The sequence below is a fragment of the Methyloversatilis discipulorum genome, assembly GCF_018780585.1.
Lineage (GTDB): Bacteria > Pseudomonadota > Gammaproteobacteria > Burkholderiales > Rhodocyclaceae > Methyloversatilis > Methyloversatilis discipulorum_B.
In genome coordinates this window covers 448,178-492,610 of record NZ_JADMJL010000016.1, presented here as the reverse complement: position 1 = coordinate 492,610, position 44,433 = coordinate 448,178, and the positions used below count along the sequence as shown (strand labels likewise).

Genomic DNA, 44,433 nt, shown 5'->3' with positions numbered 1-44,433 from the left:
TGTCCCGAAACAGCACGAAAACGCTTGCGCCGGAACATAGAATCTCCCACAAGGGAGGCGCCCGACCCGCAGCCGGAGCCAGGGTCAGGTTCTGTGGGAGGGGTCCTCTAACCCCGACTGCAGCCTGAATTGAAGCCGGCGGACAGCGACGGCCGCTTCCAAAGTTCAGTCGTAGATCTCGGTCGACATCGCCCCCGGGTCGGCACCCGAGGCCAGCAGGTGGGCCACCGCCAGACGCTGCTTGCGGAACACCGCCCAGTACAGCGCATTGAAGCCGGCCCGATCCGGCAGATTGGGGTCGAAGCCGGCGGCCAGCAACTGGTCGAGCACGCGTACATGACCCAGCGAGGCGGCCAGCGAAAGGGCGTGCCGGCCCAGTTCGCGCTCATAGACCAGCCAGTCCGGACGCGCGCGCACCAGTTCGGCCACCACCTCGGCGCGATCCAGCATCACCGCATCGATCATCGGCACGTGCCCGTTCGCGCTCTTCGCGTCGACGTCCGCACCGGCGCGCAACAGCAGCGCGACGACCTTGTGATGGCCGGCCAGTGCGGCGGCGCCGAGCGGGGTGAAACCCGACGCGCCCTTGCGGTCGACATGTGCGCCGGCGGCCAGCAGTGCGCGCACCGTTTCGGTCTCGCCGGCAGCGGCGGCACGCGCCAGCACGCTGTCGCCCCACACGTCGCGCACGTTGGCGGCGGCGCCGGACTTGAGCAACCGGTTGACGGCCGCCCAGTCGCCACGGCGGGCTGCCGACAGCATCGCGTAGTCGGCACTGCGGTAGTCGCGCGGGCCAGCGTCGTCGCCGGTGCGGCGCATGTCGGCGTACTCGATCGGTGTGGTGGGCATCGCCGCGCGCGGGCGTGCCGGTTCGGCGATCACGCCCTGCCACTCCGGTGGCAGTTCCTGTGCGCCGACGGCTCCGGCGCATGCCAGCAGCGCGCAGGCTGCGATCTTCCGCGTGTTCATCATGTCTCTCCCGCCAGATCCCGGCCCGCTTCGTGCGCGCGCAGCGCCGCCAGTCGCGCCACGGCCTGCGCGCGATTGGTCACGTCGAGCTTGCGCAGGATCTTCTGGATGTGGTTCTTCACGGTGAGCGGGCTGATGTCGAGGATCTGCCCGATCTCATGGTTGGTCTTGCCCTCGCGTACCCAGTCGAGCACCTGCAGTTCGCGCGCGCTCAGCGTCAGCGGCGAGCTGTAGCGACCGTTCGCGCGCTCGGCACCCTCGCGCCGCTCGAATTCGGTGATGCGCAGCAGCGCCAGATGCAGGTTGGGCATCAGCAGTTCGATGCGGCGGGCGTCCTGATCGGTCGGTGCATCGGGCATGCCGAGCAGCGCGAAGAAGGTCGATTGCTCGCCGCGCGCCTCGCGGCAACCGTGCGCCAGCGCGTGCTGCAGCCCGAGTGTGCGCAGCGCGGCGGCACCGCTGCGGCCGCGCACGCCACCGCCGTAGGCCAGCGGCTCGCGCGCGCCGGCGCGCCAGTCGTCGAGCAGGCGCGCCATCAGCCCGGCGGCCGGATCGATCAGCCTCGACTCGTATTCCGGTGACAGTACCGAGCGCGAGAACACCGAAGCGCGATAGTCGCCGCGCTCGATGTCGCCACAGGCGCAGAGCAGCGTTTCGTGCGGCAGAAAGGTCTGCAGCGAACCCTGCGCCCACAGAAAGAACTGGAAGCGCTTGACGACCCGGATCGAGGTTTCGATCGTAAACAGCAATAGCTGCACGTCGATCTGATCCTGCGCGAGCGGATCTGTCATGTAGAAACCGGGATGGAAGCAGCCTTGTGGCCGTCGTTCGAATGAAGCCTGTCCGATGCCGCAACAGACGCGCCGGCTGTTGCAACACTTTGCAACAACCGGCCCGGATTCTTGCAGCCGAATGTTTCAGCGGGGTGACGACGGCGCCGGCGCGCGCTTCAGCGGCATCTGCACCTCCTGTTCGTGTCGCCAGCGCCGGGCCATCAGCGCGGCAAGAATTTCGCTCCAGCGGCTGAATACGAAGAAGTGCCCCTCGCCCGCCAGCAGTCGCACGCTGGCCTGCGGAAACAGGAAGGCGAGCCGGCTGGCGCAGTCGGCCGGCACGATGGCATCGTCACAGCCCTGCACGATCTCGACCGTGCCCGGATAGTCCTGCAGCGTGAGCTGCCAGTCGGATGCGGCAATCGCCAGATCGCGGACGATGGCCGCCGCGCCCTGGCGGGCGGCGCTCGGCAGATCGTCGAAGAACATATCGTGGATGTCCGCGCGCGCCAGTTCGGCGCGATCCGCCTCGCCGACCAGCCGGCACATCGCAGACAGGTAGGTCCTGGGCCACAGCGCGGCGACGACGGCCAGCGGCTCGATCAGCAGCCTGGCAAGGCGGGGCGTGCGCACCGCGAGGCGGACCATCACCGCTTCGAAAGGATGCAGTTTGAGCGCATCCGCCGACGCGCCGTACCCGGGCGCCACGCCGCTGACCAGCACCAGTCGGGACACCCGTTCGCCGAACTCCGCCACCAGCGCGCAGGCGAATGGCGCACCGCCAGACACGCCACCGACCGCGAAGTCGCCCAGCTTCAGGTGATCGACCAGCGCGCCGACGTCCTGCCGCCATTGCGCCAGACCCCAGCCGGGCGCGCCGTCGGACAGGCCGTAGCCGGCTCGGTCGGGCACGATGAGGCGCGCGTGTCGCTCGCTGGTGAGCGCATCGAAGGGCGGCACCTGACGGCGCGACCCCGGAACACCGTGGCACAGGATGACCGGATAGCCGAACGGATCACCGTATTCGGCCCAGGCCAGTCGCCGCCGATCCGGCAGAAGCATGCTGCGCTCGTCCACGCAGGCACCATGACATGAAGATTGACAGGGGCAGTCTGCGCGCGGCGTATTTCAGCTTCGGGACAATGCAGTACAAAAAAAGAACCCGCCTTGCGGCGGGCCCAGGACAACGAACGAGCGAAGCGGATCAGTTCTGGTCGAGGCTGCCCATCGCGCGCGGGAAGGTGACGACGCCCCAGGGCAGCTTCTTGTCCTCGATCTTGCCGGTGACTTCGAGCTTCTCCGCATCGACGATCACCACTGCGTCCGAACGGCCGCAGGCCACCAGGATCTGCTTCTCGTCCGGCGTGAAGGTGAAGTGCCAGCAGCGCTCGGCGTTCAGCGGAACGTCCTTGATCTTGGCGAAGGTCTTCGCGTCGTACACCTCAAGCGCCTTGGCCCGGGCGGTGGCGACAAACAGGCGTTCGCCCTTGCTGTCGAAGGCGACACCGTAGGGCGTCTGGCCGGTGGCGACCGTCTTGACCGGGTTCAGCTTGTCGTCGAGCACCAGGAAGTTGTTGCCGAACTCCAGCGTCGCGATGAAGGTCTTGCCGTCCGGCGACAGCTTGATGCCGCGCGGACGGGCACCGTGCTTCTCGACGTCGACCTTCTTCAGCAGCTTGCCGGTCTTGATGTCGTGCAGCGTCAGCGTGTTGTCGGCCTCGTTGGTCACCACCAGACGCTTGCCGTCGGCGGTGAATTCGATGCCTTCGGTTTCCGGACCGCCAACGATGTTGCGGATCACCTTGCCCTTCTTCAGGTCGATCACCGCGACCTTGGCCGGTTCCTTGTCATCGTCGTCATCGTCGTCGTGACCGTGGCCGCCTTCCTTGCCGCCAGCCTTCTTGTCGTCATCCTTCTTTTCCGCGCCCGGCTTGGGCGGCGGGCCCAGCTTCGACGTCGGCTCGAAGGACACGAAGGCCATGTTGCCGCGCACCCGCACGAATTCCGGGTTCTTGCCTATCTTGACCCGCTTGGTCACCTTGCCGCTGGCGGTGTCGATCAGTGCGATGTCGCCGGTTTCGCGCACGGCAACCACCAGCGTCTTGCCGTCGTCGGTGACGCCCAGGCCGCGCGGCACCTTGCCGCCCACCTCGTATTCGCCGGTGACTTCCATCTTCGCCAGATCGATGATGGAAATGCCGCCGTCCTGGTTGCTCACGTAGGCGGTACCGGCTGCCTGCACCAGACCGGCGCCTGCCATCATCGAGAACAGCGCAGCCGGAATCAGGCCGCGCATCGCGGATTTGAGCTTCATGGGGAATCCTCCGTCGTTTTCTTGTCGTGTGCCGAACCGGCAGCGTCGCGCAGTATAGAGAGCGGAATGCGCCATCAGGTTCAGGATTTCCGCGAATTGGCCACTGAATCAGCCACCGGCGCGGCACGGGAAATCCTCCCTCACAAGGTGTCGCAGGCGCCCGATCCGGACAAGGGAAAACATCCCGGCCGCCTGCAACGGTAGAATGCCGCGTTTTACGCAATTCGGCCGGTACCTACCATGGAAGCAGAACGCCTCAACGCCATCGCCAATCACCTGACCGACCTGCAATCGCGGGCCGGCGAACTGCGGAGGTATCTTTGACTACGATGCCAAGGCATCGCGGCTCGAAGAAGTAGAACGCGCACTCGAAGACCCGACGGTCTGGAACGACACCGCGCGCGCGCAGGAACTGGGCAAGGAAAAGCACGGACTGGAAGCGGTCGTGCGCACGCTGGAATCGATCGACGCCCGGCTGGCCGACACGCGTGACCTGTTCGAACTCGCCCGTGAGGAAGCGGACGAGGACACCGTTGTCGCCATCGAGGCGGACAAGGAAAAGATCGAAGCCGACGTCGCCGGCCTCGAATTCCGCCGCATGTTCAACAACCCGCAGGACCCGAGCAACTGCTTCCTCGAAATCCAGGCCGGCGCCGGCGGCACCGAAGCGCAGGACTGGGCGTCGATGCTGCTGCGCATGTACGTGAAGTACTGCGAACGCAAGGGTTTCGGCGTCGAGGTGCTGGAAGAGTCCGAGGGCGAAGTCGCCGGCATCAAGAGTGCGACGCTGAAGATCAGCGCCGAATACGCCTACGGCACGCTGCGCACCGAAACCGGCATCCACCGGCTGGTGCGCAAGAGCCCCTTCGATTCCGGTGCGCGCCGCCATACCAGCTTTTCCAGCGTGTTCGTCTATCCGGAAGTCGATGATTCGATCGAGGTCGACATCAACCCGGCCGACCTGCGCGTCGATACCTTCCGCGCCTCTGGCGCCGGCGGCCAGCACATCAACAAGACCGATTCGGCCATCCGCATCACGCACGTGCCGACCGGCATCGTCGTTCAGTGCCAGAACGACCGCTCTCAGCACAAGAACCGCGCCGAGGCGATGGCGATGCTGAAGTCGCGGCTGTACGAAGCCGAACTGCGCAAGCGCCAGGCGGCACAGCAGGCGCTGGAAGACACCAAGAGCGACATCGGCTGGGGTCATCAGATCCGTTCCTACGTGCTGGACCAGAGCCGCATCAAGGACCTGCGCACCAATCACGAAGTCGGCAACACGCAGGCCGTGCTCGACGGCGACCTCGACGGCTTCATCCAGGCCAGCCTGAAACAGGGCGTCTGACGGTGCGTTTCCTGCTGCGCGCCGTGGTGTTCGGCGTCGCGCTGAGCGTCGCCGCCCTGTTGCTTGCACTGTGGGCGGCGCTCGACAGCGCACCGTCGATCACCGACGCGCAGGCGGTCATCTCCGCCCGCTCGGCCGAGCGGGCCGCCAAGCGGCTGGGCGAACTCGACCCGCGCCGGCTGCGCGACGGCGAGCGCCGCAGCATCGTGCTGGCCACCGACGAAGTGCAGGCCCTGCTGCAGATCGCGGCGAAGCGGCTGCCGGACACGCGGGCGCAGGCGGTCAGCGTCGACGGACAGATGAATCTGCGCACCGCCACCGCACTGCCCGGCTCTCTCTGGCTCAATATCGACGCGCCCATCGTCATCGCCGATGGCGAGCCGCGGCTGGACGGACTGCAGATCGGCAGCCTGTCGCTGCCAGCCCCGATCGCGCGCAAGGCCTTTGCAGCCGCCCTGCCTTGGCTGCTGCGTCAGTTTGGCTATGGCGGCGATCCGGCCCTGCTGTCCGAGGTCGTGCACGGCGCACGGATCTCGCGCGATGGGCTGCGCATCGACTACGCGCTGAGCAGGCAGGTGGCCGCCGAGGGCATGCGCGCACTGCTTCCGGCCGGTGAAGCGGAGCGGCTGGCCGCCTATCACGCCGAATTGCGCACGGCCGTACTCGCGCTGCGCGAAGGCGGCGCAGCGCGCGACGCCGACAGCCTGCCGCCGGTGCTGAAGCGACTGTTCGCCCTGGCGCAGACGCGCGGCGGCGACACGGTCGCCGAACAACGCTCGGCCCTGCTCGCGCTCGCGCTGCACGTGAATGGCCGCTCGCCGGCCATGCTGGTGCCGGCCGCCGCCGACTGGCCACCGGTTCCGCGCCAGGTGCTGACGCTGCACGGCCGTGAGGACCTGACGCAGCACTTCGTCGGTTCTGCACTGATTGCCGCCCACGCCGGCGCGCAGTGGGCAAACGCCATCGGCCTGTCGAAGGAGGTGCGCGACGCGCGCAGCGGCAGCGGCTTCTCCTTCACCGATCTGCTGGCCGACCGCGCCGGCACCCGGCTGGGCGAGCGCATCGCCGCCGGTGACGACGCAGTGAGCCGCGTCCTTGGCGGCGATCCGGCAACCGAAGACCTGCTGCCGTCGATCGCCGGCCTCGCCGAGTTCATGCCGGAAGCGGTGTTCCTGCGCCGCTTCGGCGGCGTCGGCGCGCCCGCCTACAACGCGGTGCTGGCCGACATCGACGCGCGCATCGCCGCACTGGAGCTGTACAAGTGAGCATCGACAACGCCGCCGCTTTCACCGACTTCCTCGCCCCCGGCGTCGATGCCGACGAAGTGCCCGAACTGGACCGCCTGCTGCGCGCGCGCCCGATGCTGGCCGCCTTCACCACGCTGTTCCACGGCTCCGAAGCCGAAGTGCTGATGCGCGTGATGGTGCTCGGCGAGATCGGCCGCACGGCCGACATGCCGCGCTGGTCGCCGGACGCGCTGCGTGCGCGCTTCGCCTTCATCGACCCGGTCAAGCTGGAAACGGTGCTGCGCCGGCTGCGCGACCACGCGCTGCTGCTGATCGCCGACGGCCAGTACCTGCTGTCCGACATCGGCCGCAACGCCTGTGCCGCGCTCACCATGCTGCTCGAACTGTCGGGCGACGAGGACGTCGAGCTCGGCTTCCTGACTGCCCAGCTGGCGGGTCTGCAGGCGGTCGATGGCGACACCGGCGAAGCGCTGCAGCAACTGCTCGGCAAGCTGAACGACCTCACGCTGCACTTCGAGGACGCCATCGCCTCCGGTTCCGAATTCCGCATCCTGTCGGCGCGCCGCCGGCTCGCCGCCAACGCGCGCTGGCTGGACCGCGGCACGCTGCTGCTGCGTGAACTGCTGGCCGACGAGGACATCCCGTTCGAGCGCGCCAGTCTGGCGCAGCGCATCGGTCTGGCGCAGTCGCGGCTGGCACGCGTCGATGCGTCCTTCCAGCGCGCGCTGAACAAGATCGAGTCGCAGCGCGTGACGCTGGGCGGCTCCGGCATATCGTCGTCCGACGTGGCCAGCTGGCTGCGCGGACTGGACGCCGCGGCACTGGCCGGACTGTGCGCCGACGCGCTGACGCCCTGCCCAGACCTCACGCTGCTGGCCGGCGGCCACGAACTGCTGGACCGCGCGGAGCCGGCCGCCGCCAACGAACCGGTGCCGGAAGCCGGTGCGTCCGCGCTGCCGGCGCCGGACGAAGCGCCGGTCGCACCGGCGCCGCAGATGGAAGACCTGCGCCTGCTCGAACTGTTCGGCCAGCGCATCGAACGGCTGAGCGCGCCGTCGTCACTGGCCGACGTGGTGCCCGGCGGCAGCTTCGCCCAGGCGTCCTACCGCATGTCGCTGCTGGCGCTGCTGCGCGACAGCGACGCCGATGGCATGCGCGAAGCCGGCGAGGGCCCGATCGCCGACTTCCTGCGCATGCCGGTGGACGTGCGCTTCAGCGAAGACATCCAGCCAGTCGACGACGACAACGTCGCCGCCATCACGGTCGGCGAAGTCGCGCCGCGGATGGCGAACCAACCCTGACCCGACGCGAGTGACGATGGAAACAGAACTGCGCACCCTCACCGCCCGCCTGCTGGCACACCGCTCGATCCCGCGCTCCGACGTGCTGGCGCGGCGCGCGCTGGTCGACGACAGCTTCCGCCACGCGCTGGACAACCGGCTGGCCACGGTCGGCCTGCAGTTGCTCGACAACCCCTATGCCGCGCACATCGCGGTCGGCCTGTCCGAAGACATGCGCGAACCGGTGTTCGGTCAGGGCCGCGAGTACGCGGCGTCCAACGTCGGCCTGACGCGCGACGAGCTGGCCTGGCTGATGGTGATCTGGGCGCTCATCGTGCTGCCGAAGCGCGAGCGTCAGGTGAACCGCCGCAGCCTGCACGACGACGGGCAGGACGACATGTTCGGCGCCGAAACGCCGGTCGAGCACGGCGAGACCGTATCGGGCGCGCTGTCCGAAGCGTCGCTGGCGGCCGACTTTGGCAACCGCCTCGGCGGCAAGACCAAGCTCAACTTCGCACTGGGCAAGCTGGCCCGCCTCGGCTTCATCGAGCGGCGCGGCGGCCAGGTGCTCGAAGGCCCGCTGCTCGACGTGCTGCTCGACTACCGCATCCTGGCCGACCGCGTCATCCACGGCACGCTGGCCGACGTGCTGGCCGAGGCCGGCCATCGCCTGCCTGCAGCCAACGCCTTCGAACTGGCGCAGGACGCGCAGGCCGACGAGGACGGCGAAGAATGATGACGCAGACCCCGTTCCGACGCCCCCTTCACTCGCGCTGACGATCCACGACCATGTTCCACATCAAGCAACTCGAACTGGTGCACTGGGATTTCTGGCGCCGCTTCACGCTGCCGCTCGACGCCCAGATCATCACCATCGTCGGCCCCAACGGCTCCGGCAAGACCACGCTGCTCGACGCGCTGCGCACGCTGTTCGCGCTGCGCTGTTCCGGCAAGCGTGACTTCCGCCGCTACGTCCGCCGCGCCGACCGCGACTTCGCCTGGATACGCGCGGTCGTCGCCAATGTGCCGGGCGGCACCGGCAAACGCCCCTTCTTCCCCTGCATCCACGACGAAGTGACGCTGGCCTGCCGCATCAAGCGCGCTGGCGGGGACTGGACGCGCGACTACGCCATCGTCGACGGCAATGTGGCGATCGAACAGCTGGAAGCCGGCAGCGACTGGGCCGGCCTGCGCGACTACCAGAACCGCCTCGCCTGGGGCGGCCTGACACCGGCCATCGCCAAGGTGCTGTCGCTCGAACAGGGCGACACCGACAAGCTGTGCGAGTACTCGCCGCGTGCCCTGCTCGACCTCGTGTTCGACGTGTTCGGCGACAAGGAGGTGCTGGACAACTACCAGGCCGCGCGCGAGGAGCAGAAGAGCGCCGAGCGCGAACTGGAGAGCATCGGCCTCGACCTCGACCGCCTGCGCACCCAGGCCGAAGCCAAGCGCATGGAAGCCGACAACTACCTCGAATGGAAGCAGCATTCGGACGAGGCGCACGCGCTGGAGGCCGAAATCGTACCGCGGCTGGAAGTGGCCGAACTGAGTCGCGACATCGAGGGCGAACGCAGCGGACTGACGCGGTTACGCGAAGACCTGCGTCGCCTGAAGGTCGAGCACGACGCCGTGTCGGCGCGGCTGGAATCGGTGAAGGGCGAGCGCGACGCCGCAAAGTCGGCGCTGGATGCCGCACGCGCCGCCGAGAAGGCCACCGAGACCGAACAGCTGGCCGCGCACGACGCGCTGCGTGACATCGAGCGCCTGCTCGACGAGGAACGCAAGCTGCGCGAACGCGTCGCCAGCGAACACGGCGCCGACGCGCTGGCGCTGGAAGCCGAGCACGCCGAGGCGGAATCGACCGCCGCCCGGCTGGCCGCCGACGAACGCGCACTGGTGCTGCGCTTCGAGGAAAAGACCGAGGCGCTGCGCGCCGCGCGCGAACGCCGCGGCGCACCGAGCGACCGCGAAGTGAGTGAATTCCGCGCCGGGCTGGACGAAGCCGGCATCGCGCACAGCGCGCTGTCCGACGTGGTCGAGGTGACCGACACCGCCTGGCAGGCGGCACTCGAAGCGGTGCTGCGGCCCTACCGCCACCTCATCCTGCTGGAACGTGAGGAGGACCGCCACACCGCGTGGGCACTGGGCGAACGCGCGCGCTTCCGCCACTTCATCGTCGGCGAACGCGAAAGCGCGGCCGCGCCGCGTGCCGGTTCGCTGGCCGAAGTCGTGCGCTTCGCCGCGCCGGTACCGCGCTGGCTGTGCGACCTGCTGAACCGCATGCAGCGCGTCGACGACGCCGAGGCGGCGCGCACTCTGCCGCGCGACGCCGAATGGATCACCCGCGACGGCTATCACAAGGAACGCCGCGGCGCCCGCCACCTCGGCCGGCCCGCCGAATTCCACTTCGGCGAACTGGCGCGCCAGGCGCGCATCGCTCAGCTCGGCGCCGACATCGCCGCGCTCGACAACCAGCGGCGGGAACTCAGTCCGCAGCTCGACGCCGCGCGCGAACGGTTGAAGGCACTGCGCGCCCGCCTGCTCGGTCTGCAGTCGGCCACGCTGCTGGCCGAACGCAGCGCCGAATTTGCCGCCGCTGCGCAGGCACAGCCGGCCGCGCGCGAACGCAGCGCAGCCGCCGAAGCAGCGCGGGATGCCGCCCGCCGCGAGGTCGAACGGCTGAACGAGAACCTGCGCGGCATCGAGGTCGAATCCGACCGTCGTCGCCGCGAGATCGACGACACCGGTCGCCGCCTGCGCGAGCTGACGCAGGAGTCGGCACCGCGCCGCAACGAGCAGGCGCGCCGCCTGCTGCAGCTGCGCGCGCGCCGCCGCGGCATGCCGGCGCACTGGCTGGACCCGCAGGAACTGGCGCAGCTGGCCGAGCGTTACGGCGACGCCCGCGCGGCACGGCGCGAGCTGGGCCGCTTGCGCGAGCTGCTGGCACGTGGCGACTGGATCACCGACCCGTCGGCGCTCACCTTGCGCGAGCGCCTGCGTGACGACCTGGCCAAGCGCGAGCAGGACTACGCCGCCCGCCAGGGCTACTGCGCCACCGCACGCCGCCTGACCGACGACGCGCGCTCGGCCTACATCGCCAAGCTGCGCGCCACCGTCCGCCAGTATGCGAAGAACCTGCGCGCGCTCGGCGACCTGGCCGGCGTCGGCGTCGACTGCCCGACGCCGCATCTGGACAACGACGACCTGTCGCTGGCGCAAGCCGGGCTGGACGTGAGCTTCGACTTCGACCGCAAGGGCGCGGTCGGCCTCAACGACGGCGAAGCGTCCGGCGGCCAGCAGGTGATGAAGTCGCTGATCCTGCTGATCGCGCTGCTGATGGACGACACCCGACCGGGTGGCTTCGTGTTCATCGACGAACCCTTCGCCCACCTCGACGTCGCCAACATCGACCGCGTCGGCCGCTTCCTCGGTGCCACCCGTGCGCAGTACCTGATCACCACACCGGTCACCCACAATGCCAACGTATTCGCGCCAGCCCAGCTCACGCTGGTCACCAGCAAGAAGGCGCCGGGCGAAGGCTGGGCACCGCCGATCGGCGTGCTGAAGCGGGCGAAATAGCGCGCCACCGTCGCTGTCGGGGTCAGAAGACCCCTCCTGCAGAAACCCGGCTTCGGCATTGGATCGGGGGCGATCAATGTGGGAGCGGCCTTGGCCGCGACGGCGCAGGCGCCGCGATCACTCGCCGCGGGCCTTGCGGTCCTGTTCGCGCAGCCAGTTAAGCTTTTCGGCGATCTTGGCTTCCATGCCGCGGTCGGTCGGCTGGTACCACTGCATGTCCTTCATGCCGTCCGGCAGGTAGCGCTCGCCGGCCGCGTAGCCGCCCTCTTCGTCGTGCGCGTAGCGGTACTCGGCGCCGAAGCCCATGTTCTTCATCAGCTTGGTGGGCGCGTTGCGCAGATGCAGCGGCACCGGTCGCGAACCATCCTCGGCGACGAAACGGCGCGCCGCGTTGTAGGCCATGTACACGGCATTCGACTTGGCGGCGCAGGCGAGGAAGATGACGGCCTGCGCCAGCGCCAGTTCGCCTTCGGGTGAACCGAGGCGCTCGTAGGTCTGGCAGGCCTGCAGCGAAATTTCGAGGCCGCGTGGGTCGGCCAGACCGATGTCCTCGACCGCCATGCGCACGATGCGCCGGCCCAGGTAGAGCGGATCGGCGCCACCGTCGAGCATGCGCACGAACCAGTACAACGCCGCGTCCGGATTGGAACCGCGCACCGACTTGTGCAGCGCCGATATCTGATCGTAGTAGGCGTCACCGCCCTTGTCGAAGCGGCGCAGGTTGCGCGACAAGGTGCTATCGACGAAGGCCGCGGTGACCGGATCGACCTTGGCGGTGCGCGCGGCCGTGCCCAGCTGTTCGAGCAGGTTCAGCAGCTTGCGGGCGTCGCCGTCGGCGAAGCCGATCAGCCGCGTGCGCGCGTCCTCGTCGAAGTTCAGGCCGCCGAGCGCGCTGTCGCGCGCGCGTTCGAACAGCGTCACCATTTCGTCCTCGGTCAGGCTCTGCAGCACATAGACCGAAGCGCGCGACAGCAACGCGGAATTGACTTCGAAACTCGGGTTCTCGGTGGTGGCGCCGATGAAGGTGACGACACCCGATTCGACGTAGGGCAGGAAGGCGTCCTGCTGTGCCTTGTTGAAGCGGTGCACCTCGTCGACGAAGAGGATGGTGCGCCGCCCGGTGTTGGTGGCCACCGTCTCGGCGCGCTGCATCGCCTCGCGGATGTCCTTCACGCCGGAGAACACCGCCGACAGCGCGGTGAATTCGGCGTCGAAGGCGTTGGCCATCAGCCGCGCCAGCGTGGTCTTGCCGACGCCGGGCGGGCCCCACAGGATCATCGAATGCGGGATGCCGGATTCGAAGGCGAGGCGCAGCGGCTTGCCCGGGCCGAGCAGGTGCTGCTGGCCGATCACCTCGTCCGGCGTTTTCGGGCGCAGCAGTTCGGCCAGCGGCGCGTTGGCCGAGGCACGGGCCTCGGTCGCGGTCGAGGCCGCGCGCGCGGGTGGCGCCGGCTCGTCCGGCATGCCGAAAAGGTCAGTCACTGCGGATCGCCCAGGCCCGGTTTCACTTCTTCGCGTCGTCGCTGATGACGTCTGCACCGGCCGGCGGCGTGAAGCGGAACTGCGCCGGATCGATAGCCGGATTGCGCTCGAAGGAGGTGAAGCGCAGTTTCGTGGTCTGGCCAAAGCTGTCACGCAGCACCATGCCGCGCAGCAGACCGTCCTTGAAGCCAATGCGCACCGCCTCGAAACCGCCCTCGTTCGCCTTCGGCTTCGCGTCGACCCAGTCCAGCCCCTCTTCGCTGCCGCCCTCGCTGAGGTCGAAGTTCTTTTCCAGTTCGTTGCGGCCGGCCAGCAGTGCAGCGGGCGTCGACGCCAGCGCGTCGCCGAGCGTCTTCACCGTCACCTGGTTCAGGTCGCGGTCATGCACCCACAGCTTTTCGCCGTCGCCGACCAGCAGCTGGTAGTAAGGCTTGTCATAGGTCCAGCGGAACTTGCCAGGACGCGAGAAAGCCATCGTGCCGCTGGCGTTCTGCGGCTTGCGGCCGGATTTGGCCGTGACCTGCTGGTCGAAGGTGGCGCGGCCGGACTGCGTGGATTCGACGAAGGTGCGCAGCTGATCGATCGCGCCGGCGGCAAAGGCCGACAGCGGCAGCGCCAGCGCGATGGCGGCGATGCAGCCGCGGAAGCTTGAAGTCATGGTCATTCCTCGCGGGCGGGTGCGAGCACTTCGCGCCCGCCGGTTGCGTTCATCGGAGACACCAGACCCGACCGTTCCATCTGTTCGATCAGCCGCGCCGCACGGTTGTAGCCGATGCGCAGATGGCGCTGCACCAGCGAAATCGACGGTCGCCGGGTCTTCAGAACCACTTCGACCGCCTGGTCGTACAAAGGGTCCGACTCGCCGTCGGCACCGCCACCGCCTGCGCCGTCGAGCAACAGTTCGCCGCCCTCGTCGTCACCGGTGCCGCTGAGGATGCCTTCGACGTAGTCCGGCGCACCGGTGGTCTTCAGGTGCTCGACCACCTTGTGCACTTCGCCGTCGGCGACGAAAGCGCCATGCACGCGCGTCGGCACGCCGGTGCCCGGTGCGAGGTAGAGCATGTCGCCCTGCCCCAGCAGCGCCTCGGCGCCCATCTGGTCGAGGATGGTGCGCGAATCGATCTTGCTCGACACCTGGAAGGCAATCCGCGTCGGCACATTGGCCTTGATCAGACCGGTGATCACGTCGACCGACGGGCGCTGCGTCGCGAGGATCAGGTGGATGCCGGCCGCGCGCGCCTTCTGCGCCAGCCGTGCGATCAGTTCCTCGATCTTCTTGCCGGCCACCATCATCAGGTCGGCCAGTTCGTCGATCACGACGACGATCATCGGCATCGTCGACAGCGGTTCCGGCGTTTCCGGCGTGATCGAGAACGGATTGGTCAGCGGCGTGCCGGCCTTTTCGGCGTCGGTGATCTTGCTGTTGTAGCCGGCGAGGTTACGCACGCCCATCGCAGACATCAGCTTGTAGCGGCGGTCCATCTCGCCGACGCACCAGTTCAGCGCGTTGGCAGCGTGTCGCATGTCGGTCACCACCGGTGCCAGCAGATGCGGGATGCCCTCATAGACCGACAGTTCGAGCATCTTCGGGTCGACCATGATGAGCCGCACCTTGCTCGGATCCGCCTTGTACAGCAGCGACAGGATCATTGCATTGATCGCCACCGACTTGCCTGAACCAGTGGTACCGGCGACCAGCACGTGCGGCATGCGCGCGAGGTCGGCCACCATGGGCTGCCCGCCGATGTCCTTGCCGAGCGCCATGGTCAGCGGGCTGGCCATGTCGTGATAGACGGCCGAACCGAGGATCTCGGAGAGGCGCACGATCTGCCGCCGGGTGTTCGGGATTTCCAGGCCCATGCAGCTCTTGCCCGGAATCGTCTCGACGACGCGGATGCTCATGACCGACAGCGCGCGCGCCAGGTCCTTCACCAGATTGACGATCTGGCTGCCCTTGACGCCGGTCGCCGGCTCGATTTCGTAGCGCGTGATGACCGGGCCCGGATAGGCGGCCAGCACCTTCACCTCGACGTTGAAGTCGGCCAGCTTGCGTTCGATCTGGCGCGAAATGAGTTCCAGCGATTCCGGGCTGGGCGGGTCGATGTCGGCCTTGGCTTCGTCGAGCAGCGCCAGCGGCGGCAGCGAACCCGGCAGGTCGGCGAACAGCGTCTGCTGCCGCTCCTTCTCGACGCGCTCCGACTTCTGCACTTCGACCTCGGGCACCTCGATGCGCACCGGTTCGCGCCGGCGCGTCGGCTTGCGTCGCTCGGCTTCGACCACCGCTTCGCGCTGCTCCGCCACCTGCTGGCCGACGCGACGGTCACGCCAGCGCGCCCAGGCATTCAGGCTGGCGAACCACGCCAGTTCAAGCGCGCGGCCGACCGTTTCGGCGGCGCGCAGCCAGGTCACGCCGGTCATCGCGCTGAGGCCGACGCCCAGCGTCACCAGCAGCAGCAGCGTGCCGCCGGTGAACCCGAAAGCGCCAGCGATCAGCCGTCCAAGTTCGATGCCGACCATGCCGCCGGGCCCGACCGGCAGTTCGGCACCCATGCTGTGGAAGCGGATGGCTTCGAGCGCGCAGCTCGCCAGCAGCACCAGCAGGAAGCCGCCGAGCGCGACGAACAGCGGCCGCCTGTCCTCGCGCCGGTCGGCGCTGCGCGACAGCCAGACGCAGCCGCCAACCAGCATGACGACCCACCACCAGGCCGACAGGCCGAACAGGAACAGCGCGAGGTCGGACAGCCAGGCGCCGAAGCGGCCGCCCGGATTGTGCAGCTGCTCGACCACCGAGGCGTGCGACCAGCCCGGATCGGCGCGGTCGTATCCGCCGAGCACCATGACGAGGTAGAGCGCGATCGCGGCCAGCACGAGCCAGCGTGCTTCGTGCAGCACGGCAGCGATGCGTTCGGGAAGGGGAAGTTGCTGAGCGTCTTTCGCCACGGGGAAACGGTGCGGTGCCGGGAAAAACAAAGCGGGATTATATAAGCGGATGACGATGTCAGCCGGCGCGCAGGCGGACGGCCTGCAAAAGCACACGGGCCGCATCTGCGGCCCGTGTGCTCAATCGTACGCAGCCACACGGGCTGCGGGAATCAGACGGTTTCGAGCCGCTCGCGCAGCAGGATCTTGCCGTTGGTTTCCTCGATCAGGCCCTGCAGGTGCAGATCCTTCATCACGCGCGACACCATCTCGCGCGACGCGCCGATCATCTTGGCGATGTCCTGCTTCGAAATCTTGCGGTTCACCACCTTCTCGCCATTCACGTCGTCCGCCATTTCGAGCAGCAGGCGTGCAACGCGGCCATAGACGTCCATCAGCGCCAGGCTTTCGATCTTGCGGTCGGCGGTGCGCAGACGGGCCACCAGATTGCGCATGATGAACATCGACACTTCGAAGTTCTCCTGCAGCACGCGCTTGAAATCGCTCTTGGCGATCACGATGAGGTCGCTCGGCACCACGGTCACCACGGTGGCGGAACGCGGATTGTCGTCGAGCACCCCCATTTCGCCGAACAGTTCGCCCGGGCCCAGCATCGACAGGATGACCTCGCGGCCCTCCTCGTCGCTGACCAGCACCTTGAGACTGCCGGAAAGCACCAGATATACGAAATCCGTCTTGTCACCGGCACGCACGACGATCGAGCCGCGCGGCACACGCCGCATGTTCGCGACCTTGGCAACCGGTTCGAGGCTGCTGTCGGGCAGACCGCTGAACATCGAAAACGTCCGCAGAGCGGTAATTGAAACGGGGTGAGCCGTTACCATCAAAAGACCTCCTGATACGGGCATGCCGGACGGGGGGACAGGCTGCGCCGCTTTGAATGGATCGTCGCGCCTGTGGTCATTGCCGAAGTCGCAACGCTGCGACCGTTCGGCCATTCTGAGCCACAAACACTGAAGCGGCCCTGATTATAGGTAGTTTTTCACGCAGGAAACAAACTGCCCCAATATCTGTCATGTGTATCGGACCTGGGTCACAGGAACTTGAGGCCCGAAGGCAGTCGCCGGACTGATCGCTATAATCCTCCGTCACCCTCCACACCCAACAAAACGAACGGATTTCCGCCATGGCTGCACGTCACTCCCGTCTCCTCATCCTCGGTTCGGGGCCGGCCGGCTACACCGCCGCCGTCTACGCCGCCCGCGCCAACCTCAAGCCGGTGCTGATCACCGGTCTGGCCCAGGGCGGTCAGCTGATGACCACGACCGACGTCGACAACTGGCCGGCCGACGCCGAAGGGGTGCAGGGCCCGGATCTGATGGCCCGCTTCCAGCGCCACGCCGAGCGCTTCGAGACGGAAATGGTGTTCGACCACATTCATACCGCCCACCTGACGGAAAAGCCGATACGCCTGGTCGGCGACAACGGCGAGTACACCTGCGACGCACTGATCATCGCCACCGGTGCCAGCGCCAAATACCTCGGCCTGCCGTCGGAAGAAGCGTTCGCCGGCAAGGGCGTGTCGGCCTGCGCGACCTGCGACGGCTTCTTCTACCGCAACCAGGACGTGGCGGTCATCGGCGGCGGCAATACCGCGGTCGAGGAGGCACTGTATCTGGCCAACATTGCGCGCCATGTGACGGTGGTGCACCGCCGCGACAAGTTCAAGTCGGAGAAGATCCTGCAGGACAAGCTGTTCGAGAAGGAAAAGCAGGGCAAGGTGACCATACGCTGGCACAGCACGCTGGACGAAGTGCTGGGCGACAAGACCGGCGTCACCGGCATGCGCATCAAGTCCACGCTGGACGGCAAGACCGAGGACGTCGCGCTCGCCGGCGTGTTCATCGCCATCGGCCACCAGCCGAACACCCAGCTGTTCGAAGGCCAGCTCGACATGGAAGGCGGCTACATCGTCACCCAGGCCGGGCGCAACGGCAATTTCACCGCGACCAGCATTCCGGGCGTATTCGCCGCCGGCGACGTGCAGGACCACATCTACCGCCAGGCGGTCACCAGCGCCGGCACCGGCTGCATGGCCGCGCTCGACGCCGAGCGCTATCTGGACAGTCTGGGCCTCGCCTGAACCCCGTGGGCGCGCGACTTCATGTCGTCGAAAAAGCGGCGCCACCCGAAGGCGCCGGTACTGCCCAGCGAAGAGGACATCGCGCTGTTCCGGCAGGCGGTGGTCGGCGTACAGCCGATCACCACTGACCGCGTACTGCTCGAAACGCCGCCGCCCCGCGCCTGGCCGCTGCAGCGCGAGGCGGACGACATGTCGGTTCTGGCCGAGTCGCTGCGCGGACCGCTGTCGATCGACCTGCGGCTGGAAGGCGGCGAGGAGCCCTCTTTCCTGCGCACCGGGCTGACGCGGCAGGTGCTGCGCGACCTGCGGCGCGGACGCTGGGTGTCGCAGGGTCAGATCGACCTGCACGGCGCCACGCGCGACGCGGCACACGACCTGGTGGTCGAGTTCCTGCACGACGCACACCGTCGCGGCATGCGCTGCGTGCGGGTGATCCACGGAAAAGGACTGGGGTCGCCCGGGCGGGAACCGGTGCTGAAAGGACTGGTGCTGGGCTGGTTGATGCACCGCCCGGAAGTGCTGGCCTTCTGTCAGGCCCGGCCGCACGAGGGTGGGGCCGGGGCGCTGATGGTTCTGCTGAAGCCGGCCGCACGCGACTGAGCGGCGGCCCGGCGCGGAATCAGATCGCCGCTTCGCCCGATTCGCCAGTGCGGATGCGCACCACCTGTTCGACCGGCATCACGAAAATCTTGCCGTCGCCGATCTTGCCGGTGCGCGCCGCCTTGATGATGGCCTCGACCGCCGGCTCGACCGTCTCGTCGGCAACGATGACCTCGATCTTGATCTTGGGCAGGAAATCGACGACGTACTCGGCGCCGCGATACAGCTCGGTATGGCCCTTCTGGCGGCCGAAACCCTTTACTTCAGTCACCGTCAGGCCGGTCACGCCGACTTCAGACAGGCCTTCGCGAACTTCGTCGAGCTTGAAAGGCTTGATGACTGCTTCGATCTTTTTCATGCGGGAGTCTCCTCGGTGAGGCCGCGAAGTATAAAGGCTTATGAGCCTGCCGTCGGCACCCCCTGCATCGGCGGGTCCCAGCTTCAATCGCACATCCCGTCCGCCGGGCGAATGATGGACAGAGACATCTGCGCCACTCAGTGATAAAGGCAACACCGCGGCCGACAATGACGAAGTACTGAGCCAAGCCGACGGCATAATGCGCGCTGTCGCCTGCGCCAGAGTACGCCATGTCCGCCCTCACCGCCCCGTACAGCACGCTGCGCACGAAGACCGTCGTCCTGATTTCAGTCGCCATGATGCTGCCGGGGTCCGCCAACGCAGGGTCCGGCCCACGCGCCGTGTTCGAGCGCGCCTCGTCCAGCGTGTACGAGTTGCATCTGCAGGACGAAAACGGCGTTGCCGAGGCCGTCGCCAGTGCGCTGTCCCTGGGCGGCGGTCGTTTCGTCACCCGCTGCGAAACCGGCTGGAATCCGCAACAGCACACCCTGCAGCTGCGCAAGGACAGCACGCTCTTCGTTGCACGACTGGAGTCGCGCGACGCGCAGAACGCACTGTGTGCGCTGGTCGCCGACGGGGCCCGCAAGCTGCCGGCCCCCAAGCTCGCCGGCCTGCCGTCGGCCGGGGACACCGTCTATGCCGTCAGTAACGGCCTGGGACTGGGCACCGGCATTTCCGAGGGCGTCGTGTCGGCAATACGCGGTGCCAACAACGAACGGCGCATCCAGTTCACGGCAGCCATCTCCCCGGGCTCCGAAGGTGGCGGCCTGTTCGACGCCAGCGGCGCACTGATCGGCATGATCGAAACGTCCAGGCGCGAAGGCCAGAACATCAATTTCGCCATCGAGGCGCGCCAGCTTGCCGGCGTTGCCCAGCGCGCCGCCGTCATCGACGCGGCCGCCCAGGAACAGTCACGCCTTGCCGCCGAGGCCGAGCGCCTGGTCGCGGAGCAGAAATGGACCGAACTGCTGCAGCACGCCGATCGCTGGGCCAAGCGTCACCGCACGAGCGTGGACGCGCAGATCGCAAAAGCACAGGCCAACGAGGGCTTGAACAGAACGCCGGCGGCCGAGGCCGCCTATCGCGCCGCACTCGCGCTGGACGCCAGCCATCGTCAGGCGGCCTTCGGCCTGTGCCGCACCCTGATCGGCCAGCAGAAGACCGACGACGCACTGACCGCTGCCCGGCGGCTGACTGCCGATTTCGGCGACGAGCTGGACGCGTGGCTGATGCTGGCTTACACGCAAGGGATGGCGAAACGCCTTGATGAAGCGGAAGCGTCCTACCGTCACGCTCAGCAGTTGTACCCGTGGTCGGGTGGCCCGCTTGACGGCCTCGCCCACATTGCAGCGCTCCGCGGCGACACCGCGGCATCGCTCGACTATCGCCGGCGAGCGCACCACCTCGCGCGGAACGACACCGGCGCAGTGATGCGACTCGCCGACGCATACCTGGCGGCCCGGAAGCCCGAACGGGCGCTGGAGCTCATCCTCGGGCAAGGTGCGTCGGCGGATACCGATGGCGATCTGCTCTATTTCCGCGGCCGCGCGCTGGCGGCGCTCGGGCGCCCGCAGGAATCGTCGCGCGTGTTAAGGCTCAGCCTTGAGCACAAACCCCGGTCACCCGCCTGGGTGTGGTCCGCGATCGGCGAGAACGCGTATGCCCAGCAGCGATGGGCGGAGGCGATTGCGTCCTTCCGCAAGGCGATCGCGCTGTCGCCGGAAGAACCCCTGTGGCGCTGGCGGCTCGGTCTCGCGCTGAAGGACTCCGCACATTTCGACCAAGCGATGGACATCTTCAAGCGCTGGGCCCAGGACTTCCCAAAGGATCCCGACGGCTGGCGGCAGATCGGATTCATTCACGCCAGCACGAACCGGAATGCCGACGCGGTGAAATCCCTGGAGCACGCCATCTCGATCGACACGTCGCAGATCCAGGTCTGGCAAGCGCTGGTCGAGGTCTACTACAAGCTCGATCGCCACGAAGACGCCCGCCGGGCATACGGCCGGCTGCGGGAACTCGATCGCGAGCGCGCCGAACTTGCTTACCTCTGCTGCATCGTGCCGCTGGAGATCACGCGATGATGCGCCGCGCCCTCTTCCTGCTGCTCGCCGCCCACGGCCTGCCCGCCTTTGCCGACACGCCACCGGCGGCATCGGTAAATGCCGCGTTGTCCGGGGTGGTGACCGTCCGTGCCATCGACATCGAGGACCGTATCGCCGGCGAAGGCAGCGGAGTGGTGATCGCACGCGCAACCGTCATCACCAATTGCCATGTCATCCGCTACGCGAAATCGATCTCGGTCAATGACGGCAAGAAGACCCACAACGCCCGCTGGACCCTCGGCGATGTCGAGCGCGACCTGTGCCGGCTCGAAGTCGACATGCTCGACGCGCCCGCGGTCGCGCTGCGGGCGGGCGCCACGCTCGCTATCGGCGATCGGGTCCATGCGATCGGCAACCCGCTCGGCCTGGGTGTCTCGGTCAGCAGTGGCCTGGTATCCAATCTGCTGACAGGCGACAGCGCCCCGATCATCGTCGTGTCGGCATCGCTGTCGCCGGGCTCCAGCGGCGGCGGCCTGTTCGACGACCAGGGCCGGCTGGTCGGCATCACCACCGGCACCATGGTGGCGGGACAGAACACCAATATCGCGCTGCCCGTCGAATGGATCGGCGACCTCGCCCAGCGAGGAACGGCGCCGCCGCCACCCTTCGTCGTACCCGAGGCCGAACCTCGCTGGGCGGACGAGGCAGAGCGGCTGCGCTCGTCGGGAGACATGGCTGCCTTGGCCGAATGGTCAAGCCGCTGGATCGACGCGCTGCCCGATGCGTCCGAGGCCTGGCGCCTGCGCGGGCTGGCCAGGATGAACCTCGGCCGCTACGACGAAGCCGAGCGCGACCAGCTGCGCGCACTCGAACTGCACGAGCGCAACGCCGACGCCTGGGTCGAACTGGCCGACGTCCGGCTCGTCGGCAAACGCCCGGCGGAAGCCGCGGCCGCATTCGCCCGTGCCAAGGAGGCCCTGCCCCTTTCCGGCTACCCGTATCGGGTCGAAGGCCGATGGCGGATGCGGCAAGGTGACGCGCGCGCCGCCCACGAACTGGCGAATCAGGCCATCAAGCGCAGCCCGAATGACGACGACGCCTGGGCGCTGCTGGCGGAATCGCACGACGCGCTCGGCCGGCCAGCCGAAGCCGCCCGCGCCTGGCGCATCGCCCTGCGGCACCAGCCGGGGCAGGTGTCGTGGTCGGCCGCACTTGCGCGTTCGTTGAAGGCTGCCGGACAGACCGACCAGGCGCGCGCGGTGCTCTCGACCGCAAGTTCCGGCAGCGAGAACGTGGCGACGCTGATCGCGCTTGCGCACGAATCGCTGGCGCAGAGCCGTTATACCGAGGCCGAACAGGCACTGCGCAAGGCGCTCGCCATCGCACCCGCCTCCAACGATGCCGCGGCGCCGCTGGGCGCCATCCTGATGGACAGCGGGCGGACCGAAGAGGGGCGGAAGATGATCGACGCGGTACTGGCGCGCGATCCGGATCATCGCGAAGCGCAGTTGAGCCTCGCCCGGCATCTGGCGAACACCGGCGACCGCGCGGGGGCCGCGAAACTGCGTCAACGGGTCGTTGCGCGTCACCCCGATGACGCAGCGGCCCTGCGCGAGCTGAACCAGGTGCAGAGCCAGCTCGGCGACTGGCCCGGCGCACTTGCCAGCGCTCGCAGCCTGGTCCGTCTGCCCGGCGCCACCGCGCCAGACCAGATCGCGTTGAGCGAGGCAGCGCTGCGTGCCGGACTGGTGGACGAAGCGCGCACTGCACTGACGCGCGCCGAGGCGGCCGCGCCTGAAGGTCTCGAAGTGCTGCTCGCCCGCTGCGCGCAATACGGCCGCGACCAGGATCACACGCGCTCCCTCGAATACGCGACACGCGCAACAAAGCTCCATCCCACCGCTGGTCCGGCCTGGAGCAGCAAAGGCTATGTGCTGATTCTGCTCGGCCGCCCGGCGGAGGCCGTGGAAGCGCTCGAAGCCGCGGTGCGGCTCGACCCTCAGACCGTCAACGGCTGGATCAATCTGGGTCACGCGCTGATGCTGAAGCGGGAGGTCGGCCGCGCGATCGAAGTGCTGGAGCGCGCCGAGCAACTGGCACCCGAGTCGCCCGACGGCCAGTTCTTCCTCGGCCAGGCCTACGGACAGAACAGGCAGTTTGCCAAGGGCATCGCGGTGCTTGACCGCCTGACTGCGCGCTACCCCGGCTTCCTGAACGCCTGGCACGTGAAAGCACTGGTGCACGCCAATGCGCGCGACGCCGCCGGCCTGCGCAGCAGCTACCTCGGTTTGCGCCAGCAGAACGTCGCCGCAGCACAGTCACTGCGTAACGACATCCTGACCAAAATGCCGGATTTCGCGGCGGCGGTGAGCGATCCCTGAGACTCCACTCTGCGGGTCCGCGGACCGCGTCGCCCCGCCCGCGATCGCCTCAGTGCTCGTCCCGGTAACGATTGGTGATCGGATACCGCCAATCCTTCCCGAACCCCCGCTCGGTCACCCGCACCCCCGGCGGCGCCTGGCGGCGCTTGTACTCGTTCCGCTTCAACAGCCCGATCACCCGCTTCACGTCATTCTCGGCGAAGCCGGCGGCGACGATTTCGCGCGGCGACTGATCGCGCTCCATGTAGGCCTGGATGATGGCGTCGAGGATTTCGTAGGCGGGCAGGCTGTCCTGGTCGGTCTGGTTGGGACGCAGTTCGGCCGACGGCGCACGGGTCAGGATGTTGTCCGGAATGTCGTGGCGCTGGCTGTTGCGCCAGGCGCAGAGGCGGTAGACGAAGGTTTTGTAGATGTCCTTGATCACCGCGAAGCCGCCAGCGAGGTCGCCGTAGAGCGTGGAATAGCCGACCGCCATTTCGCTCTTGTTGCCGGTCGTGAGCACGATGGCGCCGGTCTTGTTCGACAGTGCCATCAGCATGATCATCCGGGCGCGCGCCTGCACGTTCTCTTCGGTGGTGTCGGCGGCGGCGTCGCCGAACAGGGGCTTCAGCATCTGCTCGAAGGTCTGCATCGCGGGGGCGATCGACACTTCGTCGTAGCGCACACCGAGATTGCGCACCAGCTCACGCGAGTCGTCGAGGCTCATCTGCGCGGTGTAGGGCGACGGCATCATGACCGCACGCACGTGCTCGGCGCCAATGGCGTCGACGGCGATGCACAGCGTCAGCGCCGAATCGACGCCACCTGACAGGCCGATCAGCGCCGACCTGAAGCCGTTCTTGCCGAGGTAGTCGCGCACGCCCAGCACCAGCGCTTCGTAACAGTCCTGCTCGACGGTGGTCTGCGGCGGCAGTGGCTGAGCAACGATGTCGCCGGCGCTGAATTCAACGGTGGCGAAATGTTCGCGGCAGTGCGGTGCGCGCCACGCCAAACGACCACGACGGTCGAGCGCGAACGAGGCGCCGTCGAACACCAGTTCGTCCTGACCGCCGACCAGATTGCAGTAGACGACCGGCACGCCGGTGGCGAGCACGCGTTCGGCCACCACCTGTTCGCGGGTGACCGGCTTGTTCAGGTGATAGGGCGAGGCGTTGAGCACGGCCAGCAGTTGCGCGCCGGCGCCCGCGGCGGCCTCGGCCGCACCAGCCTCCCACACGTCGGCGCAGATGTTCACGCCCACCTGCACGCCCTTGACGTCGATCACCAGCGGCTGCGTGCCGGCGTCGAAGTAGCGTTCCTCGTCGAACACTTCGTAGTTCGGCAGGCGCATCTTGAAATAGGTGGCCTCGACGCGGCCGCCACGGATCACGCTGGCGGCGTTGTAGCGGCACTCGCCGCTCGCGTGCGGGTGCCCCACCAGCACAGCCAGATCACGCGGTGCCTCGGCAGCGATGCGGGCCAGCGCGTGCGCGCAGGCGCGGTGAAAGTCCGGGCGCAGCAGCAGGTCTTCCGGCGGGTAGCCGCACAGCGCCAGTTCGGGCGTCAGCAGCAGGTCGGCGCCCTGCTCCGACGCGCGGTGCGCGGCGTCGAGGATGAGCGCGGCGTTGTGGTCGAGATCGCCGACCACGCAGTTCAGTTGCGCAACGGCGATGCGAAGAGTGCTCATCGCCTCACTCCATGCGCAGGAAGTGTTCGCGGTAGAACTTCAGTTCGTCTATCGATTCGTAGATGTCGGCCAGCGCCTCGTGCCGCTGCGCCTTCTTGAACTGCGCAGCCAGTTGCGGCCGCCAGCGCTTGCACAGTTCCTTCAGCGAGGACACGTCGAGGTTGCGGTAGTGGAACCAGGCTTCGAGCGTCGGCATGTGGCGGGCGAGGAAGCGGCGGTCCTGGCAGATCGAGTTGCCGCAGATCGGGCTGGTGCGCTCGGGTACGTACTGACTGAGGAAGGCGATCATCTGCGCGGCCGCTTCGTTCTCGTCCAGCGTCGAGGCGCGCACGCGCTCGGTCAGGCCGGATTTGCCGTGGGTGGCGGTGTTCCAGCTGTCCATGCCGCCGAGCACTTCGTCGGACTGATGCACCGCCAGCACCGGGCCCTCCGCGATCACTTCGAGATTGGCGTCGGTGACCACGCAGGCCAGTTCGATCACGCGGTCGTTGTCCGGATCCAGGCCGGTCATTTCCATGTCCAGCCAGACGAGATGTGTGGGGTCCTGTGCCATAATCGAGAAAATTTCCAAGCGGGATTAATGCGTTCGTCCGAACGCGGATCGGCCCGATTTTGTCACACTCGCGTGACCTGGACTGAGTCTAAATTGACTCTGATCCTGACCGGAACCGCATCCACCCGAGGCAACCCACCATGCTCACCGAAATCTTCGTCGCCGCTCTCGTGCTGACCACCGGCGTGCGCCTGTGGCTGGCCACCCGTCACCGCGCCCACGTCGCCGCCCACCGCAGCGAAGTGCCGGTCGCCTTCCGCGAAGCGATTCCGCTCGATGCCCACCAGAAGGCCGCCGACTACACGGTCGCGCGCGCCGGTCTCGGCCGCACCGACGTCGTCATCGGCGCGCTGTGGCTGCTGGTGCTGACGCTGGGCGGCGGTCTGCAATGGATGTTCGATCTGGCCGGCCGCCTCGCCGGTGACGGCATGGTGCGTGACCTCGTGTTCATCGGCATCGTCGCCTTCGCTTCGTCGCTGATCGACCTGCCGGTGCTCATGTGGCGCACCTTCGTGATCGAACAGCGCTTCGGCTTCAACAAGATGACGCTGGGCATGTTCTTCGGCGACCAGATCAAGCACGGCCTGATCGGTGCCGCCATCGGCGCACCGGCGGTCGCCGCGGTGCTGTGGATCATGGACAGCCTGGGCGCCGCCTGGTGGGTGTATGCATGGGCCTTCTGGCTCACCTTCAGTCTCGCCATGATGGTGCTCTACCCCACCTTCATCGCACCGCTGTTCAACAAGTTCGAACCGATGCCGGCAGGCGAGCTGCGCAGCCGCATCGAGGCGCTGCTTGAGCGCTGCGGCTTCCGCTCCGACGGCCTGTTCGTGATGGACGGCTCGCGCCGCTCGGCGCACGGCAACGCCTACTTCACCGGCTTCGGCAAGGGCAAGCGCATCGTGTTCTTCGACACCCTGCTCAACCGCCTCGGCGGCGACGAGATCGAAGCGGTGCTGGCACACGAGCTGGGCCACTACAAGCACCACCACATCTGGAAGCGCGTCGGCTGGATCGCCGCCGGCAGTCTCGCCTTCTTCGCCCTGCTCGGCTGGCTGGTCGACGCGCCGTGGTTCTTCGAACAGCTGGGCGTGTCGTCACAGGGCGACGCGATGGCGCTGACGCTGTTCGCGCTGGTGATCCCGGTATTCAGTTTCCCGCTGTCGCCCCTGCTGTCGCTGATGTCGCGCAAGCACGAGTTCGAGGCCGACGCCTACGCCGTGGCACAGACCCGCGCCGACTGGCTGGTCACCGCGCTGGTCAAGCTGTACCGCGACAACGCCTCGACGCTGACGCCGGACCCGCTGTATTCGCAGTTCTACGATTCCCACCCGCCGGCCGCGCTGCGCGTGGCGCGGCTGCAATCCACCTGACGATGACCGCACAAGAACTCGCACAACAACACTGCACACCGCAGAAGGGCGCCCACCGCCGCATCGAGGGCGAGGCGCTCGCCGCGGCCCTGAAGGACCTGCGCGGCTGGATCGAAACCGACAAGCACATCGCCAAGGACTTCCAGTTCACCGACTACGCGCAGACCGTCGCCTTCGTGAACCAGGTGGCCGCGCTGGCGGCGGCCGAAGACCACCACCCGGACATCATGTTCGGCGCCAACCGCGTACGCGTGGTGTTCACCACGCACAGCGTGCGCGGCGTGTCCCTCAACGACCTGATCTGCGCCGCCCGCATCGAGGCGATGCGCGACGCCGCCTGACGGTTTGAAAAAAACTCTGCAGCCGGCCGCCCGCATCGTGTCGGCCCACGGCCGGCACTACGTCGCGCGGCTGGAGGACGGCCGCGAAGTGCAGGCCTTCCCGCGCGGCAAGAAGTCGGATATCGCCTGCGGCGACCGCGTGCTGCTCGACATCCAGGGCGAAGATCAGGCGCGCATCGCCGAAGTGCTGCCGCGCACCAGCCTGCTCTACCGCAAGGACATGTGGAAGCAGAAGATGGTGGCCGCCAACGTCGATCTGGTCGCCATCGTCGTCGCCACCGAACCGTCGTTCAGCCCGGAACTGATTTCGCGCATCCTCGTCGCGTGCGAAGCACAGCAGCTGCAGACGCTGATCGTGCTGAACAAGTGCGACCTCACCGCCTCGCTCGACGCCGCCCGCGCCGCACTCGCACCGTTCCGCGCGCTGGGTTACGAAGTGCTCGAAATGAGCGCGGTCGAGGGTGCTGACGCACTGCGCCCCTTCCTGCGCGAGCACACCAGCGTGTTCACCGGCCAGTCCGGCATGGGCAAGTCGACGCTGGTCAATGCGCTGGTCCCCGAAGCGCGCGCCGCGACGCGCGAGGTGTCGCAGGCACTCGATTCGGGCAAGCACACCACCACCTACGCGAAGCTCTACGCGCTCGACGGCGGTGGCGCGCTGATCGACAGCCCGGGCCTGCAGGAATTCGGCCTCGCCCAGCTCGACGTAAACGACCTCGAACAGGCCTTCCCGGATTTCCGCGCCCATCTCGGCAGCTGCCGTTTCCGCGACTGCGCGCACGACAGCGAACCGGGCTGCGGCCTGCGCGACCACGTCGCGCCTGACCGCCTGGCGCTGTATCACCTGCTGCGCCACGAAATCACCACTGCAGCCGCCCCGCAGTACTGATCATCGCCTCCGCGCGTGCGCGAGGCCGTGTCGGGGTCAGAAGACCCCTCCCACAGAAACCCGAACCCCGGCTTCGGTGGCGAATCGGGCGCAATCCTGTGGGAGCGGCCTCGGCCGCGACAGGGCCGCTGCATACCGCCGACTTCGATACAAGCTGCAGTCGGGATCAGAAGACCCCTCCCAAAGAAACCCAAGCCCCGGTTTCGGCGGCGAATCGAGTGCGATCCTGTGGGAGCGGCCTTGGCCGCGACAAGGCTGCTGCGGTCCACAGGCTTCGATACAAGCCGCAGTCGGGGTCAGAAGACCCCTCCCACAGAAACCCGCCGCCCCGGCTTCGGCGGCGAATCGCGCACGATCCTGTGGGAGCGGCCTTGGCCGCGACGCGGCCGCTGCAGACCGCCGACTTCGATACAAGCCGCAGTCGGGGTCAGAAGACCCCTCCCACAGAAACCCGGGCCCCGGCTTCGGCGGCGAATCGGGCGCAATCCCTGTGGGAGCGGCCTTGGCCGCGACTCAGCCACTGCAGGTCGCCGGCTCCGATACACGCCGCGATCGCAAGCATGCACGCTCACTGCAGCATGAAAGTCTCGTACTCCAGCCGCCCCAGCTTCCTGTCCAGCGCCCACAGCCCGAGCATCAGCGTCAGCAGCACCGACAGCGCATAGCCATAGCCGTAGAAGCTGGCGCCGAGCTGGAATGAAATCGCCGTAAACGCGATGTTCGACAGGCAGAAGAAGCCGCACAGCGCGAGGATGATGCGGCGCTGGTCGAGGTAGAAGAACACGTTCAGCAGCGCCAGCAGACCGACCTGCAGGCTGGCGGCCAGGGTCTGGATGTAGAGCAGAGGCAGGTTCAGTTCCGAAATCTCCAGCACCGCGAACACCGCCGGACCGGCGACGATGGCGGCCAGCATGGCCAGCGTCTGGATCTTGCCGATCTCGGCCAGCCCCTGGCGGATCGAATACACCATCTCGTCGCGCATGTCCTCGATGTATTCGAGCGAACCGCCGGTGCGCACCGCGTCGAAGAAGCGGTCGTAGTACTCGACGAAGTCGGTTTCGATGCGCACCAGAAACACCGCCATGCCCGGGATGATGGACAGATAGGCCATGAACACCGGCAGGTCGTAGATGACCGACGCGCGCAGCGGGCCGATGATGGCGTCCGACGTTTCCGGCCAGCTCCAGAACATGAACTTGTCCACCCAGACGCCGAGGTTGTACAGCAGGCCGATCAGCATCAGCGACGGATAGCGCGTCTCGCGGCGGGCGAATTCGTAGGAAATCGTCATCCGCGAACGGTAGTGCCAGGCGGTGATCATCCACATGCCGACGAACAGCACGAAGTGCCCGAGCACGAATCCGCCCAGCAGGCCTTCGAGCCCCCACGGCCGCGCCGCCAGCGCCGACAGCACGGTGACCGCATAGCCGAGCGCGTAGAGCAGCAGGATGGCGCGGTACATCTTCAGGCCGGACAGGAAGATGGTGGCCACCCAGATGCCACATAACAGCACGAAGCCCGCCAGCATCAGCAGACGATAGGACACCGACAGGCCGGCGAACAGCGTGAACGCGAGCAGCAGCCCGACCACGCCGGCAACGGCCAACACCCACAGCAGCAGGCCGTTGAAGTTCGACATCACCAGGTCGTCGCGCTTCTCGAACAGGCGGTCGGAAATGAAGCGGGTGAAGGCGAGCTGCACCAGGCCGGTCAGGATGAGCGAGGTCGAGATCAGATAGGTGACCGACACCTGGAACTGCGTGATCAGGAATTCCGGCACCACCACCGCGCGCGACAGCAGACCCACCATCAGGATGCCGACGATGGACAGCACCCACGGTCCGGAGCCGATCACGCCGGCGTAGCTGTAGGCCTGTACCAGCCCGAGCAGACTGTCCTTCTTCAGCAGCTTGCGCAGTTCGAAACCGATGCCGGCCATCAGCGCGCTCCGTGCCCGAACGGGCAGCCGCTGGCGCTGCGCGTGTCGCGCGCCAGCGCTTCTTCATAGACCGCGCGATAGCGGTCGAACATCAGCGCGTCGCTGTAGTAGCGCTCGACGCGCGCGATGCCGGCCCGCTGTGCCGCCCGCCAGGCCGCGCCGTCGTTCAGCAGTTCGAGCGCGGCGTCGGCCAGCGCCTGCGGGTCGGCGATGCCGACCACGCGACCGGCCGCACCCAGCGCTTCGTCCTCGTCGCCCAGGCCGTACATCAGCTGGCGGCAGGAGCCGACATCGGTCGACACAGCCGGCACGCCGGCGGCATAACCCTCCAGCAGCACCAGCGGCAGCGCCTCGGAAATCGACGACAGCACGACCAGACCGATCTTCGGCATCAGCTCGTCTATCTTCTGCATGCCGAGAAAGCGCACGTTGTCGGACAGGCCGAGGCTGTCGACCAGATTGCGGCACTCCTCGGCGTAGGCCGGATCCTCGTCGGCCGGGCCGGCGATCCAGCCCTGCGCCTCGGGCATGCGATTGACCACGCGGCGCATCGCGCGCACGAAGGTCTTGATGTCCTTGATCGGCACCACGCGACCGATCAGACACAGCACCGGCGGCACGACGTCCGGCCGTTGCGCGCGCAGCGGCGCCAGCCGCTGTATCGCCACCCCGTTCGGAATGTTGCGCGTGCGCGCGGCGTCGGCACCGTCGGCCACCTGGCGCAGCCGGTTGGTTTCGTACAGCGCGATGATGGGGTCGGCGGCGGCGTAGGTGATGCGCCCCAGCCATTCGAAGAAGCGTATCCACAACTGGCGGAAGTAGCTCAGCTCCGACGCGTCCTTCTGGAACACGTTGCGGTTGTCGCGTATCCACTCGTTCTGGTAGAGGTCGATCTTGCGTTCCTTGGTGTAGATGCCGTGTTCCGACAGCACCAGCGGACGCCCGGTCGACTGCGCCAGCATGGCGCCGAGAAAGCCGGCGTAACCGGTCGACACGCTGTGATAGACCTTCGCCGGAACCAGCGTGTGCGCGATGCGGGCGAGCTGCCACAGCGGCTGGTGCATGATGCGCACCGTCCAGAAGTAATCGACGAAGCTCGGGTCGCTGCAGTACTTGCGGTAGCGGTCGGTGACGATGTCCCACGACGCTTCGCTGCGCAGGAAGGCGTCGAGATCGATGCGTCCGCCGGGGCGGATGTCGCGGCAGGCTTCGGCGAACAGTGCCTCGACGTCGGCGCCGCCATGGCGGAAGGATTCATGCAGCGCCGCCATCCGCTCGAAGGCCTGCGCGTCGCCGGCCATGCCGGACTTGCGGTCGTGCGCACTGGCGCCGCCGCCGAGGTCGTCATGCAGGTAGTGCGCTTCCAGATGCACCACGTTGTCCGGCAGCGCATAGCGCATGTCGCCGTAGTCGCTGCGCCGGCTGCCGATGAACACGACGGCGAAGCGCAGTTCGGGATAGGCGCGGATGATCTGGTTCACCCAGCTCGACACCCCGCCCGCCACATAGGGGAAGGTGCCCTCAAGCAGCAGCGCGACATCGACGCCCTGCTCCGCCCGGCGGATCACCTCACTCACCGAATGGTCCTCCGTCGCTGCCGCAAGAAGGAAGACCGCGGTCGAACCGGTCGATCAATGCTGCACTCATGCCTGCCCCCAGAATTTCAGCACCGGCTGCAGCCGCGACAGACCTTCCCAGTCCTGCATCGTCTGCAGCAGCGCGCGCACCTGCGTGAAGTCGCGTCGCGCGAACGCCAGTTCGGCCAGATAGGGCACGACGCGCGAAGCGGGCAGGCCCAGTTCGCGCGCGCGCCGGTAGGCCGCATCGGCCTCCTCCAGCCGGCCCATCTGCTGCAGCAGACGACCGTGCTGCAGATGCAGCGCCGGGTCGTTGCCGCGCGTCTGCAGCGCGGTTTCGCTGTAGCGCAGCGCCTCGCCGACCGCGTAGTCGAGCAGGTCGCCCTGCACCAGCCCCTGATAGATCAGCTCCCAATAAAGCGCCGCCAGCTGATGCGCGACGCGGCTGCGCTGTTCGGCGTCGCGGCTCGCGGCGTAACGCTGACGGGCTTCGTGGATGTCGGCGTTGAGCCGCTTCTCGCGGCTGTCGAGCAGGCCGTAGGCGAGCAGGCGCAGGTCGTCCTCGGAATCGCCGAGCAGTTCGCGCAACACCGGCGAACCGATGCGCGACGGCGCGTGCGACAGCGCCACCATCGCGCGCAGACGCTGCGGCACCGGCGCGCGTTCGTTCTTCAGGAACTGTCGCACGCCGGCCTGACGGAAGCCCGCGGCCGACTTCTCGCTGCTTTCGTGGATGTCCAGATCCGGCAGCCGCACCGCCGAGAAGCGCTGCGGCGCCTTCAGCCGCGGCAGCAGGTGGCGCATCAGCGCGCCCGCCAGCACGCCGACGAAACCGAGTACCGGCACGAAGAAGATGCAGCTGAACAGCAGAGACAGCACGCTGGTGCGCGGCTTCGAGCGGGCCGGCGGAATCAGCGCGTACACCGCCAGCGCGAGCATCAGGCTGGCCGGTGCGTGTGCCGCCAGGTAGGCGGACAGCGCGAGGTCCGGTGCGTCGATGCTGCCCAGACCGTAGAAGGCGGTCAGCTCGGCGAGCAGCGCGGCGAAGGCGAGCTGGCTACTGCCCATGCGGCACCTTCAGCACGCCGCTCAACAGCGCGACCGGCTCGACCTGATCGAGCATGCTGATGCGGCTGCCGACGCCGCTGTCGTCCAGTCCGCTGCCGCGGTGCTGGCGCAACCAGTTGTCGATGCGCGCCAGATAGCCTTCGACCGCGGCACTGCCGGCCAGCGGCATCAGCGTGAGCAGACGCGGGCGGTCGCCACCGTCGACCTTCCACACCACATCGAGCGAACGCTGGATGCGGGCGATCTGCTGCACCAGTTCGCGCCCCTCCTCGCCCGCCGGAAATTCCAGCGTGACCAGCGCGCTGGCGACGCCGGACTCGACGCGGACGCGCCACATGCGTGCCATTTCGAAAGCGAAGTCGAGCGGACAGTCGGCGAAGCGCGCACGCAGCGGTGCCGCCAGCTCGCTCGCCGACAGGCCGTCGGCGTAGTAGCCGAGCAGCAGGTTCAGCATCTGCAGCGTTTCTTCGTGCAGCGCGAAGAAGGGCATGCGATCGACCACCAGCAGCGCCCGCATCGAACCACTCATGTCGCTCAGCGGTGCCACCACCAGATAGCGCGAGCCGCCCTCGGCGCGCTCGTCGTCGAGCGCCACGTGCGCCAGCCGGCGACGCTCCAGAGCGAAGCCGATCAGCGGATCGCTGGCATCGATGTCGAACGGCGCGCCAAGATAGGTCGGCGCGCCGCCATCGGGGCGGCCGTCGGCATCGACCGGCAGCAGCGCTGCGCGTTCGATCTGGCAGTACTGCGCCACCAGACGCAGCAGGTCGGGCGCGCCCGGCAGCGCGTCACCGGCAGCGCCGGGCGCCGAGGCCAGCGCGCGCAGGCTCACCAGCGCGTCGCGCATCGACACCGGACGCGAGATCAGATCCTGCTCCAGCCGGTCGTGCGACAGGCGCAGCAGGTAATGCTGGTGCGTCAGATACTCCAGGCGCTGCTCGAGGTAGGCCTGCACGCTCTCGGCGCGCCGCACGCGATTGCGCCACAGCGACGAGAACTCGCCGCAGATCATCACCGTGATGAGCCAGCCGAGGAAATACAGCTTGGGCAGTTCGCCCAGCGCCACGCCCAGTTCGCCGAAAACGAACCACGCGGCAAACACGATGGCACTGGCGGCCAGACCGGGGATCGGGCCATAGCGCAGCGCCACCAGCACCGGGCCGAGCCACACCCAGGCGAACTGCGCCCGCAGGAAGAAGGGGTCGAGCGGGTTGAGCCAGAAGGCGAGCAGCAGCGCGAGCAGCGGCGTGGCCAGCGTCTCGGCCACGGCCGCCGCACCGGCACCGGACCCGGTCGGCGTGAAGCGCGCCATCAGGCGCCGCAGCAGCGGCTCGTCAGTGCGCCGGATGACCGGCTTCTCGCCGGGCGAGCGTTCGTTCATTTCAGCGCCGGCACCAGCAGCGACTTGATCAGTTCCTGCGCCACCGCGGCCAGCGATTCACGGCTCCAGCCGCTCTTGCCGCCGACACCGCTCCACAACACGCGACCGCTGTCGACCTCGACGATCTGCAATGCAATGCCGACCGCCGGCTCGCCATCCACGCCGACCTTGTAGCGCCACTCATCGACCGTGCCGGTCACGGCGTAGCGCGCACCCTGCGCCTTCGCCCATTCGATCGCCTTCGCGTCGTCCTTCGCCTGCCCGGTCTCGAACAGGTTGTCGCGCTGCAGATCGGACGGATAGCGCTGCACGTTGGCGACGCCGAGCGCACGCAGCAGGTTTTCGGTCACCGCCTCGGCGCGCTGGCCGGCGAACGGCGTTTCGGTCGCATTGCCGAAGGGCAGCAGCACCCAGGCCGCCGACTTGTCGGCGCCGGACGGCGCCGAGTGATCGATGACGGCGCAGCCGGCGAGCAGCGCCAGCGCGGCGGCGAGGCCGGCGATGTAGTTGATCAGGCGTTTCATGCGAACTCTCCCGGTTCAGAAAAACAGTCGGTAGTGCAGTGCGAATTCGGTGGTGCGCGCGAAGATGCCACCACCGCCCTTGTCCTGTCGCCAGGACAGCGAAAAATGATCGGTACCGAGCAGGCTGCCGGCCACGCCGAACGACACGTCGTAACCGGCGCCGGCGACGCTGTTGTTGGATACGCCGATCGAACCGAAGGGGCGCAGCGCCTTCGTGTAGTCGCGCAGCAGGCGGATGTTGTGAGTGAGCCTGAGCCCCTGCAGATTGAAGCTTTGCGGACGCAGCGCCGTGACGTCGGCATCGCTGCCGGCGAACAGGCGCTGCTTGATGTCGACCGCCCGCGCGTCGGCGAGATCGATGTCGGACGGGCTGAAGCGGTAGCCAGCGACATAGGCGCTGACTTCGAGATCGGGCAGTTCGGTGCGGATCGAATGCACCAGCTCGGCCTGCCACAGACGGCCGCTGCCGATGGACAGGCCGTTCTGCGCCCGGTAGCGATAGCCGCCCAGCTGCAGGCCGACGCGGTCGTAGCGCGACACGCGGTAACTGGCACGCAGGTCGATCTGGTCGCGCATGCCGGCCGCGCGCAGGCCGAGGTTTTCGGTCGCCGGCATGTCGGTGCCGATGCCGGCCGTCGCACTGAGCCGGTTGTCGATGCGCTGTTCGCGCTCGATGGCGAACGGGTGGATGGTTTCGAAACCATCGCGCTGGCCGAGCGTGATGCGGGTGGTGCCGTCGTCGTGCGCCCAGGCAAGCTTGCCGAGCAGATAGCTGCTCTCTCCCGGCACCGCGGAAAACTGCGTGTTGTCGCCACGGCTGCGCGAGATCGAGCCGAATTCGAAGCTCATCCGCAGATCGGGCGCGATCGCCATGTCCAGCGTGGCGCCGGCCTGCCGCTCGTCGATGCCGCCCAGTTCGCGCTGCGCGATGTCGAGATCGAAACGGTGCGCGTAATCGAGCATCGCATCGGACAGTTGCAGATGCAGCGGCGCGTCGTCACGCTGGGCGTCCATCGTCTCGAAGGCGGCACTCTGCGCACGACGCAGATCGCCAACCAGACGTGCGCTGTTCACGCGGTCGTAGCGCGGCAGCCGCTCGTCCCAGGTTTCGAGCAGCGCGCCGACCGCCGCCACGTCGCCCTGCCCGAGCGCGGCGGTGATGTCGGCCCACAGCGGGCGGTTCAGCGCGCGTCCGTACTGGTGCCACAGGAAGCCGCGTACCGCGTCGTACTCGCCGCGGTCGATGAACCAGGACAGCGCCAGTTCACGCGCCGCCGGCAACCACTGGCCGTCCGGAGCGCGGTCCAGCCGCAGCACCTCGCGCAGCAGCGCGTGCGACGCGTCACCCGGCTGCTGTGCCCGCGCCAGTCGCACCCGTGCCAGTCGCTGCAGCTGACCGATGTCGCCAGCGGCCAGTTCGCCCAGTCGCGGTCGCTCCTGCGCCCACAGCGTCTGACGCAGGCGCCAGGCCCGGTCGACCTCCTGGTTCTGTTCCAGCGCGTCGGCGACATTCATCATCCACAGGAAGTCGCCACGCTTGCGGCCGAAACGCGGCAGCATGTAGCGGTCGAGCGCCACCTGCGGGCGCGACAGCGCCTGCCAGGCCGCGGCCAGCGCGTCGTGCAGCGCTTCGTCCTGCGCCCACACCTGTTCCTTGCGCAGCAGCAGATCGCGCAGCGCGCGCACTTCGTTGCCGTCGATCAGCAGCCACAGCAGCGCCGAACGCACGTCGGCCGAGTCCGGCACCAGCGTCAGTGCGGCGCTGAAGTCGGCGAAGGCGAGGTCGCGGCGCCCGGCCGACTGGTGCCACTGCGCGCGCATCTGCAGGAACAGCGGCACACGCTCGGCCTTGGCCAGCTGAGCGGTGCTCATGTCGCCGATGATGCGACCGACGTCCTGCGGCCGGCCGGCGAACACGTAGAGGTCGAGCGTGCGCATCAGCCAGGGTGTGTCGCCGTAACGGCGCCAGCCGCGCTCGGCCTCGCGCGCCGCCGCCAGCGGCGCGACATCGGTCAGCAGTTCGATCAGGTCGGCCAGCTCGAAGGCATCGGCGTCGTCGAAGCGCGTCACGCGCTCCAGCGCGGCGCGCGCCCTGTCGTCGTCCTGCAGCAGCATGGCGAGTGAGGAATACAGCCGCCAGTAGTCGCGATCGGCGTCGGTCGCCACCGCCTTGGCCGATTCGAGCGCCTGCATCGCATCGTCGAAGCGGCTGCGCACGATGAGCAGCGCGGCGCGGCGAGACGCACGCGCGGGCTCCGGCGCAACGACAGTATCGAGGCGCGCCAGCGTGGCCAGGGCGAGGTCGATGTCGCCGGCACGTTCGGCCAGATCGGCCAGCGCCTTCAGCGCCTGCGGCGTGGGTGAGCTGGCGGTGATCTTCTGCAGGAAGGCGATGCCTTCGCGCGGCCGCCCCTGCCGTTCGTAGGCGGCGACGATCTCGCCCAGCAGACGCATGTCACCCGGCGAACGGCGCAGCCGGTGCTGCAACGCGGGCAGCAGCGCCTCGTCGTCGAGCAGGCCCGGTGCCAGCCGCAGCACGGCGTCCCAGGCGTCTTCGCGGCCGGTACGCTGCGCCAGCACGAGCCACTGATCCAGCGCCTCCTGCGGCTTGCCGGCCCATTCGGACACGGTGGCCAGACGCTCGCGCCACTTCATGTCGTCCGGCGCCTGACGCACCGCCGAGGCAGCCACACGCTGCGCGTCGTCGAGCTGGCGGTTGCCGATGAAGGCCTCGTAACCCAGCGTGTAGATCTTGTCGTCGAACGGCAGGTCGGGGCCCGCACCAGTGGCGACGCGCCACGGCTGCGCGTCGAAGCCGGTCTGCGCGAGCATTGCGCGGCGCAATTGCTGCTGCAGCGACAGCTTCAGCATCTGTTTCGCGTAACGGGCGGCCGCGTCCGGACGGTTGGCGGCGCGCGCCAGCGTGACCAGGTAGTAGAGCACTTCGGTGTCGTTCGCCAGTTCGCCGATCTCGCGCTCTGCAGTGTCGAGCGCGAGATCGAGCAGATTGCCGGACTGCAGCGTGCGCAGCGCCTGCAGGAAGAGCTGGCGACGGACCGCTGCGTCGGGCTCGCGGCTGCGCTGCAGCAGCAGCATGCGCGCCGCGCCCTCGTACTCGCCCTGCCCCAGCAGTTCCGCCGCCGCCTGCCCATACAGGCGCGGATCGACCGCGCTGCCGTCGCGCTGGAAGGTGGCGATCAGGTCCAGCGCCAGCAGCGCCTGTCCGCGCGACAGCGCGCGCTGCACCAGCGACATCCGGTTGATTTCGTTGAGGCCGTCGATCGCCACCGCATCGCGCAGGCGCTGCGGCAGCTGCGCCTCAAGCTCGACGTGGCGCGACGACCACGGCGCCGTCGACAGCAGCTCGCTCTCGTAAAGCGTCCAGTCCACCCAGCGCGCTTCGGTCAGCGTGTCGCGATCGATGTCGCTCGCCAGCAGTGGCGCCAGATCGGCACGCGCCTGTTCGTAGTCGCGCCGCGCCAGCGACTGCCGCACCAGCGCCAACCGCAGTTCCGGGTTCCGCGGATCGGTGCGCAGCAGGTTGCGCAGATAGACGACGGTGAGCGTGTCGCCGCGCGTGGCGTTGATCGTGTATTGCACCAGCGCCTGATAGGGATAGAGCAGCACCAGCAGCACGCCGACCAGCGCACCGATGCCCAGCAGCACGTGCGGTGCGACCAGGCGCGGTCGCTCAAGCGAGGCGGCAGCGTAGCTCGATCGTCGCAGCATGGGCGCTCAGTCGGTAGTGGGTCAGCGCGCCGTCGCGGCGCTGCGCGGCGAGTGCGCGGCCGTCGGCGGATACGCTGCAGCGCTCGGCGTTCGCCAGTGCGAACTCGAGCGGCACGTGGGCGCGCAGTTCGAAGCGGTACAGCTCGCCGTCGCGCGTCGCCGACAGCACGCGGGCATTGGCGTCGGCCAGCATCGGCAGGCGCGGATCGACCGCGGCGAGACGCAGCTCCGCCTCGTCCGCGGTGAGGTGCACGTAACGTCCCTCGCCGCCGTCGCGGAAGCCGGCCACGCCCGGCGACGCCGGCAGGTCGGGCACGCCCAGTTCGCGCGGCAGGCGCAGCGTGCGCAGATGGTGCGCGTTGCGCACCCGGTAACGCTCGCCGTCCAGCGTGCGCGCCAGCACCACATCGTTGAAGTTCATCGCGATGCGCACGTATTCGCTCGGATAGACCGGATGCACCGGCTGCGAGAGCGCGTGCCGGTACACCTTGTGCAGCGCCTCCAGCGCCGCCTGCTTGCTCGCCGAATAGGTGTGGTAGTAGATGTTGATCGGCTTGAGCCGGCGCGGCTCGTCGGTGAAATCGAAGGTTTCGGTGACGCGCTCGAAACCGTAGAACGGACCGGTCCACAGATTGGTGTAGACGTTCTCGTTCATGATCGGCGCATGAACGTGAAAGTGCCGGCCCTGCCAGGTCCCGAGTGCCGACACCGCGGCGAGGCTGGGATAGAGGCGGCTCGCCACCGTGTAGCCGCCATTCATCTGCACCATGCCCAGGCGCTCGACCATGTCCAGCGCGGCTTCGGTCGGTGCGGCATCACCGGTCCACAGCATCAGGCCGACCGGCTTGCCCGGCGGTGCGAGGCGGCTGCGGATGTAGTCGACCGAGCCGGCGATTTCGCGCTCCAGCGACGGCACGTAGCCGTCGGGCGCGAGCGAGTAACCCTGCAGGGCCTGCTTCACTTCGCCGCGCTCGACACTGTCCCAGTAGAACGGATGGGTGTAGCTGTGCGACGCGATCTCGACGTGCGGCAGCGCGAACATGCGGCGCGCGACCGACTCCATTTCGACCGAATCCTTCGCGTACGGCCCCTGTGCGCTGGTTTCGATCTCGATCACCGACATCGCGTGCGGCACGACGTAGCGCTTCAGTACGTCATCGAGCAGCACCTCGGCGGCCAGCCGGCGCCCCTTCATTTCCGCGCGCGACGCGAAGCCGTCACCGTCGATGTGGGCGAAGAACATGCGACGACCGCTGAGCGTGGTGGTGTCGGGTACCGGCAGCGGCGGCAGCGCGAGCGCATCGCGGATGAAGGCGAAAGGTTCGACGATCCAGCGCACCTGCGCCTCCTCCAGCGGCAGCGCACGGATGGCGAACGGATGCAGCGCAAAGCCGCCCCAGGGCATCTGCGCCACCGCGTCGTACTTCTTCCCGTCGGCATCCGACACGGTGAGCAGCGTCCGTGCCGCATCGACATCGACGCGTATCCGCGCCAGCCGTCCGCGCTCGGGAATCGGCGGCGATTCGAAGCCGACGGACGGATCGGCCATTGCGATGTCGAGCCGTCCGCGCGCTGGCGCGACGGAGGCCAAGCCAGCCTCGCGCAGGAAGTCGCCTGCCGGCTCGAATCCGAAGGAGCCGAACACCGCCAGACGGGTGCCTTCGGCGATGCGCGCCGCTATCCAGCGCGCAAGCACGGTCGTGCGCGCAGGCGGCACGTAGCCGTCGAACCAGCTCACGACCCCCGCGTACTCCGCGGCCGGCACGGTGTCCGGCAGCGGCTCGTTCACATCGACATAGTCCGTCACGTAACCGAGGTGATTGACCGGCATCTCGGCGTAGCGATGGGCGCTCGACACGTTGACGCGCGCCGCCTCGCGGCTGTTGTACAGGAACAGTAGCTTGCGCGGCAGCACCTCGACCAGGCCGACGCCGAGGTGACGCAGATCGCCGTCGGTCACGTAGGGCACGATGCCGTGCGCGTGGATGCGTCGCGCCGTATCGCGCGCCGTATCGCGCGCCGCTGGGGCCACGTAGTCGATGGCGATCGCCGTCACGCCGTACTTGTCGCGCGCCGCGAGCAGTTGTCCGAGCAGCCAGTCGCGGTCGGCCTGCCCGACCTCGACATAGCGCTTCTTCTTCGCGTCCCAGCCGCGGTACAGCGACTCGGCGGCGACCGCATAGACCTCGCCGCGCAGGTCGGGCAGCAGTTCGAAACCGCGGTTGAAGATGAGGCGGATGCCGGGAAAGCGGCTGCGCAACTGCCGCACCACAGCCACCATGCCCTGCTGCTGGGCAAGGATGTCGACACCATTGACCAGATGGTAGGAATCCAGCGTGTCGAGAAAGAAGCCGCGATAGCCACGCGCCCACAGCGGGGCGATCACCTGTTCGGCGAAGAAGGCCGGCCACGCACTCTGGGCCTGGTCGATCACGAGGGATTTCCAGGCCGGATTGCGACCGATGCGCCAGGCTTCCGGAATACGTGCCGCGTAAGGGCGGGTCGGATGCACCTCGCCCACGCTCACGTAGGCGAACAGTTCGGAGCGTCCCTGCCCGCGGTAGGCGACCGGGTCGAAACCATGGTCGGGTTCGACCACCGCGATGTCGAAGGCCTTCATCGCCGTCAGCGGGGCATCGGCACCATAGTGCAGTGCAACCGACGGCAGCTCGCCCGCCTGTGCGCTGGCCGCCACGGCGAACAACGCGAGCGCGACGAAGCACAGCAGACGGGTGTAACGCGACAGGTCAGGACGGTGCAGCGAACGAAAGATCGAAAGCATCAGGTCACGGGCGCCGACAGGGTTTCCGGTGAACGGCGCATTGTGGGGGAACCTTTAGCTTGCAGGCCCGAGTTGGGCAAAATTTGCGCTGCACAACGCTCTCGCGCCGTCGACGGCGCGATCAGGCGAGCGGGATCCAGTCCGGCGACGGCAGCGCGTGGAAGGCTTCGCGCAGGCTTTCGCCCCAGCGTGTGCGGATCATTTCGAAATAGGCGTTCTCGGCGTCGATGCGCGTGTGCGAACACACCCTCAGCGCGCCGGTACGCAGCACCAGCAGGTCCAGCGGCAGGCCGACCGACAGGTTGGAGCGGATGGTTGAATCCATCGAGATCAACGCGCACTTGGCCGCCTCGTCCAGCGTGGTTTCCGGGCGGATGACGCGGTCGATGATGGGCTTGCCGTACTTCGCCTCGCCGATCTGGAAGTAAGGCGTGTCGCGCGTCGCCTCGATGAAGTTCCCGGCAGCGTAGATCTGGAACAGCCGCGGCTCCTCGCCGAGTATCTGGCCGCCAAGGATGAGACTGGCGTTGAACTCGATGCCGAATTCCTTCAGCGCCTCGCCGTCGCGCGCGTGTACCTCGCGCAGACAGTCGCCGACGTGGCGCGCCGCCTCGAACATGTTGGCGACCGTGTACAGGTTGGGCCCGTCGGTGGCGAGACGCTCGCGCAGCAGGCTCACCAGGGTCTGCGTCAGCGCGAGGTTGCCGGCGCTCATCAGCACCAGCACGCGCTCGCCCGGGCGCTCGAACAGATTCATCTTGCGGAAGGTGTTGATGTGATCGACACCGGCATTGGTGCGCGAATCGGACAGGCATACGAGCCCGGCGTCGAGCAGCATGCCCACGCAGTAGGTCATGGCGGATTTCCGTCAGGGAAAAGTTGAATGTTAGACGGACAGCGCGCGCGCTGCCCGGTGCGGCGGTGCGTCAGTGCGTGTGGATGGACACCCGGGTCAGCGTGCGCGTGACCGCCTCGCCGCCGGCCATGCGCACCGGGCAGGCATCGAGATGGTCGCGCCCGACCGCCAGCCTGCAGTAGCCGTGGCCGGCCAGCGCGCGTTCGAGCACATCGACGCTGACCCAGCCGGCTTCGCCGCCGGGCGCCGGCCCGCTGGCCAGCCAGACATCGACCCACGCATGTGGTGCCGCCCACTCGCCGGCGGCGTCGATCAGATAGCCGCTCACGTAGCGTGCCGGCAACCCGGCCGCGCGGCAGCAGGCGATGAAGGCGTGCGCGATGTCGGCGCTGCAGCCAAAGCCGGCGTCCAGCGCGGTCGAGGCGCCACCCGGCGGCAGGCAGTCCGGCTGATGACGCACCGCGCCGCACACCGCACCGCTGAGGTCCAGCAGTTCGCCCACCGTGTCGCGCCGCGCCCGCAGATGGCTGGCGGCCATCGCGTGCGCCTGTTCGTCGGCCTCGGTCAGCCGTGTGCCGGCCAGATAGGACAGCGGCGACAGCGTGCCGCTGTCGCGCGGCATCCAGGCGTCGGCGTCGGTCAGCCGCACGGTGCCGCTGACGACGATGGACAGTTCGCTGTGCGGCCGGTCCAGCGTCAGCAGGTGACCGATGTTGCCGTGCGCGTCGACCGAGCGGCGCGCGCTGCCCGGCGCCTGCACGCGCCAGTTCAGCGGGCGCTGGGTCGAGTCCTCGCGCGGTGTGAGCCGCAACTGCTGGATGCTGTAGCTGACCGGGCTGGCGTACTGCAGCGTGGTTTCGTGACGGATATCGAGCAGCATGGCGATCTCCTTCAACTGGATGACATCGGAACCAGGAAATCGTTTGAAATGCGGTTGCCGAGGTCGTTCACGCGCACGATGAACTGCGTCAGGTACTCGTGCAGCCCGCGCGCGAACACGTCCTCGATACGGCCGAACTTCAAGCTGGCCTGCAGTTCGCCGGCACGGCGCTGGGTTTCCTTCGAGCGGTAGTTCGACACCGCCAGCAGGTTTTCGTACACCTCGACCATGCTGGTACGCAGCGAGCGCGGCATCTGGTCGTTCAGAATGAGCAGTTCGGTCACCTTCACCGGCGTGATCAGGTCGCGGTAGACCTTGCGATACACCTCGAAGGCCGACACCGAACGCAGCAGCGCACTCCACTGGTAGTAGTCGGCAGCCGCGTCGGGCGGCGCCTTGCCGTCGACCAGCATGTGGTACTTCACGTCGATGAAGCGCGCGGTCGCGTCGGCCCGTTCGAGGAAGGTGCCGAGGCGGATGAAGTGAAAGGCTTCGTCGCGCAGCATGGTGCCCAGCGTGACGCCGCGCGACAGATGCGAACGGAACTTCACCCACTCGAAGAATTCGCCGATCTCGCTGCCCGACAGTTTCCAGCGCGGGTAGTCGCGCATCTTGAGCCAGGTGTCGTTGGTGGTTTCCCACATCTCCGACGTGATGGTGCCGCGCACCGCGTGCGCATTCTCGCGCGCCATGCGCAGGCAGCTCATGATGGACGACGGATTGCTGCCGTCGAACACCATGAATTCGAGCACCGATTCCATCGTCGCCGCCGGGTACTTGGCGCGGAAGGCGTCCTCCAGGCCGGTGATCGACAGCGTCGCGCCCCAGCCGGCGTCGATGCCGCCATCGGCCTGCGGCACCATGGACATGCGGTAATTCACGTCCAGCATGCGGGCAACATTCTCGGCGCGCTCGATGTAGCGCGCCATCCAGTACAGGTGGTCTGCGGTTCGGCTCAGCATGTTCAGATCTCCAGGACCCAGGTGTCCTTGGTGCCGCCGCCCTGCGACGAATTCACCACCAGGGAGCCCTCTCGCAGCGCCACGCGGGTGAGTCCGCCCGGCACCATGTTGATGTCCTTGCCGGACAGAACGAAGGGGCGCAGGTCGATATGGCGCGGCGCGATGCCGGCGTCGACGAAGGTCGGGCAGGCCGACAGCGACAGCGTGGGCTGAGCGATGTAGCGCTCCGGTGTCTCGGTCAGCAGCTGACGGAAGCGCTCGATCTCCTCCTTCGATGCGCGCGGCCCGATCAGCATGCCGTAGCCGCCAGCGCCGTGCGTTTCCTTGACCACCAGTTCGTCGAGGTGGGCCAGCACGTATGCGAGGTCCTCCTTCTTGCGGCACATGTAGGTGGGCACGTTGTTCAGCAGCGGCTCTTCGTCCAGATAGAAACGGATCATGTCCGGCACGTAGGGATAGATGGACTTGTCGTCCGCCACTCCGGTGCCGATCGCGTTCGCCAGCGTCACGTGGCCGG

Annotated in this window: 34 protein-coding genes (1 of these 34 running past the window's edge); 12 read left to right on the top strand and 22 right to left on the bottom strand. The window is 67.9% G+C overall.

Annotated elements, in window-relative coordinates; genetic code table 11:
* Positions 1-165: 165 nt before the first annotated feature.
* From IV112_RS08330 to IV112_RS08315, 4 genes are all read right to left on the bottom strand, one after another.
* Complete coding sequence (locus IV112_RS08330) at positions 166-969, bottom strand: ankyrin repeat domain-containing protein (protein WP_296812415.1); 804 nt, start codon at positions 967-969, stop codon at positions 166-168.
* Positions 969-1,760 carry an XrtB/PEP-CTERM-associated transcriptional regulator EpsA gene (gene epsA, locus IV112_RS08325; protein ID WP_304002765.1) on the bottom strand — a complete coding sequence of 264 codons (792 nt, stop codon included), beginning with the start codon at positions 1,758-1,760 and terminating at the stop codon, positions 969-971. The genes IV112_RS08330 and epsA overlap by 1 nt, the downstream gene beginning before the upstream one ends.
* Positions 1,761-1,886: 126 nt before the next feature.
* Positions 1,887-2,804, bottom strand: a complete 918-nt coding sequence (locus IV112_RS08320; RefSeq protein WP_304002763.1) for an alpha/beta fold hydrolase — start codon at positions 2,802-2,804, stop codon at positions 1,887-1,889.
* 142 nt (positions 2,805-2,946) lie between these two features.
* Complete coding sequence (locus IV112_RS08315; protein WP_304002760.1) at positions 2,947-4,056, bottom strand: hypothetical protein; 1,110 nt, start codon at positions 4,054-4,056, stop codon at positions 2,947-2,949.
* 240 nt (positions 4,057-4,296) lie between these two features.
* On the opposite strand from IV112_RS08315, the gene prfB reads away from it, so the two are divergent.
* The 5 genes from prfB to IV112_RS08290 all read left to right on the top strand — a co-directional run bounded on the left by prfB (position 4,297) and on the right by IV112_RS08290 (position 11,507).
* Positions 4,297-5,401 (top strand): peptide chain release factor 2 gene (prfB, locus tag IV112_RS08310; RefSeq protein WP_304002757.1). Its coding sequence is split into 2 segments (ribosomal slippage): positions 4,297-4,377 and positions 4,379-5,401, totalling 1,104 coding nucleotides; the frame shifts between segments, so codons are not numbered across the junction.
* A 2-nt stretch (positions 5,402-5,403) separates the two neighbouring features.
* The gene (locus IV112_RS08305; RefSeq protein ID WP_304002754.1) at positions 5,404-6,666 is read left to right on the top strand and encodes a hypothetical protein; all 1,263 of its coding nucleotides are present in this window, start codon (positions 5,404-5,406) and stop codon (positions 6,664-6,666) included.
* Positions 6,663-7,949: a hypothetical protein gene (locus tag IV112_RS08300; protein ID WP_304002752.1), complete on the top strand. Its 1,287-nt coding sequence runs from the start codon at positions 6,663-6,665 to the stop codon at positions 7,947-7,949. The genes IV112_RS08305 and IV112_RS08300 overlap by 4 nt, the downstream gene beginning before the upstream one ends.
* Before the next feature lie 16 nt (positions 7,950-7,965).
* The gene (locus tag IV112_RS08295) at positions 7,966-8,664 is read left to right on the top strand and encodes a hypothetical protein (protein WP_304002749.1); all 699 of its coding nucleotides are present in this window, start codon (positions 7,966-7,968) and stop codon (positions 8,662-8,664) included.
* A 53-nt stretch (positions 8,665-8,717) separates the two neighbouring features.
* Positions 8,718-11,507, top strand: a complete 2,790-nt coding sequence (locus IV112_RS08290; protein ID WP_304002745.1) for an AAA family ATPase — start codon at positions 8,718-8,720, stop codon at positions 11,505-11,507.
* Between the two features lie 117 nt (positions 11,508-11,624).
* Here IV112_RS08290 and IV112_RS08285 read toward each other — a convergent pair whose 3' ends face one another.
* The 4 genes from IV112_RS08285 to IV112_RS08270 form a co-directional block, all read right to left on the bottom strand.
* Positions 11,625-12,971: a replication-associated recombination protein A gene (locus tag IV112_RS08285; RefSeq protein ID WP_304002797.1), complete on the bottom strand. Its 1,347-nt coding sequence runs from the start codon at positions 12,969-12,971 to the stop codon at positions 11,625-11,627.
* 40 nt (positions 12,972-13,011) lie between these two features.
* The gene (lolA, locus tag IV112_RS08280; RefSeq protein WP_304002743.1) at positions 13,012-13,653 is read right to left on the bottom strand and encodes an outer membrane lipoprotein chaperone LolA; all 642 of its coding nucleotides are present in this window, start codon (positions 13,651-13,653) and stop codon (positions 13,012-13,014) included.
* Positions 13,650-15,881, bottom strand: a complete 2,232-nt coding sequence (locus IV112_RS08275) for a DNA translocase FtsK (RefSeq protein WP_304002795.1) — start codon at positions 15,879-15,881, stop codon at positions 13,650-13,652. Before IV112_RS08275 ends, lolA begins: the two co-directional genes overlap by 4 nt.
* Positions 15,882-16,081: 200 nt before the next feature.
* The gene (locus IV112_RS08270) at positions 16,082-16,705 is read right to left on the bottom strand and encodes a Crp/Fnr family transcriptional regulator (RefSeq protein ID WP_019917642.1); all 624 of its coding nucleotides are present in this window, start codon (positions 16,703-16,705) and stop codon (positions 16,082-16,084) included.
* A 350-nt stretch (positions 16,706-17,055) separates the two neighbouring features.
* Between IV112_RS08270 and trxB the strand changes: the two genes are divergently transcribed.
* Entirely contained in the window at positions 17,056-18,012 is a 957-nt protein-coding gene (gene trxB / locus IV112_RS08265) for a thioredoxin-disulfide reductase (RefSeq protein ID WP_304002739.1), read from the top strand.
* 21 nt (positions 18,013-18,033) lie between these two features.
* On the top strand, positions 18,034-18,612 hold the full coding sequence (locus IV112_RS08260) for a Smr/MutS family protein (RefSeq protein ID WP_304002737.1): 579 nt from the start codon (positions 18,034-18,036) through the stop codon (positions 18,610-18,612).
* Between the two features lie 19 nt (positions 18,613-18,631).
* Here IV112_RS08260 and IV112_RS08255 read toward each other — a convergent pair whose 3' ends face one another.
* A complete protein-coding gene (locus IV112_RS08255; protein ID WP_019917638.1) occupies positions 18,632-18,970 on the bottom strand; it encodes a P-II family nitrogen regulator in 339 nt (112 codons plus the stop codon).
* 230 nt (positions 18,971-19,200) lie between these two features.
* Here IV112_RS08255 and IV112_RS08250 point away from each other — a divergent pair, with 230 nt between their 5' ends.
* A complete protein-coding gene (locus IV112_RS08250; RefSeq protein ID WP_304002734.1) occupies positions 19,201-21,054 on the top strand; it encodes a tetratricopeptide repeat protein in 1,854 nt (617 codons plus the stop codon).
* Positions 21,051-23,396, top strand: coding sequence for a tetratricopeptide repeat protein (locus tag IV112_RS08245; protein ID WP_304002732.1), 2,346 nt, complete (start codon positions 21,051-21,053; stop codon positions 23,394-23,396). The genes IV112_RS08250 and IV112_RS08245 overlap by 4 nt, the downstream gene beginning before the upstream one ends.
* Positions 23,397-23,445: 49 nt before the next feature.
* On the opposite strand, the gene IV112_RS08240 is transcribed toward IV112_RS08245, so the two are convergent.
* Together IV112_RS08240 and orn are read right to left on the bottom strand one after the other, a co-directional pair.
* Positions 23,446-25,062, bottom strand: a complete 1,617-nt coding sequence (locus tag IV112_RS08240; RefSeq protein ID WP_304002730.1) for an NAD+ synthase — start codon at positions 25,060-25,062, stop codon at positions 23,446-23,448.
* Between the two features lie 4 nt (positions 25,063-25,066).
* Positions 25,067-25,615: an oligoribonuclease gene (orn, locus tag IV112_RS08235; RefSeq protein WP_304002728.1), complete on the bottom strand. Its 549-nt coding sequence runs from the start codon at positions 25,613-25,615 to the stop codon at positions 25,067-25,069.
* Between the two features lie 140 nt (positions 25,616-25,755).
* On the opposite strand from orn, the gene IV112_RS08230 reads away from it, so the two are divergent.
* The 3 genes from IV112_RS08230 to rsgA are packed head-to-tail and all read left to right on the top strand — an operon-like array spanning position 25,756 to position 28,218.
* A complete protein-coding gene (locus IV112_RS08230) occupies positions 25,756-26,988 on the top strand; it encodes a M48 family metallopeptidase (RefSeq protein ID WP_304002725.1) in 1,233 nt (410 codons plus the stop codon).
* Between the two features lie 2 nt (positions 26,989-26,990).
* The gene (locus IV112_RS08225; protein ID WP_304002723.1) at positions 26,991-27,329 is read left to right on the top strand and encodes a 4a-hydroxytetrahydrobiopterin dehydratase; all 339 of its coding nucleotides are present in this window, start codon (positions 26,991-26,993) and stop codon (positions 27,327-27,329) included.
* A gap of 4 nt (positions 27,330-27,333) precedes the next feature.
* Complete coding sequence (gene rsgA, locus IV112_RS08220) at positions 27,334-28,218, top strand: ribosome small subunit-dependent GTPase A (protein ID WP_304002720.1); 885 nt, start codon at positions 27,334-27,336, stop codon at positions 28,216-28,218.
* 568 nt (positions 28,219-28,786) lie between these two features.
* On the opposite strand, the gene pelG is transcribed toward rsgA, so the two are convergent.
* The 11 genes from pelG to IV112_RS08165 form a co-directional block, all read right to left on the bottom strand.
* Positions 28,787-30,157: an exopolysaccharide Pel transporter PelG gene (pelG, locus tag IV112_RS08215; RefSeq protein WP_304002717.1), complete on the bottom strand. Its 1,371-nt coding sequence runs from the start codon at positions 30,155-30,157 to the stop codon at positions 28,787-28,789.
* Positions 30,157-31,734, bottom strand: coding sequence for a GT4 family glycosyltransferase PelF (pelF, locus tag IV112_RS08210; RefSeq protein ID WP_304002714.1), 1,578 nt, complete (start codon positions 31,732-31,734; stop codon positions 30,157-30,159). Before pelF ends, pelG begins: the two co-directional genes overlap by 1 nt.
* Before the next feature lie 66 nt (positions 31,735-31,800).
* Positions 31,801-32,802 carry a hypothetical protein gene (locus IV112_RS08205; protein WP_304002711.1) on the bottom strand — a complete coding sequence of 334 codons (1,002 nt, stop codon included), beginning with the start codon at positions 32,800-32,802 and terminating at the stop codon, positions 31,801-31,803.
* Positions 32,792-34,183 carry a PelD GGDEF domain-containing protein gene (locus IV112_RS08200; protein WP_304002708.1) on the bottom strand — a complete coding sequence of 464 codons (1,392 nt, stop codon included), beginning with the start codon at positions 34,181-34,183 and terminating at the stop codon, positions 32,792-32,794. Before IV112_RS08200 ends, IV112_RS08205 begins: the two co-directional genes overlap by 11 nt.
* The gene (locus IV112_RS08195; RefSeq protein ID WP_304002705.1) at positions 34,180-34,707 is read right to left on the bottom strand and encodes a penicillin-binding protein activator LpoB; all 528 of its coding nucleotides are present in this window, start codon (positions 34,705-34,707) and stop codon (positions 34,180-34,182) included. The genes IV112_RS08200 and IV112_RS08195 overlap by 4 nt, the downstream gene beginning before the upstream one ends.
* A gap of 15 nt (positions 34,708-34,722) precedes the next feature.
* On the bottom strand, positions 34,723-38,436 hold the full coding sequence (locus IV112_RS08190) for a tetratricopeptide repeat protein (protein WP_304002702.1): 3,714 nt from the start codon (positions 38,434-38,436) through the stop codon (positions 34,723-34,725).
* Positions 38,399-41,218, bottom strand: a complete 2,820-nt coding sequence (locus IV112_RS08185; RefSeq protein ID WP_304002700.1) for a bifunctional glycoside hydrolase 114/ polysaccharide deacetylase family protein — start codon at positions 41,216-41,218, stop codon at positions 38,399-38,401. Before IV112_RS08185 ends, IV112_RS08190 begins: the two co-directional genes overlap by 38 nt.
* A gap of 121 nt (positions 41,219-41,339) precedes the next feature.
* Positions 41,340-42,074, bottom strand: a complete 735-nt coding sequence (locus IV112_RS08180) for a proteasome-type protease (protein WP_304002698.1) — start codon at positions 42,072-42,074, stop codon at positions 41,340-41,342.
* Positions 42,075-42,144: 70 nt separating this feature from the next.
* Positions 42,145-42,954 (bottom strand): transglutaminase family protein, encoded by an 810-nt coding sequence (locus IV112_RS08175; RefSeq protein ID WP_304002695.1) that lies wholly within the window; start codon positions 42,952-42,954, stop codon positions 42,145-42,147.
* Between the two features lie 11 nt (positions 42,955-42,965).
* A complete protein-coding gene (locus tag IV112_RS08170; RefSeq protein ID WP_020165207.1) occupies positions 42,966-43,916 on the bottom strand; it encodes an alpha-E domain-containing protein in 951 nt (316 codons plus the stop codon).
* A 2-nt stretch (positions 43,917-43,918) separates the two neighbouring features.
* Positions 43,919-44,433: the 3' end of a circularly permuted type 2 ATP-grasp protein gene (locus tag IV112_RS08165; protein ID WP_304002689.1), read on the bottom strand. It continues 907 nt past the right edge of the window; 515 of the gene's 1,422 nt are visible here — the last part of the coding sequence; its start codon lies off the right edge, out of view — the gene reads right to left on this strand; the stop codon is at positions 43,919-43,921.

Excerpts from the sequence above, each read along its gene's own strand:
- IV112_RS08175 (WP_304002695.1), bottom strand. The coding sequence starts at position 42,954 with ATGCTGCTCGATATCCGTCACGAAACCACGCTGCAGTACGCCAGCCCG.
- IV112_RS08255 (WP_019917638.1), bottom strand. The coding sequence starts at position 18,970 with ATGAAAAAGATCGAAGCAGTCATCAAGCCTTTCAAGCTCGACGAAGTT.
- IV112_RS08170 (WP_020165207.1), bottom strand. The coding sequence starts at position 43,916 with ATGCTGAGCCGAACCGCAGACCACCTGTACTGGATGGCGCGCTACATC.
- IV112_RS08315 (WP_304002760.1), bottom strand. The coding sequence starts at position 4,056 with ATGAAGCTCAAATCCGCGATGCGCGGCCTGATTCCGGCTGCGCTGTTC.
- IV112_RS08225 (WP_304002723.1), top strand. The coding sequence starts at position 26,991 with ATGACCGCACAAGAACTCGCACAACAACACTGCACACCGCAGAAGGGC.
- IV112_RS08180 (WP_304002698.1), bottom strand. The coding sequence starts at position 42,074 with ATGACCTACTGCGTGGGCATGCTGCTCGACGCCGGGCTCGTATGCCTG.
- IV112_RS08270 (WP_019917642.1), bottom strand. The coding sequence starts at position 16,705 with ATGTTCAGCGGTCTGCCCGACAGCAGCCTCGAACCGGTTGCCAAGGTC.
- IV112_RS08320 (WP_304002763.1), bottom strand. The coding sequence starts at position 2,804 with ATGCTTCTGCCGGATCGGCGGCGACTGGCCTGGGCCGAATACGGTGAT.
- epsA (WP_304002765.1), bottom strand. The coding sequence starts at position 1,760 with ATGACAGATCCGCTCGCGCAGGATCAGATCGACGTGCAGCTATTGCTG.
- IV112_RS08185 (WP_304002700.1), bottom strand. The coding sequence starts at position 41,218 with ATGCTTTCGATCTTTCGTTCGCTGCACCGTCCTGACCTGTCGCGTTAC.
- IV112_RS08240 (WP_304002730.1), bottom strand. The coding sequence starts at position 25,062 with ATGAGCACTCTTCGCATCGCCGTTGCGCAACTGAACTGCGTGGTCGGC.
- IV112_RS08290 (WP_304002745.1), top strand. The coding sequence starts at position 8,718 with ATGTTCCACATCAAGCAACTCGAACTGGTGCACTGGGATTTCTGGCGC.
- IV112_RS08295 (WP_304002749.1), top strand. The coding sequence starts at position 7,966 with ATGGAAACAGAACTGCGCACCCTCACCGCCCGCCTGCTGGCACACCGC.
- IV112_RS08245 (WP_304002732.1), top strand. The coding sequence starts at position 21,051 with ATGATGCGCCGCGCCCTCTTCCTGCTGCTCGCCGCCCACGGCCTGCCC.
- IV112_RS08230 (WP_304002725.1), top strand. The coding sequence starts at position 25,756 with ATGCTCACCGAAATCTTCGTCGCCGCTCTCGTGCTGACCACCGGCGTG.
- IV112_RS08260 (WP_304002737.1), top strand. The coding sequence starts at position 18,034 with ATGTCGTCGAAAAAGCGGCGCCACCCGAAGGCGCCGGTACTGCCCAGC.
- IV112_RS08195 (WP_304002705.1), bottom strand. The coding sequence starts at position 34,707 with ATGAAACGCCTGATCAACTACATCGCCGGCCTCGCCGCCGCGCTGGCG.
- IV112_RS08205 (WP_304002711.1), bottom strand. The coding sequence starts at position 32,802 with ATGGGCAGTAGCCAGCTCGCCTTCGCCGCGCTGCTCGCCGAGCTGACC.
- trxB (WP_304002739.1), top strand. The coding sequence starts at position 17,056 with ATGGCTGCACGTCACTCCCGTCTCCTCATCCTCGGTTCGGGGCCGGCC.
- IV112_RS08190 (WP_304002702.1), bottom strand. The coding sequence starts at position 38,436 with ATGCTGCGACGATCGAGCTACGCTGCCGCCTCGCTTGAGCGACCGCGC.
- lolA (WP_304002743.1), bottom strand. The coding sequence starts at position 13,653 with ATGACCATGACTTCAAGCTTCCGCGGCTGCATCGCCGCCATCGCGCTG.
- IV112_RS08330 (WP_296812415.1), bottom strand. The coding sequence starts at position 969 with ATGAACACGCGGAAGATCGCAGCCTGCGCGCTGCTGGCATGCGCCGGA.
- pelG (WP_304002717.1), bottom strand. The coding sequence starts at position 30,157 with ATGGCCGGCATCGGTTTCGAACTGCGCAAGCTGCTGAAGAAGGACAGT.
- orn (WP_304002728.1), bottom strand. The coding sequence starts at position 25,615 with ATGGCACAGGACCCCACACATCTCGTCTGGCTGGACATGGAAATGACC.
- IV112_RS08285 (WP_304002797.1), bottom strand. The coding sequence starts at position 12,971 with ATGCCGGACGAGCCGGCGCCACCCGCGCGCGCGGCCTCGACCGCGACC.
- IV112_RS08200 (WP_304002708.1), bottom strand. The coding sequence starts at position 34,183 with ATGAACGAACGCTCGCCCGGCGAGAAGCCGGTCATCCGGCGCACTGAC.
- IV112_RS08250 (WP_304002734.1), top strand. The coding sequence starts at position 19,201 with ATGTCCGCCCTCACCGCCCCGTACAGCACGCTGCGCACGAAGACCGTC.